Source organism: Chryseobacterium gwangjuense (assembly GCF_021311115.1).
GTDB lineage: Bacteria > Bacteroidota > Bacteroidia > Flavobacteriales > Weeksellaceae > Chryseobacterium > Chryseobacterium gwangjuense.
Genome location: NZ_JAJTNP010000005.1, coordinates 230,686 through 288,356 on the forward strand (window position 1 = coordinate 230,686; position 57,671 = coordinate 288,356).

Here is a 57,671-nt window from a genome sequence, read left to right on the forward strand (position 1 = left end):
GCTCAGGAGTTTTCGTATCTGTAATATCTGCTAACAACACACCGTCTGCATTAATATTTACCAAATCTGCATTTTTAGAAACATCAAAATTGAAGGTATTTTTTGCCTCCGCATTTACCCAAACGTTATATCTTTTCGGTTTTCCGTTTTCATAAACATCAATTGCTAAAGGAAACTGGAATGGCTGCTCCTGCGTTTGTTCGATAACAACTGCAATTTGTTTTTTAACCGGTTCGAAAGTATAAGAATATTTGATTTTAGGGTTTCCGTTTCCGAAATACCATTGATTAAAGAACCAGTTTAAGTCTTTTCCTGAAATTTTTTCAAAAGATAATCTTAATTGGTGAGCTTCTCCGTTCTGATATTCATACGTTTTCAAATAGTCATTCAATGCAGCGAAGAAAGCATCATCACCAAGATAATTTCTTAACATATGAAGAATTCCTCCTCCTTTTTGATACGTCACCAAATCGAAAACATCTTCACGGGAATCATAATTAAATCTCACTAAATTTTTCTCAAAATTTCCCGGCGTGGTAAGATACATATTGACATCCATCATCTGGTGATAATCTGCCTGATCTTTTCCGTACTTATATTCGTTCCAAAGATATTCTGAATAGTTCGCGAAAGATTCATTTACTGTTAAATTACTCCAGCTTTCTGCAGTTACTAAGTCTCCGAACCATTGGTGGAATAATTCGTGAGCAATTGTATCTTCCCAGGTATTTTCATCAATTAATTGTCCTGGTTTTTGTAAAATATCACTTCCATGAAGGGTTGCTGTCGTATTTTCCATTGCACCACTCACATAATCTCTTCCTGAAATCTGTGCATACTTTGACCAAGGATAGTCATACCCTAATTTTTTAGAGAAAAACTCGATCATTTCCGGCGTGTTTCCGTAGATCTGCTTTGCATAAGGTTCGTATTCTTTTTCGATATAATAATCCACTGCAATATTTCTCCACTTGTCTTTCACAATTGCATATTCACCTACTCCCATGAAGAAAAGATAGGTAGAATGTCTTTTATCCATTACCCAATGATCTGTTCTCAAACCATTCGCTTCTTTCTGAGAATCTTTTAAAAGTCCGTTGGAAAGCGTTACATATTTATCAGGAACGGTCATATAAATTTCCTGAGTTGTTTTCTGGTTAGATTTATCAATAGTCGGGAACCATGCAGAAGAAGATTCCGTTTCTCCCTGAGTCCAGATCTGTGTCGGCATATCCGGATCTTTTCCCTGAGCATTAATGAAGTATAATCCTTTTGCATCATTAATTGCAGCACTTCCTTCTTGTTTTACTTCATTCGGACGTGCTGTATATTTGATATAAACCGTGTAATCCTGATTTTTCTGGTAGGTTTTGTCTAAAGTGATCTTTAAAACATCATCCTTATAATCATATTTTAAAGGAGATTTTTTGCCATTGATATCCAAAGCCACTTCATGAATCAGCATTCCTTTTGCATCCAATGTTAATTCGTTAGTAGGATAGAAAAAAGGAGCGGCAGTCAGCCATTCTTCTCCGTTCATTTGTTCCTTCTGATAATCAAAATTTACTTTAAGTTTCGTATGTTTTAGTTCCGTTACTTTTGTATGAGTGGCTCTGTACACCTTTTCTCTTCCTGAAGTTTCGGTTTGTGCTGCTACATTTGTGGAAAAGAAAATTCCACCCAATAAAGCAATCGATAAAATGGCTTTTTTCATTATTATTTTGAATTATATTTTTATTAAATGTCAAAAATAGTATTGACCTCTATTTTGTAATTTCTTTTGTGAAAGTATTTTTTGTTCCTCTCTGCGTAATGATAAACTGTTTTTTGGCAGGGTAAAAGTCGATCACAATTCCTGCTGTGTCAAATTTAAAACTAGTATTTGAAGTGGCTTCCAGCGGAAATGCACCTTGTCCGGTTGCCTGTGCCATGAGTTTTTTATCCTCGATAAAGATATTGATTTTTAAAGGGAAATCCCGGCATACATAGTTTCCTACAAACTTCTGCAATTCGGTTTCCGAAATTTCCAACGTTTTAAAATTGGGCATTTCAAAGTCTTTTCCTGTTGCAGTTTCCATCATTTTGATAGAAATCTCGTTGGTATCCATATCTGCCTGGTTCGTTGTAAAACTTACCGCCGTTTTTATATCCGGAAAATAAAACAATGCCGATCTGAAATTATCAATTCCGCCAGTATGTCCGAATCCCCAATATTTACCAAACGGAACTTTTACCAGCCCATATCCGTAATTATCTACAAAGGTTTTCATCTTTTCCAGGCTTTCCTTTTTGATTAATTTTCCTTGTTCCAGACCAAGAATAAAAGTCAAAAGGTCTCTTGGTGTCGAGATAATGTTTCCAGCTCCGATCGGAATGCTCATATCGGTTTCATTGGAAATTTCATATTTTCCGTTTGTAAACTGGTAAGATTTTGCCTGATCTTTTGAAGTATCGATTTTCCCTCCAACCTCCGTCAACGTCAGTTTTAAAGGTTTTGTAATTTTAGCTTTGATTAATTCTGCATAAGTTTTTTTGTACACCTTTTCAAGAATAAAACCTAGCAGGATATAATTTGAATTGCTGTATTCGTGTTTTGAACCCGGTTCAAAATCACTTTTATATTTTTTAATGATGTTAACTAAACTGCTCTCTGTCTGAGGTTTGGTATTGTATTGCCAGTATTCGGCTTCGTTGGTTAAATTATGAATTCCGGTTCTGTGCTGCAATAAATTTTCAATCGTAATTTTGTTTGCATTGGGAACTTCTGGGTAAAATTCAGAAAGTTTTTGATCCAAAGAAATCTTCTTTTCTTCAACGGCTTTCATCACCAAAACCGCTGTGAACGTTTTACTGATTGAACCAATTCGATATTGCGTGTTCACATTTGCCTTTTGTTTTTTTTCAGCATCAGAAAATCCGATCACCTTAACGAAAGTCGGGCGGTCATTTTCCGCAAATGCAAAACTTCCCATTACTTTATGATGAACAGACAAAGAATCGAAATAATTCCCTAGTTTTTCCTTTATATTCTGTTGTGAGAAAGCGACACTTGAAACACCGATCGCTGATAGAAAAAGCAACTTTTTTAACATACTTTTGAGATTTGATCAATAGGTTGAAAAATTTCAAAAGATGTTACAAAAAAAGTGAAGTTTTACACTTCACTTTATGCTTTATATTTAATTTTTATTGAATCGAAATCTTTAAATCGCAACAGGTGCTTTAATTCCAGGATGCGGATCGTAGTTTTCTAAGGTAAAATCTTCAAAATCGAAACCGAAAATATCTTTAATTTCAGGATTTAACTTCATTGTCGGAAGTGATCTTGTTTCTCTTGAAAGCTGTTTTTTCACCTGCTCGAAATGGTTATTATAAATATGAACATCGCCAAAACTATGAACATAATCTCCGACTTCCAAATCGCAAACCTGCGCAACCATCATTAACAACAATGCATAACTCGCAATATTAAAAGGTACTCCAAGGAAAACGTCTGCACTTCTCTGATACAATTGGAGCGACAACTTTCCGTCTGCTACATAAAACTGAAATAAAGCATGACAAGGAGCCAAAGCCATATTCGGAATTTCTGCTACATTCCAGGCAGAAACAATCAGCCTTCTGGAATCAGGATTTTTTTTGATCTGATCGATCACTTCTGTAATCTGATCGACAATTTTTCCGTCTGCTCCGTTCCAAGACCTCCATTGTGCTCCGTAAACAGGACCTAAATCTCCGTTTTCATCTGCCCATTCATCCCAGATTGAAACTCCATTATCTTTTAAATATTTGATATTGGTATCACCTTTTAAGAACCAAAGCAATTCGTAAATAATAGATTTCAAATGCACTTTTTTGGTCGTTACCAAAGGAAAACCTTTCGACAGGTCATATCTCAACTGATATCCGAAAACACTTCTCGTCCCCGTTCCCGTTCTATCTGTTTTGTCTGTTCCGTTATCTAAAATATGTTGTAAAAGGTCTAAATAATTTTGCATTTCGAAAGCGATTTATAGTGTTCAAATTTAGAAAAAACTTAGTGATTTTCTATTATCATAGATCATAAATTAAACAGTTTTAATTTTGATTTTACCAGATTTCTTCAATCGTTTGCTGGACATTATTAATACTAAAATGATCTTCTTTCTTCTTACCCAACATAGCTTTTACTAATGGCGATTCTGCTGAAACAGTCATAATTTTTTGACTATCCAAAATGATTTCACCCATTGAAACTGAAACATAAAATAATCCTTTATCCGTTTTTACCAATGCTCCGTTCTGCACTTTTAAGGAAGCTTCGGAAGTTATTTTCTGAAGGATATTCTGTTGGCTTAATGTTTCATTGAGCTGCCTTTGAAGGTTATTGATCTCCTGCTGAAGCATTTCTCTTCCGGTCTCATATTTATCTCCCATCGAGCTTTTGGTATCATTATTTGAAGCTCTTGTTTCAGCGATGAGATTTTCAAAATTGTGGATTTTCTCTGCAATTTTTATTTGTAAAACACTTAATATCTGTTGTTTATTCATTCTTTCTTTTAAAAATATTATTCATTACAACTTATCAATAATGAATAATCGTAAATTTTTATAATTAGTTTTCCGGTTTTTTGGATCAGGGTCTATCAGAATAAAACTATTTCTCAAAGACCGCATAATCCGATATCTGAAAATTAAAACCTTTCTCTTGATCAAAGTCTCGATTAGAACCCTCAAAAATATTGCTGAACACTCCAGATAAATGATCATCTTCAATATTGAAATCAACCGGTTCTTTTGACATATTTAACACCACCAAAACCTCATCTTTTCCATTTTTCCTGAGGTAAGCTAAAATTTTATCATTGGCAGTCGTGTTCAGAAGATGAGTTGTAGCAGCAGGATCTCCTCCTCTTAAAGCAGGATTGGAAGATTTCAGATTCAGTAATGTTTTATAAAAACCGGCATTCTGATAACTATTCGTCCATTGAATAGGATCTTTTTCAAAAAATTCCAACCTTTTGTTATTAGGTAATTCTTGTCCTGAATATAATAAAGGAACTCCATTCCAGGTTACTGAGAAAACAGCCATTGGTTGGGTGATTGCTCCGTATTTTTCATATTCTGTACCATTCCATGAATTTTCGTCATGATTGGTCGTAAACCACGCTCTCATAGAACCGTCTCCTATTTCGGTATATCTTGCCAGTAAGTTTTTGAGATCCTGTAATGGCTGGTTTTGGTTATAATAGTCATTCGAGGCATGCATCCATTTCCAGGAATAGCTTGCATCAAATACTTTTCCATATTCAGGGTTTTCCAGCTCATCAAATTCTCCTAACCAAAAAAGAGGTTTTACCGTTTCCACTTCAGGTCTTGCCTGCTCCCAAAAACCAACTTCAACCCAAGATGCCAAATCACATCTGAAACCATCGATATGAGTTTCTTTTACCCAAAATTTCATGGCATCAATCATAGCTTTTCTCATCTCTTGATTGTTGTAATCCAGCTCAATAATATCATCCATTCCTGAGGCAATATGAAATTTACCATCCGGATCTTTTAGATAAAATTCAGGATTCGTTTTCGTCCAGACATGATCCCAACCCGTATGATTTGCTACCCAATCTATAATAACTTTTAAGCCTAATCTGTGTGCAGCATTCACCAGATGTTTAAAATCTGCCAACGTTCCGAATTCAGGATTGATAGAAACATAGTCTGAAGCGGCATAAGGACTTCCCATACTTCCTTTTTTATTTTGCTGGGCAATAGGAGTAATAGGCATAAACCAAAGTGTTTTCACACCCATCGTTTTAAGTCGGGGCATTTCTTTTTCAAACGCTCTGAAAGTTCCTTCTTCGGTATATTGTCTTACGTTTACTTCGTAGATATTAGTCGTATGCTTCCATTCTTTCGGAAAATCCATAGTGTTTTATTTATATGTTGAGCTCATGAAATCGATAAAATCCTTTTTCATGTATCTATCTTCAAAAATAATGAATTGGGTGATAATAGAAATGAATTGTATATGATAAATTTTGCTCTAAAAATGATTTCCATTTATAATTATTTCACAAAAAAACCCCGAATTTTCATTCAGGGCCTATATTTTTTAAATGCTTTTATTATCTCTCATCATCATTTTCGTCTTCATCATCGAAAGCATCGTCATTGTAATCTTCTTCTTCGTCATCAAAGTTATCATCATCTTCATCCTCAAAGTTGTTGTTTCCTCCGAAATCATCATCAAAGTTAAAATCATCATCCATTAAAGGCATTGCCGACTTTTTCTTTGATCCTGAAGCACCATTTTTGCTAGGAGCTTTTAAAGGAACGTTTCCAAATCTGTAAACCGTGATAGGATAATTAACTCCTTTAGTTTCGTCGATAATTTCTACAAGCTCACAGAAGAATTCCCAAAGGTCTAAAAGCCCATACTGAAACTGAGCTTTGTCTCCGCTATTTTCAAACGCCTCATCAATGTATACATCTGACATAATTTCGCCATCACCATCATCACTCATATCTTCTAACGGAACACTTTTTACTATTGTACCATCTTCTTCCAGCAAATTAAAAGTAGAAAGCTCCTCACCTTGCAGGCTGAATGCACTTTTAATTCCTAAATGTAAGTTCCATAGCGTCTGTTTTCCTTTAACTTCGATATCACGGAAAATATCTTCTTTCGCATCTAATATTACGCGGATTTTGTAAACCATATCAGTTTTTAAATTACTTTTTGCCTTTTTTATTATGATAAATCTCTGCTGCAAATATATAATAAATGACATGTGACAAAAAAATATTTCAGAATTTTTTAAAATATTTTTTTTTCTTACATTTTGCCGAAACTATTTACTTTTTTCGAGCATAAAACTGAATTTCGTTCCTTCAAGATACACACTTTCTACCGTAATGTTTTCGTTGTGAGCTTCAAGAATATGCTTCACAATTGCCAAGCCAAGACCGGAACCTCCTTCTCTTCTGCTTCTGCTGGTTTCTACGCGATAAAATCTTTCAAAAATCCTTGGTAAAAGTTCAGATTTTATTCCCATTCCGTTATCAATAACTTCAATAAGAACTTTATTTTTTAAGATACTTGTTTTTACGACCACTCTTGCTTCCTGCCTATTCGCATAATGAATCGCATTGGAAATCAAATTAATAAAAACCTGGGAGATTTTCTGCTTGTCGGCATCAACAAAAATCTGCGGATGTAATGTCTGAATTTGTAATGTTGTATTGCGTTTTTCTGCTTCAAGATCGAGAAGATCAAAAATCTCTTTTATAAGCAGGTTTACATCGAATCTGGAAACTGTAAGATTAATCTCTCCTGCTTCAAGTCTATTGATCATATCCAAATCCGTCACAATGGCAATCAGCCTTTCTACCGATTTATCAATTCTCTCCAGATATTTATCCCGAATCGTAAGATTATCTACGCCTCCGTCTCTTAATGTTTCTACGTATCCCTGAATGGAAAACAAGGGAGTTTTAAGTTCATGAGAAACATTTCCGATATATTCTTTACGATAGCTTTCCATTTCTTTCATCATATCAATCTCCGTTACTTTCTGTTGATTAAGATCTGAAAAACGCTCTCCTAATTCTTTTATCGTAATATTCTCATCATTGTCCTGAACAATTTCCTGAGGTAAAAGCTGAGAAAGCCCGCGAACCTGTTTCTTTCCATAATAATTAAAAAGCAGCTCCAACACGAGATAATTGATAATAAAGATAAGAATCAGACAGATAAACAGTCCTATTTTAAAGAATGCGGTCTGATAATAGAGATCCTTCAGCCAATCAAAAATGATGACTAAAAGAAACATCACCACTGTAAGCAAACCAGAGGTGGCGAGTGTAAGTCTGTAAAATTTCAATTTTACAAATATTTAATAATTAGTGTATGTCTGTAAATTTCGGATTAAACAATAAGTTTATATCCTATTCCTTTTAATGTCTGAATGGTATTAATTCCTAATTTTTCTCTGAGTCTACGAATGTGAACATCGATGGTTCTCTCTCCTACAATCACATCATTTCCCCATACTTTTTCAAGAATTTCTTCTCTTTTGAATACTTTTTCTGTGTTTGAAGCTAAAAGATACAATAGATCGAACTCTTTTTTAGGTAATAAAAACTGTTGTCCTGCTTTTGAAACTCTAAAATTGTCTTTATCGATTACCAGATCTCCAATTTCAATCAGCTTACTATTATCAGTAACCTGAGAGGTCAGTTGTAATAAAGCATTTACTTTGGAGGTAAGGATTTTCGGTTTGATCAATTTTACAATATAATCATTCGCTCCTGCTTGGAAACCTGCTAATTGTGAAAATTCTTCACTTCTCGCAGAAAGGAAAACAATTAATGTTTTTTGAAGTTCTTTTACTTTGCGAAGTTCCTGGCAAGTTTCGATACCATCTTTTTCTGGCATCATTACATCTAATAGAATAAGATCCGGGATAATTTCTTTGGCTTTTTCAATTCCTTCGTTACCATTGGTAGCGGTATAAATATCGTAGCCTTCTTTTTCTAAGTTGTAAGACAGAATCTCTAAAATATCCAGTTCATCGTCTATTAAGAGGATTTTCTTTTGGTTCATTTTTAATTTTTACGAGTCAAAGTTAATAATTTTTAAAGCACAGATTAACAAATCAGCCATCGTTCACATAAAGTTAACAATTATATCCATTTCTTAATGTTTAGTTAAGGAAAATTTAAATTTCACTAAACCATTTACCCCGTCAATCTTTTATTCCTTTGCACCGAAAGAATATAGTAAAAAAAATGAATTTTAGAAAACTGAGTATCGCAGTTTTGTTTTTAACAACATCGGGAACTGTACTTTACGCTCAAACGACCAAAAACGACACTATAAAGAAAGAAAAGAAAATCGAAGGTGTCATCATTAAAGGGTCTACCAAAAAGGGAACTGAAGCTAACCTTATCAGTGTACAAAAGAAATCTGTAGAAGTTATAGAGCGTGTAGGTTCTGTACAGCTTGCAAAACAAGGTGTAGGAGATGTTGCAACAGCTGTAACAAAAGCTACGGGAACTATTAAGCAGGAAGGAAGCGGACAAATTTTCGTAAGAGGTCTTGGTGATAGATATAACAGTACTACATTAAACGGATTACCAATTCCGTCTGATGATCCGGAGAACAGAAACATCGATCTTTCGATTTTCAAGACTTCAATGATCGAATATATTTCATTAGATAAAGTATACAACCCAAAATTATTGGGTGATTTTGGAGGAGCAAGCATCAGTATTGTTTCTAAAGAATTTTCTGGTAAGCCTTATTTTAAAATAGGTTTAGGAAGCAGCATCAATCTTCAGACTTTTGATAATAATAATTTCAAAATACAAGATGGAGCTCCAGGATTTTTCGGATTTAAGGAAACTACTTTTACTAAAGGAAATCCTTATCAAAACTATCCTTTTAAAACAAAATGGAATTTCAAAAATGCAGATAATCCGTTCAATACAGATATGAACATTGAAGGAGGGGCAACCTTCGGAAAATTCTCTGTCTTTGGTTATGCAGGATTTGAAAACGCATATGAATACAGTACAGGACAAGAAGGATTCTACTTTGCGGATAATACTCCAAACAAAAAATTTGATGTAGAACGTTCTAACTATAAAACAAATACTACAGCGTTAGTTAATTTAGGATATAAGTTCAATTCTAGCAATAAAATTAACTTCACTTCCAATTTCATTCATTCTTCTGAACAGACTGCAAAAATATTCAAAGGATATTCTTATGATGTTGACAGAAATGTAATCATTAACAGAGGTGATAATAAACTTACCAGCACTTGGGTAAATCAATTATTAGGTACACACAAGTTAGGTGATACATGGACTGCAGACTGGGCGGTTGGTTATAATATGCTAAACAGCAAAAGACCAGATCGTATGCAGAATACGATTGATGCAACAACAATGCAACTTATTTCAGGAAGTGCCATCAATAACCACAGATATTTTGATGAGTTAAAAGATAATACGGTTTTAGGTCATGCTTATCTTTCTAAAACTTTAAATAAATTCAAGATTACTGCAGGATACGACGGACAATACAAAGACAGAAAATTCAACTATACTACGATTGGTATGAACTTCGGTCTTTCTCCTCAAGTAGATCCTAATAATATTGATGCTTTTATTAATGCTACAAACAATAGCTTATTCACTTACCAGACATTCCAGCCGACAGCAAAATTATTTACGCCTTTCAATTATACGGCAAAACAGAATATTCAGTCAGGATTTGCTAATGTAGATATTACGCTTTCCGATAAATTTATCGTACAGGTAGGTGGACGTTTCGATTACATCGATATGCAGATGAAATGGATTGATCCGGTTCAGGGAGAAGGTAAAAAGAATAAGCAATACAATAAATTCTTACCAGCTTTAAATGCTAAATATAGTCTTAATGACAAGCAAAACTTAAGATTATCTTTCTCTAAAACATATACATTACCACAAGCTAAAGAACTTATTCCTTTTGCGTATTATGATGTAACTACGAATACATACGGAAATCCGGATCTTGCTCCGTCTGACAACTATAATGTTGACGTGAAATGGGAATTATTCCCTAAATCTGGCGAGTTGGTTTCAGTAGCAGCTTTCGGAAAATATATTCAAAATCCAATCGCAAGAACCACTTATGCGAGTTCTGCACCAAGTGATATGACATATTTCAATGCTGCAGATTCAGGATATATCGTAGGAGCTGAAGTAGAAGTGAGAAAAGATATCTATTCTTGGAGCAATTCAAAAATCTATACTTTCATCAACGGAACGTATATGCATTCTGAACAAGACCTTAAATCTCAAGCTGATATTGCAAAAGAAAACAAAGGAAAAACGGTTGTGTTTACCAAAGATAAAAATGCTCTTCAAGGAGCTGCTGATTTTATTGCCAACGTAAACTTAGGGTATAATTACAAATGGAACAGCAACTTAAATTCATTAGACTTTGTGGTTGTATACTCTCACGTAGGAAAAAACCTTTATGCTTTAGGAACTACTGATATCGGAGATTTTTATGAAACAGCAAGAGATCTTTTAGATCTTAACTTAAACTTCACTTTAGATAAAATAGGAATCGGAGTTTCTGCGAAAAACCTATTAAACCCTCACAATAAAATAGAACAGGAAAATAAAACAGCTACATTGATCAACAGAGACTATACAAAAGGACGTCAGGTTGGTTTAAGCTTATCATACAAATTTTAATAATATTAAATCTAATATAAGGTTATGAAAAAAACAATCTTAAAAGCTGCTCTTTTCTTTTCATTAGCTGCGGCATTTTCATCTACTGCAATCTCTTGTAGTAACTCTGATGACGATTCATCTGAAAGCATTTCTACAATTGATCCAAGTAATTTTAAAGGAAGTATTGCTGCCGGAACTACAGTAACTTTAGATCCATCAAAAGTATATACAATCACGGGTAAAGTATTGGTAGAAAGTGGTGCAAACCTTGTTATCCCTGCAGGAACTAGAATCACTGTAGCGGAAGGAGCAAACTATCTTATCGTTGACAGAGGTGGTAAACTATATATCAACGGTACAGCTACAAGCCCGGTTGTATTCGAAGGAACTTCACACAAACAAGGACACTGGGGAGGTATCGTAGTTCTAGGTAATGCACCTTCTAACAGAAGTGCGTTAGGAACTTCTACTTCTGAATTAGGAGATCTTACTTATGGAGGTACTGACAATAACGATAACTCCGGAGTTATTAAATATGTGGTAATTAAAGACAGCGGATTTAAATATAACCCTGAAAAAGAATTCAACGGACTTTCTCTTTTCGGAGTTGGTAGCGGAACTACTCTTTCTTATATCTATGTAACTGATGGTGCTGATGATGGTGTTGAATGTTTCGGAGGTAGCCCAAATCTTGATCACATCGTAGTAACAGGTGTTGGAGATGATGGTTTCGACTGGACAGAAGGATACAAAGGAACTGCAAACTTCCTTTATGTAGCAAGAAAAAAACAATATCAAACGGCTACAGAACCAGGAAACAGAGGTATTGAAGCGGATACTCAAGATACAAACCCGAACACTACTTTCGGAAACGGAGTTTCTAACCCTACGATCACTAATGCTACTTTCTTAGGTAATGCTGGTGGATCAGAATCTCAAGGGATGAAAGTAAGAGCTGGATCTAACGGTCAATTCGACAACATCGTTTTAGCAAACTATACTACAGGTTTAGATTTTGAAACTGACAGAACTTTAGCTTGGTTCCAAGGTGGATCTTATATCAAAAACTTAAGATTTGTAAACATTGCAACAAAATCTAAAGCTAAAAACACTGCAGGAACAGCTGTGGATATTTCAACTATTTATTCTGAAAATGCAAGTGCTGTAGGTGCAGGTGCAGGTACAGCTTTGCCAGATTGGGCTAAAGGTTGGACTGGTCTTACCAGCTATGATACTACTGATGCGATGAACTAATATCATAACAATTCTTCATATCAAATTGAAAAATAATCCATCTCTTACAAGGGATGGATTATTTCATTTACAAAAAACAAGGATTAAAAAAACACAAATTATATATATCTATTTTTTCTGGAAAAAATTACCTTCGTTCATCAAAGCTTCTACATTCGACATTCTGGAAACAGCTTCCGCAGAACAGCTTGTATCCACTAAAACAACATTTGCAGCATCTCCTGATTTTGGCCATTGTTGTTCTCCTTTATCATTTAACGGAAGAATATTTTGAGTAGCAAATTCTAAGGCTCTGGAAAGTTTAAATTCGGAGCCATAACCATACAATTCGGCAATTAAATTGGCTTTCTGCAACATATTCCCTGATCCAAACGTACTCCAGTAATCCTGAACATTATCATTTCCGATTAAAACGTTCACCCCATGTTTTTTCAACGCAGGAATCGGCATTAATTTCCCTCCGAAAGGCACAGAAGAAGCAATTCCCACTTTCGAAGCGGCCAATTTTTCAGCAATTTCTTCTGTCTCTTTTGCATTTAAATGGGCCAAAGCAAAAGCATGACTCACAAAAGTCTTTCCTTGAAGAGCAGGATTTTCAATGGCTTTATCAATTAAATACTGAATGGTTTTCATTCCGGACTCTCCGGTTTCATGTAAGTGAATATCAATCCCTTTATTGTTATCCAAAGCCAATTGAACCGTAAAATCCAATACTTTTTCAATATTCCCGTCAATACTCAAAGGATCCAGACCTCCTATAAAACCTACACTTTTCAGTTGTGCCGCTTCTTTTATTAGAGGAACCGAATCTGTATAATAAACACCATGTTGCGGAAAAGCAACCAACTCAGCCTTGAATGAATCCTTCTTATTGTCTAACGCTTTTTCTAAATTTTCTAATGATTTTAAGCCTGAAGTAGGATCAATATTAAAATGCGTTCTTGCAAAATTCGTCCCGTAATGTTGTAATAAATCAATTAATTGTTCAGCTCTTTCCACAGAAGTTTTCAAAAGCTTCGGGATGATTTCCTGTTCGTAGGCAATCATGTCTTTTACTGATCTTCTTTTCGGTGAAAGTGCTTGCCACGGAAGTCCGTACAACGTTTTATCCAAATGAATATGCATATCCTTAAAAGCAGGAATCATCAGTTTTCCTTTGGCATCAATCGCGTTTGAATTCGCATCATTCGGCTTTACCGATTTTATTTTTCCGTCTTCAATTTCAATACAAAACAGATCGGTTTTTGTACTGATCACTTCTTCATGATCATATTCAAAACCCGTTTCCAAACGGACATTTTTTAATGAATAATTTCCTTTTGCTATAAGTTGATAAGATGATTGCATAACTCTCATTTAGTCATACAAAATTACTCTGCTAAAATGTTAAACAAGTGTATAAATTATGTCTTATTTTGTACAGATTATTCTTTGAATTGTGACGGCGTCATACCTGTCTGTACCTTAAAGAATTTAGAAAAACTGGCATGATCATAAAAACCCAGATCGTAAACAATATCTTTCACCGACATTTCTGAAACCTTCAATAAACGTTTTGCTTCCAGTAAAATTCGGTCCTGAATTAATGAAGAAGCCGATGTGTTAAGACTTTTCTTACAAACAATATTCAAGTAATTCGCAGAGATATTTAACTTATCTGCATAAAACGAAACAGAGCGCTGCGTTTTGAAATGTTCATTAATCAGATTCAAAAATTTAGAAATAATAGGATTCGAATTATATATCTCAAAGTCTTTAAAAGCACCTTCCACCGATTTGCTGACCAATAAACCAATCAGCTCACTCCTTTTCTGAATCAGCTCCCAGAATATTTTCTCATCACTGAGCTCTTTCTTGATGGCTTGAAATTCATGTAATAACAATTCATAAATTTCTCCTGAAACCGTAAAGGCGGGATGCTGAAAATAATACGATGAGGAAAATCGTAAGGCAGGAAGAAAACTTTCGTACCATTCTCTGCTGATCATCAATTGATAGCCAACCGTTTCTTTTTCAATTGTCCATTGATGAACCTGATCCGGAAACACCAAATGAATCTGATGATTCTCTACCTTATATTCAACAAAATCAATAATATGAACTCCTTTTCCTTTTTCGAAAAGATTAATGATAAAAAAATCGTGTTTATGAGGTTCATCAATCCGTCTTTCACCACTAAGTTCATTGAACAGCAGATCGCAACCTTTTGATTGTTTCTCTGCAAATTCATGAATACCGAGAATAGGAAAATAATCTGACTGATGGCTCATTCTATAATAATTTACCCTAAAATACGTAAATTTTATCAGAATGAAATGTTCTTTTTAAAACACGACATTTCCCTGATGAATCAACGATTCTACATTAGAAATTCTTGAAACGGCTTCTGCAGAACAGCTTGCATTCAGGAAAACCAAATCTGCCTGGTCGCCCACTTTTGGCCATTGCTGAATACCTTTATCATCCAACGGTAAAATATTAGCGGTTGCCAATTTTAAACTTCTCGATAATAAAAACTCTGTAGCCTGTCCGTACAATTGAGCCATTAAATTCGCTTTTTGCAGCACGCTTCCTGTTCCAAATGTATTCCAATGATCAACAATACTGTCATTCCCGGTTAATACTTTCACATTATGCTTATACAAGGTCGGAATCGGCATAATTAAACTACCAAAAGGAATCGTGGACACAATTCCTACCTCAGCATTGCCTAATTTTTCTGCAACTTCTTCTTGTTTTGCTTTTTCCAGTTTCCCTAAAACGAAACAATGGCTCAAGTAGGTTTTTCCTTTCAAAAAAGGATTTTCATTTACTTTTTGAATTAAATATTCAACCGTTTTCAAACCGGATTCACCACTTTCATGAAGATGAATATCAATTCCTTTTTTGTTATCTAAAGCCAATTGAACCGTAAAGTCAATCGTTTTTTCTATCGCTCCGTCAATGGTAAAAGGATCCACTCCACCAATGAAATCAATATCCATTTTCGCAGCTTCCTTCAGATAAGGAACCGAATCCGTGTAAAAAACACCATGTTGTGGAAAAGCCACCAATTCTGCTCCAAACGTCTTCTTTTTATTATCTAAAGCCTTCTGTAGATTTTTTAAAGATTGTAATTTGGAAGTAGGTTCAATATTCACGTGACTTCTTGCAAAAGATGTTCCTTTCGATTGCAGCAATTCAATCATTTTTTCCGCCTTAAAAGTAGAATTTTTCAGCAGTTCGGGCATCATCTGCTGTTCCAAAGCAATCATTCCTTTCACTCCGCCGGTTCTCCTTCTTACAGCCTGCCATTTATCTCCGTAAAAAGTTTTGTCCAGATGAATGTGCATATCTTTGAACGCCGGAAGCATTAAAAATCCTTTGGCATCAATTGCTTTTGCATTCGGCTGATTCGGAGAGATCTTTGTAATTTTTCCGTTTTCGGTTTCAAGATAAAACAAATCGGTTTTTGTAGCAATCACTTCCCCATCTTCATATTCAAAACCTATTTCAAGACGAACATTCTTTAAGGCTAATTTTCCTTTTGGAGAAATCGTGGTATCATTAAAAATTGAAGTTGCTCCCATCATATTTGAAGTTAAAGCCAGTCCTGCCATCGCTAATGCTGAATTCTTAAGAAAATCTTTACGTGATATGTTGCCTGAAGTGTTCATTTCCAAATTATTTACAACAAATTTAGAAAGAATGAAAAGGAATAATGGGTACGAATTATTGTATTATCTGTATGATTTATCAAAATGAATTTTAACTGCTAGTTAAAAAAACATTAAGTTTGTTACTCTGATTGAGGTAAATAAGATCTTTATATTAAGATTTATTTTACAATCATTTTAATTTTTTTCTCAAAATCTTTTCCTGCTGAAACATGAACGTAATAAATTCCTGTATGTAATCTTCCTTGATAATTTAATCTTTGTTTTCTCTCTTTATTCAACTTTTGAGTATAGAGTAGCCTTCCCGAGAAATCATAAATCTTTAAAGAGAAATCTTTCTTCTCTAAAATATTACCTTTAATAGTAAAGATACCATTGTTTGGATTATCATAAAGAATAATATCAGAAAATAACTCTTCCGATTCTGAAACAGAAAGCTGTCCTTTTAAATTGAAACGCGCAAGAAATCCTGTATTTTCATTACCTAGATTGGGTGGCAACTGTGGCTGATAAGCATTTTCTGTGGCAATTCCGGTACCAGCTCTGGTACTACCTACAAGATAGAAAAAGTTATCATTATTTGCATATATATTTATATTTTGATTGAGACCCAGTTGATAATTAGGCCCACCATAATAGGAAGACCATTTCAAATTTCCGTTGAGATCAAAATTGGCAAAGAAGAAATTATTCGCCGGCCCTGTACCAGGTGTAGGAATTGAAGTTTGGTAAGCTCCTGGTGTAGAAATGTTGCTTCCTCCGCCTAAATTAGAACCAACGATAAATATAGATTGGTTAGTTAAAGCCATAGGATTTGTACTAATACCGATATTTTCCATACCATCACTCCCAAAATAAGTTCCCCAGATTCGATTTCCGTTGAAATCGAGCTTAGTGAGAAAGTAATCTGTAAAACCGGTAACCTGACTTTTATAAGCTCCTGGTGTAGAAAAATACGAGCTAGATAGAAAATCATTTCCAAACAAATAAATACCACTAGCATTAGCTTTACAACTCGTCACTGCTGACGAAGAGCCAGCAAGCCCCGAGCCTAAGTAAGTCCCCCAAATTCGGGCACCAGTTGTGCTATTAATAGCTGTAAGAGACTGAGAAGTCGGTATATTTTGCCACGCATTGGCTGTTGCAAGCTGATTGATAGCCGGATCAATATCTCCACCTCCCACAAAATACAATCTCTGGTTATGATACTCTAACACGTAACTAGAAGCGGTAACAGGCAAATATGTTCCCCAAATCAATTGTCCTTGTGAACCTAGTTTTACAACAAAAGCATTAGATAATATAGTTCCATTATTATAATATGTTTGATAATTTTCCATAAAGGTCCCGGAGGTACCTATACCCTGCTGTATTTTTGTTGCCCCAGTAATATAAAGATCTTTATTTTCGTCTGTAACAAAAGAATAATTCAAAAGTATATCTAGAGGAAGAAATGTTTTCCAGACAACAGTTCCTATATTGTTTTTTTTGTATAAGAGATAATGGAACTGATTGTTTCCGCTTATATTAGGGTCGTTGACAAACCAAGCATTGGGAGTTGCGACATCGGAAAGATTGTTCAACGCTAATTTTAAATAATAATAATTTCCATCTCCATCGATGTGTACTAATATTTCTCTAATATTAGTAGGAGCTGTTCCATCACAAAAACCAGCGAACAGTACATTCCCACTTTCCGTAAATTTTGCTTGCAAAAAAGCAGTAAAAAAAGACAAATTAATATTTTGTCCTCCTGTTGTTACATATTGATTATAATAAGGTGCACCAAGACTACTATCTTTAATTACTTGACCTAAAATATGAAAATTATTTTGATTGTCTAATAAAAAACCTCCTTGTGAGAAAGGTATGCTATAATCTGATCCAGTGGGGCCATAATAGGTTCCCCATACTCTTTCATAGGGAAACGTTTGCGCTTTAGAAGTAATACTTATTAATAAATAAAGAATTATTAGGTATAGCTTTCCACTATACAACTTGACTAAAATTGTATTTCTCATATGGTGATTTGGTAATGGTTATTAAAGTCTTATTTATAATAAAACTTTTTTCAAAATTATGTAAAAATCTACTTATTATCAAAAACTGTTTTAAAATTTATTTTTGTGAGGTAAAAAAGGTGTCTCAAAGGTCACTTTTTAAATAAAAAAAGGAAAGCTTTTTAGCTTTCCTACGGGTTGCAAATTTGAAACTTGCAGAATCTTTCAAGCAAATCCAAAACTCTGAATTCTAAAAAATAGGATTTTGGATTTTTTATAATAAAAGACTAACCTTCTATTAGAACCCTATATTTTAATTTGAATATTCAAATTTTCTGACTGCTTCCAACGTCATATCAATTTCTTTATCTTTTATTGCATCACTAATGAAATACGTTTCATAACCACTTGGCGGAAGATAAATTCCGTTTTGCAATAACTGATGGAAAAAATTATTGAACAATGAATGATTGGCATTCTGAGCTTCATCAAAATTAGAAACTCTGTTGATATGGAAGAATACAGACATCATAGAACCTTTTCTGTTGATTTTATGTGCAATTCCTTTTTCATTTAAAATTTTTCCGATTTCAAAATCTAAAGTTTCTGTAGTTTTTGCCAGTCTGTTGAAGAATTCAGGATCGTTTTTGATGATCTGTAAAGTTTTTAATCCGGCTCTCATTGCCAAAGGATTTCCGCTTAATGTTCCGGCCTGATAAACGCCTCCTTTTGGAGCCAGATGATCCATAATTTCATTTCTTCCTGCAAAAGCTCCCACCGGAAGCCCGCCTCCGATTACTTTACCATACGTTACCAAATCCGCTTTTACATTGAAAAGTTCCTGAGCACCACCAAAAGCCAATCTGAAACCTGTCATTACCTCATCAAAAATCAATAAAGCTCCGTTTTCATCACAGATTTTTCTTAATTTCTGAAGGAATTCATTTTCAGGAAGAACACATCCCATATTTCCGGCAACAGGCTCTATAATTACTGCTGCAATCTCACCTTGATTATGTCTGAACAAATCTTCAACCTGTTCAAAATCGTTATATCTTGCTAATAAAGTATCTTTTGCTGTTCCTGCAGTGACTCCCGGAGAATTCGGGTTTCCAAAAGTAGCTGCACCACTTCCTGCCTTAATCAAAAATGAATCTGAGTGACCGTGGTAACACCCTTCAAATTTGATGAATTTATCTCTTCCTGTAAATCCTCTTGCCAATCTGATGGCACTCATACAAGCTTCCGTTCCTGAAGAAACCATTCTGATCTGATCGATATTCGGAACATTTTCGGTGATAAATTTTGCAATCTCAGTTTCTAGTTCTGTCGGAGCCCCAAAAGAAAATCCTTTTTCAGCCTGAATTTTTAATTCTTCCAGTACTTCAGGATGGGTATGGCCTAAAATTGCGGGTCCCCAAGAATTGATGTAGTCAATATAAGTATTATCATCAGCATCGGTAAGGTAAGCTCCCTTTGCAGATTTCATAAAAACCGGCACTCCTCCCACTGATTTGAATGCACGAACCGGAGAGTTTACTCCACCCGGAATGTATTTGTACGCTTCATCAAATAAAGCTGAACTTCTTTGGTATTTCATTTTTGTTGATCGTTGATGTTTGCTTATAGATTGTTAATCAGTAAAATCAAACAATTAACTGACATCCAATCACAAGCAACTCTGTATTTAATTTCTAGGTTTTTTATCAATTAAATAAATCAATTGTCCGGCTGTAGGTTTTTGCCCTTCATCCATTCTGTTTTTTGCGTATAGTTTATTTAATTTAATTCCGAATTTTTGAGCGATATCGTGCATATCTTCCCCTGATTCTACCTTGTAAGTAGCGGTATTTCCGTCAGAATTTTTAGCTTCAAGGAAAACAATATCGTTTTTATGTAAAACATCACTTTCCAACTCATTCCATTTCAGAAGTTTGCTTTCACTTACTTTAAACTTATTGGCAATGAATTGTACATTGGTGTCTTCCGGAATGATGATATATTTTAAACCGTCATTCGGATGACTTTTAATTAAAATAGAATTAAGAATTTCAGTTTTTGTCTTAATTTTCTCTACTCTTTTCTGTTGCTGAGCATAAGAAGTCGGCTTATACGGAACTTCCAGTGTTACCGGATCTTTTGCTTTCTTTACTGCTTTCGACGGATCCAATTGCGCCATAAAAGTACGGTCATCTTTCAAATCCGGATACATTTTCAGTACAGCAAACAAAACTTCCTTGGAATTCGTATCATCAAATTCATACAGCTTGTATTTTTCGATTTTCCCGATCAGGATAGAAGCATAACGAGGATTGGTAGCGTAACCCGCTTTTTTCAAACCGGTTGCCCAAGCTTTGTAATCTTTCATATCTAAATTGAAAAGATTCGCATAGTATTTTCTCGTTGCTAAAAATATAGAGTGATCTTCGTAAGATTGCCTCGGGTCATCATATACACGGAAACACTCATTAGGAGCATCGTCGGTATGTTTCATCGTTTTTCCCGTCCAATTTTCCTTACATTTTATTCCGAAGTGATTCTTCCCTTCCTGAGCCAATCGGCTTTGTCCGCCACCCGTTTCCAAAAGTCCCTGCGCAAGAGTGATGGAAGCCGGAATCTTGTATTTTTCCATCTCTTCTACCGCATATTTTGCAAATTTCTGGATATATTGATCTTCAGTAGCCCAGTTCTGAGCTGAGAATTTTGATAAAACTAAAAGGCTAATTAGTAAGAAAAGTCTTTTCATCTTATAATTTTTATTTTTTATAAAGAAAGATGCAACACTCAAAAATGAATCATTTATTCATATTTTACCCGGAGTGTTTCATGTTTTCCAATTTTACTTTATACAATTAAATTTCTATTCTGTTTCTGTAACAACAGATTTGCTCCTTCAATTCCTTGTAATCCACCGGTATGGAAGCACAAAATCTTGCTGTTTTCAGGAAAATAGTCTTCATCAATCAGTTCGAAAACTTTCTGCATCATTTTTCCTGTATATATCGGTTCCAAAGGAATTCCGTATCTCTCCTTAAAATCATTGATAAAACGGATGTTTTCATCATTTATTTTACCATAACCTCCAAAACTTGAATCTATTAGATTAAAATTTGTTTTCAAGGTTAATTCAAATATTTTTTTCTCCAGTGAAGAATCATTGACTGCTTTAAAACCCATAACATTCTGATTATCTTCACAGAATTTTGAAATTCCGGCAATGGTTCCTCCCGTTCCCACTGCGGTGCAAAGATAATCAAAATCTTTTGTTTCGTTATTCAGCATCATTTTTACCCCGTTTACAGCCTCTTCGTTGGTTCCTCCTTCCGGAACAATTAATGCTTCGGGAAACTCTTTCTGTAAAGATTCTGTCAATTTTTCTTTATCGCGGTATTCTTCACGGGTAACAAATCTTAGATCCATCCCATTATTCTTGGCAAAGGTTAATGTCGGATTATCACCCCATTTATCTTGCAGTTCCTCTCCTCTTATAATTCCCAAAGAAGGAATATCTGCCAGTTTTCCTACCGCGGAAACCGCAGCAATATGATTGGAAAAAGCCCCGCCAAAAGTTATAATATGAGGATTTTTAAGATTTTTTTCTAAGTATTGATTGATATTAAAAAATAGTTTCCAATACTTATTTCCTGAAATTTGAGAGTCGATAAGATCTTCTCTTTTCATAAAGAGTTTCACATTTTTATTGAGAGGAATCTCAACAATGGGAATATGAATTTCAGGAAGTTTCATAAATGCAAATTTCCTGAATTTATTTTAAATGATAATTTATAAATTAGTTAAACAAAAGCTAAAAACAATTAAAATTATGAAAAAACCTGCCATAACCTTTACCTCTTCGCTCCTCATTATCATTTTTGCAGCAGGGATTTTTTATATCTTTTTTGGAGATTTATTTACCCGACCATCAAAATTTGATGTTCCTGATCAGCAAAATGATAAAATCATCAATATGTTCAACAAACAAATTGAGCAGGAAATTGAGAATCATACCCAAAGTACTATGCATCCCGGCTATATTCCCGAGGCAAGACAAAATACAATCGATTACTTAAAATCCATCCAATCTATTGAAAGCTACGCTCGTGATGGGGTAAAATCTGCCCAACCAAGAAATTATCTTGAATTAAATATCATTTTCAATGACGGAACTGTTGCCAAAAAAGTATACACAGGTTATACCTGCTCAGCTTATTTAGGTCCATGTCTTCTTATGAAAGTTGAAATGAAAGACGGAAAAGCAGTAAAAGTTTTTACCAACGGACAAGAAAAGAAAGGTTCTCCGGACTGGATTATTCCTGATTTAAATATACTTATCAATAAAGCAATTGCCTATGATATTCAAAGAAATAATGACAGTTATTTTGAACCTCGAAAAAACCAAAAAGACTTTGATAAGGAATGGGAAAATCAAAAATAAGGCAGTTTATCGGTATTTCCAGAAACCCCAGAATTTCCTTTTTTTGAGATATTCTAAATCCGATTCATGAGTGTAAGCTTCTCTTTCAAATGAGATTCTTCGGTAAGCCAAATGTTTGTTTTTCAGCTTTATTAACCAGTAATAATATTCGATAACGTAAAAAAAATAGAAGAAAATAACCAGCAGCTCCATTTGTTGTTTTAAATGGATTTTTTCATGATTGATAAGTATTTTATTTTCCCTATCTTCGGATTTCCTAATGAAAATAAAGGGAAAGAGGGTAATGCCGTTAATTTTTAATCTTTTTAAAGGCTTTTGGCATACAATTATCATAATAACAAATATAAAGTTTTTTGACTTAGAGATTTAACTTATGGCACTTTTTGACATCAAAGAAGGTGAAGATTTTTACTACAACGAGCAAGGGTACAAGGTTTTTACGGAAAAATTTCATCTGAAAAGAGGATATTGCTGTAAAAGCGGTTGTAGACATTGTCCTTACGGATACGATAAAAAGACCGATACATTCATTAAAAACGATAAAAAAAATAAATAAAATGAAAAAATATATTTTTATTTTGTTAGCCTCGGCTGCTTTGGGATTAACATCGTGTAGTCCTTTTCAAGTACGTTCTGATTATGCCGAAACTGCCAACTTCACTTCTTATAAAACCTATAAAATAAGAATTGATGATCTGAAATTGAATGATATCGATAAAGACCGTGTTTTGAATGAACTATCAAGACAACTTCAAAGTAAAGGTCTTCAATCTGGAGAAAATCCTGATTTAATCGTAAATGTAAAAGCTAATCACAAAAAGATTACTGATATCACCAACAATTCTCCTTACGGAATGTATGGTTGGGGAGGACCTTTTGGTTGGGGAGTTGGAATGAGCAGAACCTGGACCAGCAATTATAATGAAGGAGCGATTATTGTAGATCTGGTAGATTCAAAATCAAATAAATTGGTTTGGCAAGGAATCGGAAGCGGAATTTCTGTAGATTCTCCAAAAGCTAAACAAAGACAGATTCCGGAAATTATGGCGGAAATTATGAAAAATTACCCTCCACAAAAATAAAGGATAGATTAATCAAATATATATAAAAGTCAATGCAGATTTGCGTTGACTTTTTTGTTGCGATAGAAAGTTATGAATTCACATTGAAATTTAATAGTAGCTTAATTTTTTATTCATAAAATTGTATTAACCTTACAAAAAATAAATTTTATGAAAAAGATTCTTTTCTTTCTAGGCTTTGCCAGTCTGGTAAATGCTCAAGCGCCTTCCGGATATTACAATTCTGCCAATGGACTCACCGGTGCCAATCTTAAAACAGCCTTAAGTACTATTATCACAAATGGTCATCAGGACAAGGGATACAGCGGTCTTTGGACGGGTTATAAAACTACAGACATCGATAAAAATTACGAAAACGACGGTTCTATTCTAGATATTTATTCTGAAAACCCAACCGGAACAGATCCTTATAAATATACTCCCGGAACCAACCAATGCGGCACTTATTCTGTAGAAGGAAACTGCTACAATAGAGAGCATATTGTTCCTCAAAGCTTATTCAGCGAGGCCTCTCCTATGGTTTCCGATATTCATTTCATTAGAGCTACCGACGGAAAAGTAAACGGTATGAGATCCAATTATCCTTTTGGAAAAGTAGGAACCGCCACTTTTACTTCTAAAAACGGCTCAAAGCTTGGAAATTCTACTTCTTCAGGATATGCAGGAACGGTTTTTGAGCCTATTAATGAATTTAAAGGAGATGTTGCAAGAATGATTTTCTATTTTGTTACTCGCTACCAAAGTAAGCTTTCAACTTTCTCTTCAGGAAATATGTTGGGAAGCTCAGCTTATCCCGGATTACAAACTTGGGAGTTGAATGTTTTATTGGCTTGGCATAACCAAGATCCTGTTTCTCAGGCTGAAATTAACAGAAATAATGCTTCCTATACTTTCCAGGGAAACAGAAATCCTTTTATTGACAATCCCGGATATGTGGATTTAATTTGGGGATCCCAGCAATCTGCTACAGACACACAAGCTCCAACAACTGTTAACGGATTAACTGTTTCAGGAACTACTTCAAGCAGTATTTCTCTTGCGTGGAATGCTTCAACAGATAATGTAGGGGTAACTTCTTACAATGTTTATATGAACGGAAGTCTTAAAACTACGGTAAGTTCCACTTCAACAACAATATCCGGATTATCCGCTTCTACCACATACAGTTTTTATATTGTAGCCAAAGATGCAGCAGGAAATTCTTCTTCAAACAGCTCAACCGTTTCAGGAACCACAACTGGAACTGTAACTCCACCTACTAATTGTGTGAATGAAACTTTTGAAACCATTCCCACTTCAAGCACCTCATCCTATTTAACAAGAACGTGGACTAATGGCGGAATTACATGGACTGCTACTGATGCAAGAACAGACCAAACCATTTCCACTAAAGCAATTACTGTAAGAGATGGTTCTTTAACATCAAGTACATCTGCCAATGGAATCGGTTCTTTAACTGTAACGACTCAACTGAAATTTTCAGGCAGTAACGGAACTTTCAATGTTCAGGTAAACGGTGTTACTGTAGGAACTGTTCCTTATAATACAACAGCTACAACAACGACCATCAACAATATCAATACTTCCGGAAATGTGACGGTAAGTTTGGTAAATAACTCAGCCAGCGACCGAGTGGCCATTGATAATTTAAATTGGACCTGCTATGGTGGAACTTCAAGAATGGCAAATAGTACATCAACGCTATCAAAAGAAAACAATTCTTTACAGATCTCTCAGAATCCTGTTTCTAATCAGGAAATTTTTGTAACAGGTGAAACGGAAAGTATTCAAAAAGCAGAAATTTATAATCTTCAGGGTAAGTTAATGCAAACCATCAATCAGCCTTTTAAAAATAACAGAAATTCAATTAAAATTAAAAATCTCGAACAGGGAATTTATATTTTAAAACTGAATGCTACTACATTGAAGTTTATCGTGAAATAGTAATCTGGAAGCGGGATGATGGGAGCTGAAAGTTTTTAATCCTGAAACTCTTAGCTTGATTATTTCGATTTCAAAGATGATAAAAAAATCCTTCTTTCGTTTGAGAGAAGGATTTTTATTTTAAGTTTAGGGAATCAAAACGGCTCTTCTTTTTATTTTTCCTTGTCGCATTCTCTCGTACACTTCATTAGCTTCATCTAATTTATACTTTTCAATTTCTATATGAATTTTCTTTTGTCTTGCTAAGCCTACCACTTCCATCAATTCAGTTTTTGAACCCCAATAAGGATTCGTCATGCTTACCCCAAACGGAAGCCCATTCATAGTGTATTGATAATGTCCGCCTCCTAATCCGACAATCGTTAAATCACCATCAAGACTCACCACTTTAGTTCCTAATTCAATGGTAGAAGTCGCTCCTACAAAATCAAGAATTACTTTTGCTTTTTTAATTCCTGTAATTTTTTGAATTTGCTCGGCTGCATCTGCATCTTTAGAATTGATTGTATAAGCCGCTCCTAATTCTTTTGCGAAAGACAGCTTTTCTTCTGTAACATCACAGGCAATAATGGTTGCACCGCTAATTTCTCTTAAAATCTGTAAAGCAACATGACCAAGACCTCCCACTCCGATTACCACAACAAATTCATCAGCCATTAATTTATGTAAAGAACGTTTTATTGCGGAATATGGAGTTAAAGCCGCATCTGTTAACGGAGCTGCAATCACCGGATCCAAATCAAAAATAGGAACTAAAAGTCTTGATGAAGGAACCAGCATATAATCTGCCATTCCGCCATTTAATCCCAGTCCTCCTCCATAAACCATTTCAGACTGATGATCACAATAATTTTCCTTCGATTGCTGACATGGTTTACAATGTCCGCATCCCCATGGTCCGTAAACTAGCACGGCATCCCCTTTTTTATACCCTTTTACACTTTCGCCGACTTCCTCAATCCAGCCTGCATTTTCATGCCCCAGTGTAAAAACACTTCCTCCAACTGTACCTTCATCAATAATATGCAAGTCTGAATGACAAACTCCCGCTCCACCAATCTTCAACAAAACTTCCTCACCTTTCGGGGTTGGTTTTTCCATATCGTTTACCACACGGACATCTTTGTGTCCAAAAAAACGTACTGCTTTCATAAAATTATTTTTTGAAAATTACACTTCAATTTAGCCATAATCTAACTGCCGGTCGTTTTTATTTATCTTAAAGTTATCATAAAAGTATGATCGTTTTTCTGCAATAAAAAAGACCGTCTAAAAATAGACAGCCTTTCTTTATGAATAGTGATGTGGTGTGTACGTGTATAAAAATGTTTAAGCTGAAGGCCAAAGTCCTTCATAAGCAGAGTTACCATAGTTGATCTTCTCTGCACTTATCGTAAAACTAATCAGCATAGAGTTTTCATCTACAGCGTCAAAATCTACTTCATGCTGAATTACATATCCGTTTTCCCAATTTAAAGTAATCAATGTTCCTTCTTCGTGAGATTTGTTGAATGTAATTTCTCCACTGGTTGGTTTATATTTTCCGTTCAGTAAGCTTTCCAGAATATCAGATTTTTCTGTTGCTTCTACAGTAAGTTTAATGATTGCATTAGAAGGATCTGAAGCGACTCTACCTGAAACGTCTGTAGATCTGGATACACTGTAGTTCAACTTTAACAGTTTTTGACCTTCTCCTCCGTTGAATTTTAAAATCCCTCTTGAATTTGCTGCCATGATAATAAATTTTAATCGTTAATATTTCGTGATTTGGTGATTAATGTGAGACAAAGATATATTCCTCAATTTAATCTTAAAAACTTTTAAACACTAATTTCATATTTTGTAGTAGTTCTACGATTTCTTGTAGTAATTCTACGACTCTATACTTATTTCTGCTATTACGGGAATTCCCATATGACGATCTTGAAGATCAAACAAATTAGAAAACACTATTTTACAAAAGCTTTCTGAATAGTACTTTCACAAAAAAAGACCACAAATTGTGGTCTTCTATTTTCTATATATGGAATGAATTATTTCCCCATCATATCTCTCATTCTTTCCTGAATCATCTGAGGATCCGACATTCCTTCCCAACCAAACATTGCAATCATTACAACATTAGCGATTAGGTTTAACGAGCTTAGAATAAGACCTATAATACATAAGATTCTTCCTGTATTCAAATTGCTGTAGTCAGAATATAAATCCGGATTTTGCTGATATAGTGCATTATCTTTTTTGTAAAGTGACAATCCTATAATTCCTGTAATCACTCCCACGATTCCGTAGCAGCAACATCCGACAATTGATACAATTCCTAAAACAAGTACTGCCGTAGCATTGGGTAATTTTTGTTGATTCATAGTTAAAATTTTAATGTTTGTGTATTATATATAAATAAAAAAATGTTTGTAAAAATAAGCAATCACCATGATTACTGAATTAACAATCGCCAAAAAAACAATGAGGTTTCCATAATTTCTTTTCTTGTCGATAAAGTTGATTCCTACCACACCAAAAAAAAGAAGTAAGGTATATACTGCAGGAAACATATGAAAAGCCTCTGCAAATCTTCCTTCAAAAACCATTACGATTGCTCTTTGAGTTCCACAGCCAAAACACTCTATTCCTAGAAATTTTTTACTGGGACAAGGCAGCATAAAGTCTTCAATTTTCATATTCTATTTTTTGGGTGCTCTAAATTAAGAAGAAATTTTCGCCCTCAAATACTGATGCGGAAAAAAAGATTCTTCGTTCATATCAAACGATCCTTGTACCGCAATATATGGATTTCTGAGAATTTCTCTTGCCACAAATATAAGATCGGCATCTCCTTTTTGCAAAATATCTTCGGCCTGTTTTATTTTAGTAATCAAACCTACTGCTCCGGTTTTTACTTCTGCTTTATTTTTTACTTCAGACGCAAATGGCACCTGATAACCGTCAAAAACAGAAATTTTTGCTCCATGAATATTTCCTCCGCTTGAAACATCAATAAGATCTACCCTATGATTCTTTAATATTTTTGCTAATTCTACACTATGTTCAATATTCCAGCCGTTTTCAGCATATTCTGTTCCGGAGATCCTTACAAACAAACCTGTATTTTCATTCAATTCTTCATTTACAGCATCTACAATTTCCAGTAAAAACCGGATTCTGTTTTCGAAACTCCCGCCATATTCATCAGTTCTGATATTAGAAAGTGGTGATAAAAACTGATGAACCAAGTAACCATGAGCTCCATGAATCTCAATCACATCAAAACCAGCTTCGACTGCCCTTTTTGCTGCTTTTTTGAAATTCTGAACCTGTTCTTTAATTTCAGCTGCTGTTAAAACATGAGGAATCCTTTCTGTAGGATGATACGGGATAGGACTTGGAGCTACTGTTTCCCATCCTTCTTCCACAGGAATCTGAATATTATTCCATGTAGACCCTTTTCTTCCTGCGTGAGCAAGCTGAATCCCGATTTTACTTTCAGAGTGCTGATGTACAAAATCAACAATTTTCTTCAGTTTTTCTGCCTGTTCGTCATTCCAGATTCCCATGCAATGGTTGGTGATTCTTCCACGAGGTTCCACTCCTGTCGCTTCCACGATAATAAGTCCTGTTCCTCCCTGTGCACGACTTCCATAATGCACAAAGTGAAAATCATTGGCTAATCCGTTTTCGCAAGAATACATACACATTGGCGACATTACCCAACGATTTTTTAACTCTACATTTCTAAATTGTATTGGTGAATATAACATTGTCTATTTTTTACAAGTTTTAAAATTACAAATTTAGTCTTAGCAAAATATGTTGTCCACGTTACAAAAAAGGGTTAATTTTATCCCCCTTTTTTAAAAAGATATGAGAAAAGATATACATATACAATATGAACATTTCAAAAACGGCACAGAGCTGAGTGAAATAGAACAAGAGCTGTTTGAAAAAGCTAAACTGGCAAGGGAAAAAGCCTATGCTCCCTACTCTAATTTTTTTGTAGGATGTGCTATTCTTTTAGAAAATGGAAGCATCTTTTCCGGCAACAATCAGGAAAATGCAGCTTTTCCTTCCGGTCTTTGTGCAGAAAGAACGACTCTTTACTGGGTTGCTGCCAATTTTCCGAATGAAAAAATAAAAAAAATATTCATTGTAGGAGGTCCAAAAGAGTTTTCTGAAAAAAATCCGCCTATTCCGCCTTGTGGATCTTGCCGCCAAAGCATCATAGAATATGAAACAAAGCAGAATGAGAATATTGATCTTTATTTTGCAAATCTGAATGAAGAGACGATAAAAGTACATTCTATTAAAGATCTTCTACCGTTTTCTTTTGACGGAACTTTCTTATAATACAATTGTTAATAACTTATAAAAAACTATATTTGCAAAAAATTTTGGTTTCCAGCTATTGGAATTAATAGGGAATTGAGTGAAATCCTCAAACTGTCCCCGCAACTGTAAATCGCAACTATCATTTTCTATAAATAGCCACTGCAACAACGGGAAGGCATAGAAAAGCGAAAGTCAGGAGACCTGCCAAAATGATAATTAAAACATATTACTTTCGGAGGAAAAGTACAATAATATGGATATAAAAAGATCTTTAGTATTACTTTTTTCATCATACGGTTCTTTTCTTTTAGCACAAGAGAAAAGCATAGATACTGTTTACATTTTTGACAATCAAATGAATAGAGTAAAACTCTTTCATAAAGTCAATACTCTAACTCAAAAAGATGTAGAAAAAAATCCTACCAATCTTTCCGAGCTTTTACGGTTTCAGTCTCAAATTTATATTAAAGAAAATGGTCGTGGTGCCGTTTCTTCCCCTTCTTTCAGAGGAACAAGCGCGGGGCACACTGCTTTTGTATGGAACGGAATCAATATCAATTCAAATTTTTTAGGACAAGGTGATGTGAATAACATTGCTTTATTCGGATATGATCAATTAGAAATAAAAGCAGGAGGTGGAAGTGTCTTATATGGAAGTTCTGCCATTGGCGGAAGTATTCACTTAAATAATAACCTTGAGTTTAACAAAGGATTTGGCGCTTCTCTTTATTCCGAAGCAGCCTCTTTCAATACCTACAATAATTTTGTAAAAGCATCATTCAGCAATGATAAGTTCAGTTTTAAAGCTTCAGGAAATTATTCGATCAGTGAAAACGATTATGAAGTAAAGGATAAAGGAAATACTTACCTCAACAGAAACGGAAAGTACCACAATACAACCATCAATATAGGTGCTTCTTATAAAATTGCAAGCCACCAAACGATTTCGTGGCAAAATCAAATGTATGACGGTGTTCAGCATTACCCGATTTTTGTAGAAAACGGAAATAAAACAAAATACAATGCACAGACTTTAAGAAGTTTGATTGCATGGGATATTAACCAGAATAATTTCGCCAATAGTCTCAAAGCAGCTTATACCGAAGATAATTTCCAGTATTTTGGTGATATTGACAAGCCAAAATCCAGCGGAGCTGAAGGAAAAAATTATATTTTTAAAAACGATTTTAATTATTTCATCACTCCGAAAATCAATTTTAATATTATTGGAGAATTTCAGATCAATAAAGGGGAAGGTTATAGTTCCGGAATTGGAAATGTAAGCAGAAATATCGGTTCTGTTTCAGGTATTTTAAGATATTTCACTACTAAAGATCTTCGTTTTGAAGCCGGAGTAAAAAAAGACTTTGTAGAAGATATTACTTCTCCCGTTCTGTATTCTTTTTCAGGAAAATGGCATCCTTTATCATGGTATAATGTAGGATTAAATGTTTCAAAAAACTTTAAATATCCTTCATTCAACGATCTTTATTGGCAACCGGGCGGAAATCTTGGACTAAGGCCGGAAACTTCCACTAATCTGGATATGGATCACGAATTCAGTGCCGGAAATTTTAAAGTTGTTCTAAGTCCGTATTATATGGATATTACGGATTATATAAGCTGGCTTCCTACCGTTTATGGCTATTGGTCAGCTTTCAATACTTACAAAGTAAAATTGTATGGGTTAGAATCTCATCTTACTTTTGCTAAAAACTTTGGGAAACACCATTTTACATTAAATGCAGGTTATACCTATTCAAAATCAATTAATCAGGAAACGAAAAAGCAACTGATGTATGTTCCTCTGCATAAAGCGGTTGGAAATCTTGATTATGAATATGATTTCATAAAATTTTTTGCACAAGGAATGTTTAACGGACTCACTTATACCACAACTGATGAAAAAAGGAGCGATGCATTAGATCCTTATTTTGTTTTAAATGCAGGAGTCGCAGGTACAATCGCAAAAAAATACACCTTAGGATTTAAGGTCAATAATATTTTAAACACAGTTTATAAAACAGTAGCATATTATCCTTTACCACAAAGGAATTACAGCATCTATGCAAGTATAAATTTTTAAATTAAATAAATTCAGAAAATGAAAATAACTAAACTTTTGCAAATTTTGTTTGCGTTTGCACTCCTTTTCAATATCTCATGTAGCTCAGACAGCAGTGAGACTGCTCAGGAAATGTTCTACGGAAATGGTGTATTGATTGCAAACGAAGGAAACTTCGGAACTCCGAATGCAGATGTAACTTATGTAACATCAAACTTCAGTGCCAAACAAGATAAAATCTACTCTGCTAACAATAACGGAGAGAACCTTGGAGATGTATTACAAACGATTGGTTTCAACGGTAACGGCGCTTACCTACTTTTGAACAACTCTAATAAAATCCAGGTTGTAAACCGATATACTTTCAAAAAAGCAGCTGAAATTACTGAGCAGATTAAAAGCCCTCGTTATATGGCTTTTGCAAAAAACTATATCTATGTAACGAATGATACTTACAATGGAGACAAATATGTAAGTGTATACAATGCGAATACCCTGTCTTTTGTAAAGAAAATTATGTTTACAACTACTGTTGAAAGAATTGTAGAAGCAGGCGGAAATATCTTTGTACAAAATGCAAGCTATGGTTTTGGAAATACAATTACTAAAATCAATACTACAACCAACGAAATAGACGGGCAACCGATTGCATTAACAAGTGGAAATATCAACAAAACAATTTCTAACGGCACTAATGTATATGTAATTACTTCAGGAACTACAGATTCATATATTTATCAGATTTCAAGCACTGGAAACATTGTAAAAACAACCACTTTAACAGGAATTGCCAATGCTACTAACCTTGAAGTAGATGGTGGTAAGTTTTATTTCTCTTCAGCAAATAAGATTTACGCTATGGATATGACTGCAACAACTACTCCTACAGCTCCAATTATAACTGCTGTAGACGGAGGTCAATATTATACATTGTATGGATTCAGTGTTTTAAATGGCAGAATCTTTACCTCTGATGTGAAAAGCTTCACGCAAGACAGTGAAATTACAGTATATACAACGTCAGGAAGTAAAATTGGAAGCTTTACTGCAGGAAAAGGAGCTAACGGATTTTATCTAAACTAAAAACTTATTTCCCCCAATAATAAAAAGGAAAAAGATAAAATACTTTTTATTTTTTTACATTATGTTGTCCGGTCGGTTTCTTCGAAACCGACCGGATTTTTTTTATATCAAAAAAAGCAACAGATTAAAAAATCCATTGCTTTATAATTTATTCTAAATGCTTTTTTTAAGCTAAAGTTAATCCCAGTTTCTCAGCTTCTGCAATCACAAAACTTCTTGCTTCTTCACTATCATTTCCAATTTCGCCTTCCAGGATCGCTTCTTTCACTTTTTCTTTTAAAATTCCTATTTCCCTACCAGGTTTTAGATTAAACATCGCCATAATCTCTTCTCCTGAAATAGGTGGCTGAAAGTTCCTTACCTGATCTTTTTCCTCTACTTCTTTAATTTTAACCGCAACATATTCGAAATTCCTCTTGAATTTCTCTTGTTTTTTAGAGTTTTTTGTAGTGATATCAGCTTTACAAAGTGTAAACAAGTCTTCCATATTTTCTCCTGCATCAAACAATAATCTTCTCAATGCAGAATCCGAAGCATCGTCTGTTATTAAAGCGATAGGGCGAGATGATAGCTTCACCATCTTCTGAACATATTTCATATCAGCTCCTAATGGCAACTTCAGTCTCTGGAACAAAATTTTTACCATTTTCGAACCCAAAAACTCATGTCCATGGAAAGTCCAACCTGTTCCTTCAACGAATTTTTTTGTCGGTGCTTTTCCGATATCATGTAGCAATGCTGACCAACGAAGCCATAAATTGTCCGTATTTTCAGAGATATTGTCAACAACTTCTAAAGTGTGATAAAAGTTGTCTTTATGAGTCTGCCCTTCCACTTCCTCTACTCCTTTCAAATCGATTAATTCAGGAATAATCAGCTTCATTAAACCTGTTTGTTCCATGAGCTTCAACCCTATTGACGGTTTTTGAGAAAGCATAATTTTATTAAATTCAACCATGATTCTTTCCATAGAAACAATCTTGATTCTTTCTGCTTCCTGCTTTATGGCTTCCAAAGATTTTTCTTCAATCTGAAATTGTAATGTTGATGCAAAACGAATTGCTCTCATCATTCTTAACGGATCATCGGAATACGTTTGAGCGGGTTCCAAAGGGGTTCTTAAAATCCCTTTTTCAAGGTCACCAATTCCGTTAAAAGGATCAATTAATTCTCCGAAATTATCTTTATTGAGAGAAATTGCCATTGCATTTACTGTAAAATCTCTTCTCTTTTGATCATCTTCAATGGTTCCGCCTTCCACATCAGGTTTACGGCTGTCTTCGGAATAACTTTCTTTTCTTGCTCCTACAAACTCCAATTCAAGATCCTTATATTTAATCATTGCTGTTCCGTAAGTTTTAAAAACGGAAACCTTCGTCTTGGGATCGATTTCTTTTCCTACTTTTTGGGCCAGCTCAATTCCACTTTGTTCGGTCACAAAATCAATATCCGTAGAAGCTTTTCTTTTCATCAACAAATCCCGAACATAGCCGCCAACAATATATACAGACTGGTTATTGTTGTGAGCAACTTCAGAAATGAGTTTAAAAAGCTTTAAATTTTTATTTTGATTGAGATTGATTGTCATTATTAATCGGGATATAGGATTTCAGATGGTAAAATGAAATTTTTTGCAAAGATAGTAATTAGATTAATTTTTTAGCAATTACAAAAATATCTATAAAATTTGCTTAACTTTATGAGATAACTAAGACCTAAGACCATGAAAAAACTATTCTTCCTTATTTTCCTGTATTCTTTTTCGATTCTTTTTTCTCAAGCCAAAAATGTTCAGTATACAGATTTTGTAGATTTTACTGATACTTCCGGCGTGAAATACAATGTAATGATGGTGACTGATAAACATGGAGAAGACGGACGTGCAGATTCTACGATAAGAATTCTTTATACAACAGATGGAAATGAACATCTGGTCGAATTTTATGCAGATTGTTATTACGAAAAATTGAAAAACGGAAATACAAGAATTTCGTTTTTCCCTGTAGAAAACGGGAGTGTTCAGATTATAAAAGGCAAGGATGTAAGCTATAATCCTGATACATTTATTTATGAAATTGACTCCAAAACAAGCAAAATAACGGGAACTCAATCTGATAAAAACAGTACAACCCCCAATCCAATTGTTTACAAAAACTCAACAATGTCGACCCAGGATAGACAAAATCAAGCCGACAAATTCTATTTCAGAACTGAAAAAATGTATAGTCTTCTTAAAAACTTTTATGACAAAAAAAGTGAAGATACCAACAAACCGTATTTTGATGCTGTAGGTTGGTTTGGAAGCGATGGTATCGCTTATCAGGCTTTCATTATATCCGTGTTTAAAGGAGAGGGCAATTTAAATTCTATCGTAAGAATACGCTATGAAACAAATGGTGAAATTCATATCGTACAATATGATGCCCAATCTAAAATTGTTTTACAGGATGATGATACCATCAATATCAGTATTACTCCCACAAATACTCCTGTAAAAATCATTAAAGGAAGCTCCAGTTATAATGCAGACAGCTTTTCGCTTATTTTAGATGCTAATGATGAATTCTTACGAGGAAAACAATCTGATGCAAATTCCTCTGCAGATTTATCTTACATAAAAATCATTGATAATCAAGAATTTGCATTAAAGTTTTATACAGAAAAGGATGAAATTTATCAAAAATACCTGAAATAAACTTATAAAGAAACGCTATTGAATTCAATAGCGTTTTTTATTAATATCTTACTCGCGAAGAACTTTTATTCTGTTATCGCTCCAGATTTTTATTACAGAAGAACCCGAATATTTTGAAACTTTTTCTCTGTCTTCTTCTACTGCATAATCTACCAGATCAATAATTTCAGCAGAAATATCCGAGAATTTTAACGGACTCTTATCTCCACTAAAATTGGCCGAAGTTGAAACCAATGGTTTATTTAACTTTGTAATTAATTTTTTACAAAAATCATTTTTCACCAGACGAATTCCAATACTTCCGTCTTCTGCCAATAGTTCTTTTGGCAAACCTCGTGGATTTTCGTAAACGATGGTAACTGGTTTTTCACTTAAATCAATGATTTCCCACGCCATTTCAGGAACATCGACCAAATCCTGCAGTCTTTTTTCAGACTCCACTAAAATGATCATGGATTTATTTTTCTCACGTTTTTTGATGTCAAAAATTTTGTTGACTGCATCTATATTGGTTGCGTCGCAGCCTATTCCCCAAATTGTATCTGTTGGATAAAGGATGGTTCCGCCAGATTTTAGTATATCTATGATTTTTTCCATTGTTTTTTGTCTTTGCGAGGAACAAAGTGACGAAGCAATCTCAAAAAGGATTCATGATATTATGTATATCCTCTGCTAAATCTCTCCATTCCGGATTAAATAAGTTTATTAAATTTATTTTTTTCTGTCGGGAACCAGCTTTAATCTGTTTTTCTCTAAAAATTGCATCGCCAATTTCCTGAAAAGCTTCCCAATAAACTAGTTTATTAAGATTATATTTTGAAGTAAAACTTAATTCATAAACTTTTTGCTTATGTTGTTGAACTCTTTTAGGTAAATTTGATGTAACACCAGTATACAGAACACTATTGTTTTTATTGGTCATAATGTATACAAAACCGGGTTTCATTTGTGATAAGTTTTAAATATAGATAATATTAAAGATTGCTTCGTCGCTTTCGCTCCTCGCAATAACAATAAAATTACTAAACTTTACAAATTCGGCAAATATCTTTCCTCAATAATGTTCAAATGATGCTCATTGTGACCGATAATCAGTTTACCGATGGTTTCTACAGAAATCTGGTTTCCGTTGGCTGTTCCGATGTTATTTAAAACCGACGGATCTAATGTCTCCAATAAGATTTGTGAAGATTGTCTTACAGATTGATATTCTTCTAATAAAGAATCTAAACTTCTTGCATGAGCAAAAGATTGTTTGGCATACAATTCTTCATCAAAGCCCGGTAATTCATTTTTATCGCCTCTTGCAAAAGCTAAAATTCTGTATTGGAAAACTCTTTCTGTATCCGACAGATGCAAAAGCAGCTCTTTCAACGTCCATTTTCCTTCTGCGTAAGCAAAAAGTGATTGCTCTTCTGTAAGATTTGAATAAATTTCAACGGTTTTTTCTCCCGATTTTTTTAATTCTCCCAGCCAATCTTCGGATGGAATTTGATCTAAATATCTCTGAACGTATTTTTGAAAATCTGTCATATCAATATGAGTAATAAGTAATTGGTAATGAGTAATATTTTAAAATTGCCACTGAAGATTCATTATGAATTATTGGTCCATTCATAAAAATTCACTTCATCGTAAATTTCGAAACCGCAAGATGGGTATAATTTGTTTCCGATATCATTTGATTTTCCTGTTTCAAGGAGAATTCCACAAGCATCGGTAGATTTTGCCATTTCTTTAGCTTTGTCAATTAATTCTTTTGAAAAGCCTTTTCCACGATGGTTTTCATTGACGTACAAATCATTCAACAGCCAATAGCGCTTCATTCTTGTTGAAGAAAACAATGGATATAATTGAACAAAACCAACCAATTCCCCCTCACTTTCAGCTACAAAAATTTCGGAATCTTTGCTTTCAATTCTCTCTTTCAAAAAATTTTCTGCGGCAGGAATATCAGAATCTTTATGGTAAAAAATCCTATACTGATCGAATAATTCAGACAATTGCTTTAGATCCTGAATTGTTGCTTTTCGTGTATTTTTCATAGTTCATTATAAGTGATGGTCGTAGCTCAGTACACGTTTCATTTTCCAGTCTTTACCATCTAAAATCCAAAGAATAGTAAATTTAGCGCGGCTTCCTTTGTTCCATTTTCCTTTATAAAATTCTGCAAAATCATGTTCACCTTCTTCAATAAAAGCATACAAATTAGTATTGTTGTACAAAGGGTATATTTTCATACTGTTGGGAACCAGTTCTCGTTTTACCTTATTGGGTCCCCCACAAATATTTTTTTTAATCGAAGCGATGAAAGCTGCTTTTCCGGAAGTAATTCCACCTTTGTCGTGGTAAAATTCAAGATCATCACTCACGATGGAATCATAATGAGAAAGATCACATGTATTAAATCCGATATCGAATATGAGACTGTCTAATTTTTTTGCCGTTTTATACAATTCGTCGGTATTTTTTACCTGAGAATATACAATCTGACTTAAAATTAATAGCAATACAATATGAATCTTTCTCATGATGTTTTTTATTTTTAATTACCACAAAATTTACAAAAGATTTAATTAATTCCTTTTGTAACTCTTGTGGTAAAATCTATTAAGAAAAAGCTCTTTCCAAATCTGCGATTAGATCTTCCGCATCTTCAATTCCAACGCTCAAACGAACCAGATCATCAGTAATTCCTAATTCTGCACGTTTTTCAGCAGGGATAGAAGCATGAGTCATCAAAGCTGGGTGATTTGCCAAAGATTCTACTCCACCTAAAGATTCTGCCAAAGTGAAAACTTTTACTTTTTCTAAAAACTTAATAGCATCTTCTTTTTGCCCGGATTTGAAAGTGAAAGAAACCATTCCTCCGAAATCTTTCATCTGAGATTTTGCCAATTCATATTGTGGGTGAGATTCCAATCCCGGATAAATTACTTGAGCAACGGCAGGATGAGATTCAAGATATTTCGCTACAGCCATTCCGTTTTCTGAATGTCTCTGAACTCTTAAAGCCAACGTTTTAATTCCTCTCAATACCAGATAAGAATCGTGAGGTCCTAAAATTCCACCGCTTGCAAACTGAATAAAATGAAGTTTTTCTCCCAATTCAGCATCTTTTGCGATCAAAGCTCCCGCAATTACATCAGAGTGACCTCCTAAATATTTAGTAGCAGAATGCATCACAATATCAGCTCCCAAATCAATTGGTCTTTGAAGATATGGCGTCGCAAAAGTATTATCAACTGCAACAAGGATATCTTTTCCTTTTGCAATTTCCACAACTGCCTTAATATCAACCAATTTCATCAATGGATTTGTTGGTGTTTCAACCCAGATTAATTTAGTTTTATCGGTAATAACGTCAGCAATTTTAGAAACATCATCAAAATTCACGAACGTAAATTTCAACTGATATTTTTCAAAAAGTCTGGTGAACATTCTGTAGGTTCCTCCATATAAATCATCAACTGCAATTACCTCATCACCAGGATTTAATAATTTTAAAACACAGTCGATTGCAGCAAGACCAGAACCGAAAGCTAATCCTCTCGCTCCGTTTTCAATGCTTGCCAAAGAGTCTTCCAAAGCCTGTCTTGTAGGGTTTGCCGCTCTTGAATATTCGTAACCGGAATGTACTCCCGGACTTTTTTGTGCGAATGTAGACGTTAAAAATACAGGAACATTCACAGAACCTGTTGCAGATTCGTGGTGTTGTCCTCCGTGTATAACTTTTGTATTAAAATTCATTGCTTTATATTTTTGGTTGAAGCTGGATGATGGAAGCTGGATGTCTTGATAAACTTCTAACATCTGACTTCCATCTTCCTGCATTTTTTACATTTTTATTGCAGACTTAATCGCAAACTCCTCTGCCATTTGCTCTATCCATTGTGCTACATCTTCTTCTCCTGTTGCTCTTTGATAGGTATTTCCCAGAGAAACTAAAATCTGGTGCATGAACATTTTCATTTGGTCAACCGGCATTTCTTTTGTCCAAAGATCGATTCTTAAAGCTTCCATTGCTTTTTCGTCCCAAACCGAAATCATCACTGCTTTTGTTTCTTCCTTATCAACTCCTCCATCCTGTGCATTCCAAGTCATTGTTTCCGGGATGTGGTTTTCATCCAATTCTACATCTATCGTAATCTGAGTCTTTCTCATTCTTTCTATTTTTTCTAATTCTTTTTTTAATTAATTTTTAGGCTTATAACCTGATTTATTGAAGATTGTTTGCGCATCCAGTTTTAAGAAATCCAATAATTTTGTTTCCGGATTTTGCTTTACATACGATTTACAAATCTGCCATCCTGTAAAGATCCCGATCTGAGGAGAAGATTCATTATCGATTTCGGTATAAAACTTAGAGAAAGGTCCCGGAGAAATAAAACGTTCCACCAATCTGGGATCATCACCGAATATCAAATTATTCTCTACAAAATAGTTCCAGATGTTGGCTTCATTAGAAACCGCCCAATCATATTGTTTGGCTGTATAATTCATTTTCAGATAGTCCGGAAAATTGGGTAAAAAAGCATCCTGAAGCGTCATGATCTTTCCATTAAGGATCAACTGATCTACAAACTTTTGTTCAGTGGAACCTGTTACAATATTCTCAGCAAAAATCAGTGAAACTTTCGGAACAATATTAGCCGGGTTCATAGATTTCTGGAAGTACATTTCCAATCCTTTATAGTTCGCATTTCCATCCCCCATAAATCCGGTGATATCTATAAATAAAAATCCGGTTTTCTCATCATAAATGATAGGATCCTGAGCCATTTGTAGTGCAGATGAAAACAAATACACTTTCGGACTCTTAAATTTTGGATAATAGTATTTTATATGTGAAAATAATTCCTGAAGCTCAGTCTGTAGCTTTTGTACATCTATCTTATGTATCGCTTCATTATAAATTTTAATTTCGTTGGCATCAGTTCTTCTTTTTGAAAAGTCTTCATCAGGCACAGTTCCCTGAAACCATGGAAAACTGGTTTTAAACTGATCCAACGGAACATTTTTATCATAAAACATTTTAGAAATATCTACGACCTGTACTTTTTCTGCAGGTTTCTCAATTTCTACCTTCCATTGTGATTCCTGTTCTTTTTTACATGAATGTAAGCTCAAAACTAAAATGGAAGAAAGTATAGCAATTCGGAAAATCTTCATTATTTTTACATGAATTTAAGTTTACAAAAATAAGGATTTAAACATAATTCTATATTTAAATTATTCGGTTTTATTATCCTAAAAAATGTATTCTTGATTGAAAAATTCAAAACACAAAAAATGGTACTGGAAACCCAACGTCTTTTAATGAGAAAATTTGAAGAAACAGATTTTGAACGTCTGTTTCTTCTGGACTCCAACCCTGAAGTGATGAAATATATTGGAGTCGCTCCTCTTTCTGAACCTCATGAGTCTAAAAAAGTGATTAAAATGATTCAGCAGCAATATGTTGACAATGGTATCGGAAGATTGGCTGTGATTGAAAAAGAAACGGGATTATTGATTGGCTGGAGCGGTCTGAAACTACTGACAGAAGAAATCAATGGATATAAAGGTGTATATGACTTAGGTTACCGTTTTTTACCTGAGAAATGGGGAAAAGGATATGCGTATGAAGCTGCAAAAGCTTCTTTGGATTATGGTTTTCATACCTTGAAAACCGATACTATTTATGCTCATGCTCATTCTGAAAATACAGGTTCAAATCATATTTTGAAAAAACTGGGGTTTGAAAATACAAGTGAATTCACAGAACCTGACGGAGTTTGTCTCTGGTACGAAATAAAAAGTGAAAACTATTCTCTATGATTACGATAAGACAAGAAGAAGAAAAAGATCATCAAAGTGTTTTTCAATTGATCGAAGAAGCTTTCAAAAATATAGAATATAGTGATCATCAGGAACAGTTTTTAGTTGAAAGATTAAGAAAATCTGAGGCTTTTATTCCGGAATTATCTCTCGTTGCAGAAAATGAGAACGGAGAAATTGTAGGTCACATTTTATTTACAAAACTTAAAATTATTAATGATTCTGAAACGTTTGAATCGTTAGCCTTAGCTCCTGTTTCCGTAAAACCTGAGTTTCAAAATCAAGGAATCGGAGGTCAATTAATTACATTCGGTCATTTTATTGCTAAAGAGCTCGGATATGAATCGGTCATCTTAATTGGACACGAAAAATATTATCCTATGTTTGGATATCAAAAAACCACTAATTTTGGGATTTCTTTTCCGTTTGAAATTCCTGAAGAAAATGGGATGGCCATAGAACTAATAGAAAATTCATTAAAAAATAAAAAAGGAACTGTAAAATACCCTAAAGAGTTCGGAATAAACTAAAAATATACACAATGCAGACACAAAAAGTAATACATCATCTTGTCAACTGGTTGAAAGATTATGCAACGAAAGCTAATGTAAAAGGATATGTAATCGGAGTTTCTGGAGGAGTAGATTCCGGTGTGGTTTCTACCTTATGTGCCATGACAGGACTTGAAGTTTTGCTTTTAGAAATGCCTATCCGACAAAAAGAAGACCAGGTAAACCGAGCGCAGGATCATATTGCAGATCTAAAGAAAAGATTCCCAAATGTTCAAGGAAAAAGAATTGATCTGACTCCTGTTTTTGAAACATTTGAAGACAGCGTAGAAAATCATGTGGAAGGAAGATGGAGCAACAACCTGTCTTTGGCCAATACAAGATCCCGTTTCAGAATGGTGACTTTATATTATTTCGGACAGCTTCACGGACTTTTGGTTTGTGGAACAGGAAATAAGGTAGAGGATTTCGGAATTGGTTTTTATACAAAATACGGTGACGGCGGTGTAGATGTTTCTCCTATTGCTGATCTTTATAAAACTGAAGTATACGCATTAGCGAAAGATTTAAACCTCATCGAAAGTATTCAAAATGCAATTCCTACAGACGGACTTTGGGATGCAGAAAGAACCGACGAAGACCAAATCGGAGCCACTTATCCTGAATTGGAAAAAATTCAGAAAGAATACGGAACTAAAACCGTTGAAGATTATGAAGGGCGCGACAAGGAAGTGTTTATGATTTTCGACAGAATGCATAAAGCTGCGAAACATAAAATGGTTCCTATTCCTATCTGTGATATTCCTGAAGAATGGAGAGAAGACTAAAGTTAATGTAACAACGTATCAATTTAACAGTGTAACAATAACAGTGGTAAATTGATAATTACTGTATTTTTAAATCTTTAAATTATGAATGGTAAAATAAGATCTCTTTTTTTCATCTGTCTCGGCCTCCTTTTCGGGATGTCTGTAATGTATGTTTACAATAATTTTATTGCGGATAAAAATCCAACTCAGCAAGAGGAAGCGAAAAACCAAAGCAACTTTCAGGCAAAACAGGGAAATACGTCTCAAAACAGCAGTGAAATTTATTCTATTACTGAAGAAACTAAGGTCATTTCTTATGTAAAACAAAATCATGAGCTTCCAGAGTATTATATTACAAAAAACGAAGCCAAAAAATTAGGATGGGATCCTTCAAAAGGAAACCTTTGTGATGTTTTGCCCGGAAAAGCCATTGGTGGCGATCACTTTGGAAACAGAGAAGGAAAATTACCTAAAGGACAAAAATATTTTGAAGCCGATGTAAACTATAACTGCGGAAACAGAAATTCAGACCGTATTATTTTTACTAAAAACGGAGATGTTTATTTGACGAAAAACCATTATAAAAGCTTTGAAAAACAGTAATAAAAATTAAAAGAAATATGAAAACAATATATATAGATTTTACAGATATAGGAGATTATGAAGACTTCTACGCTCAATTAAAAGAAAAAATCACACTTCCAGAACATTTTGGGGAAAATCTTGATGCTCTTGCTGACGTTATTTCAGGAGAACTGGAAATGCCTCTTCATCTGGAATTTGTGAATATGAGCATAGATCAGTTAGAACTTTTTGAAGATATGCTGACAACTTTAGAAGATGCAGAAGATGAAACGGAAGGATTCTCTTTCACCTATTATTTGGAACAATATGAGGATGATGAAGATGAAGTCGAAACCAACGAAGAGTAATTGCCAACCTCCTACAATAACAAAACTCACAGATTGCTCTGTGAGTTTTTTGGTCTAAGACATCAAGTGAATCTGTCTAATTTTTTATTACTGCTTTATGAATTTATAATTCTGTTGTTTTCCCCCCTTAACAGAATATTGCAGTATATAATTTCCACTTAATAAAGACGATACGTCGATCTCACGATCTACCGAGTTGAATGATTTCACTTTCTGCCCGACCATATTATAAATTTCAGCCTTATCAATTTTTTCAGTTCCTTTAAAGTAAAGGATATTCATTACCGGATTCGGATAAATTTCTATATCACTATTATCTTTTGTAGTATCTCTCACCGATAAATATTGGGTAAGATCTAAATAAAATCCTACTATTTGTCCGGTTGCATTTGTCCCCACTCCTGCAATTTTTTTCCCATCCTGAGAAATTGCTAAAGGCAACGCCATTGTTACTCCATTTGTTGCAATCCCTAATGCTACTGCGTAATCATTCAAATTAACACGTCCACTTGCAGCAGTCCAAATAAAGCCTTCTCCAGACATTGGAGGTGCTGAAAATGCCCTGAAATACCCTACTACAGTTGTTCCATTGGCAGATATTCCTGTTGCACCACCCCTGAAGAAGACCGAGGAATTTGGATGTGTTATATAAGTAACTCCAGCTGTTGTATTCCAAACATAAGGATTGGGCATTGCTGCCCCTATTACTGTATTTCCATCAGCAGAAACAGCTCCGGCTTCACCCAGATTATTTCCGCTACTATCTGTAATAAAATTTTCTACTCCGTTTACCCATCTTGCACCACTTCTTGTTCCTGTTGGTTCATCTTGCCATCCTACGATCACGGTTCCATCTGCATTCACAGCATTCGCTCTTGAACTTCGCCCTGAAACTATACTTCCCAAATCTACTACTCCATTCACGGCATCCCATTTCACAGCGTGTGCATTCGCCGCAGTAAGCCAGCCTAACCCAACAATGACATTTCCGTTGGATGACATTCCCCAAGCAGAACTTACACTACCATCCCAACCTGTAGGAACAAGCCCTCCTTTAGTTGCCCATGTAGACGCACCTGCATCATAGGTTGAGATCTCATTAAAACCTGTTGCAGCATTCGTTGTTGAAGATGCAATCTTGGTTCCGTCATTAGAAACCAACGTTCTTCCTGCAGCAGGATATCCGTTTGTAAGTGCTCCTATCTGTACAAGTCCAGTAGCCGCACTCCATTTATAAATTCCACCTGCACTTGTATGCATACTTACGACTCCGTTATCTGAAACGGCTCCTACCGTATAATTTCCAACTCCCATCACTGTAAGCTGTGCCTTTGTAATTCCAACATTCAGTATGCAGTAACCCGCCAATACTTTAATTGAAAGATTGTAAATTTTTTTCATACGCTGATGTATTTAATATTTTAAACTTGGTGGAAGCAATATTAATATTATATTTACCCAATTAAAAGAATTTGTCTTTTACAATTCGTGAAATTCAAAAGAATTAAAATTTTAAAAACTTAATATTCAAATACATAAACAAAACTCGAATTGAAAGTAATTTTCAGACAGATTATTCATAAAAACATAAAAACAGGTAACCGCTTCGAAAAAATGCTGAGAAATAATAAGAATATTCTACTGCTAATTTTCATTTTTTATTCCATTTTTACAAACGGACAGTCTGGTCCTGACTTTAGTATTTTAGCAGATAAAGCATTTCAAAAACTGTATCAAAATCCGGACGACTGCATCAGTTATTCTCAAAGTCTTCTTCTAAGTGATCAAAATATAGAGCATAAGCTCGTGTTACAAAACATCATTTCACAAGCTTATGCTATGAAGGGTGATTATGTACAATCTGTAAGTATTTCTACCCAGCAGGAAGATTTTCAACAGAACAATCTTTCCTATTTTATGCAGGCTTTTGGAAACTATAATCTTGCTGAACAATATCAAAATCTGGATTTATACGATCAGTCAAAAAAAATTATTGCTCATCTTCTGTCAGATCAAAACTTCCTAAAAAGTAATGATCCCAAACTGAGAATAACAGTGGCTAAAGTGTATCAGCTTCAAGCTCTAAACTTTGGAATCAACAGAGACTATCCATCAGCTTTACAATATCTCACGAAAAGCGACCAGTATACAAATAGTAGTAATGAAGAAAATATTATCACAGGAATTGAGAATAAGATTTTTCGATCGTCTTATTTACTGAGACAAAATAAATTAAATGAGTCTAAAAAACTTACTGACAGTATCATTAATCATCTTGAAAAACATAAAGACCATCCTTTTTTATTGAGCCTTGCCTATGAAACCTTGTCCAGATATTATTTTCTTAAACAAGATTACAAAACATCGGTTTCCCAATCGGAAATGGCACTTTTACAGATTGAGAATATTCCATTCAGCAGTTTAAAAATTAAAATTTACGAATCGCTATCACGAAACTATTTTGCACTTCATGATGATGCTAAATACCACCAATACAATAAACTTTACAACGAATTAAAAACAAAAGAAGATTCTAACACCAAAGAAGGGATACGATATATTGTCAAGCTTGCAGAAACCAACCAAAATAAAAGCATTGAGTTTCAAAAGCAGAGTTATACACAATCTTTAGGAATTTTAATATTAATCCTGACTTTCATAGTCCTTGCCTTACTCATTTATTTTTTAATTATCAAAACCAAGAACAAAGACTTAAAAAAGCAATTTGATTTCTTCGAAAAACAGAGTAAACGTGAACAGAAAATAATATCTTCCTTACCTATCATAAAAGAAACACCTGCTATCGAAAAGAATTCTGAAAAAGATGCTAGCAAAATATCAAAGGAAAAAGAAGAGGAAATCCTCCAAAAACTCGAAGAATTTGAAGAATCAGACCGGTTTTTGAATAAAAGCATGTCTCTCTCCCTGCTTTCTTCCCAAATGGAAGTGAATACCAAATACCTCTCTGAAGTCATTAATACTCATAAAGAAAAGAATTTCAACGGCTACATCAATGAATTAAGAATTAACCACATTGCTCATTTATTGAGAACAGATCCTGTATTTCTTAATTATAAAGTAAGTTATCTTGCAGAACATTCAGGGTTTTCATCCCACAGTACATTTACAACCGTGTTCAAGTCTGTTACGGGAATGTCTCCGAATACGTATATCCAGGAAATCAGTAAAAGTAAAACTTTATGAAATTTATTTTAAAAACACTTTCATTCTTACTTTTAAGCTTTTATGTTTCTATAAATGCTCAGAGAATACCGGATGATTCTCTGATGAAAAAAGCCCATGCTGAAATCTATGACAATCCTGACAATGCCATCCAGATTGGAAAAAATTTGTTAAAAAAAGACAACAACATCGATACGTCTATCAAAATTTATATGTTGCTTTCTACAGCAAATATTGCCAAAAGAAACTTTGATGAGTCTTTGAAATATATTTTAAAAGCTAAAGAACTTTCACAAAAAACAAGCGACCCAAAAAATCAGCTTAGTGTATTAATATCTGTTGCCATACAGTATCAACAAATGGAACTTTTTAGCAAAAGCTTGGAAACGCTTAACGAAGCTGATCTATATTTGGCGAAAATTCCCGAAAATTCACCTGAGAAATACATAGAAACTGCCAGAAGTTATGCTATACGAGGGATGATTTATAAGAGCCAATCGAATTCAGAAATTGCTCTTGAAAAATTTCTTACTTCTCTGCAAAATTTTGAAAAAGTCCCTTTGCAAAAAACGACCTACTCAAATGTGAGTGTAGTGTATTATAACATTGGTTATTGCTATCTGAACCTGAACCAAATAGATAAAGCACAACAGGCCTTTTTACAATCGATAAACTATGCACAGAAAAATCATGCGAAAAGCCTTGAAGCCTTTGCTTTAAAGGGAATGGCAGAAATGTACAAACAAAAACGGGAACATCAGACCGCCATCAATCTTTTACAAAAAGCCGAAAACCTTAGTAAAAACACCGGTGATATTGTTCTTAATGAAGGCATCTATAAAGAAATGGCAGACAATTACCTGGCTTTGAGGAGGCAAGATCTCTATCAGCTCTATAATAAAAAATATTTTGAAATGCGCTTCAAAAGAAAGGAAAACGAACTAATTTCCATTAATCAGGTCATTGATAATCATAACAAAGAGACCTCTGTCAAAAGTAAAGAGATTAAATCTTATTATAGTAATCTAATGATCATTGCGACTATTGTAGGAGGAATGATGATTACCCTTCTTTTGTACTTGATTTTAAAGATGAAAAAACTAAATGATAGGCATCAAAAAAATATACAGCATATTATACGAGCTTCATAGTCTATAAATAAAAAAACATTCCGATCGGAATGTTTTTTTATTATTTCTTTATCATCAGATTATTTGCCAATAGCTTCGGTAATCGGATTTCCTACATTTCCGCTAGGAAACTGGATTTTCAATAAAGAAGAAACTGTAGGCGCAATATCCGTCATAAAATAAGGCTTATTGCTTTCTCCATGCTGAATTCCCCAACCCATAAAGATTAACGGAATATGTGAATCATAAGAGTTCCAGACACTGTGTGTAGTTCCTGTTTTTGAATAAGGAGGCAACATAGAATCATGAGAAATCAACTGAATATCACCGCTTCTTTGTCTGTTAATCCCATTAATAATTCTTTGCTTTATAGGTTCAGGGATAGTTGCTTCCTGAACTTCTGTTACAGAAACCGCATACAAAACGGTAGGATCTTTTTCTAATTCCTTGATTGCAAAGTCTCTTACATCATCCAGTTCAAGTTTATTATCTTTCATGAGTTTTCTATCAAAATAAATTTGATAATTATCAACAGCATTAATCAGTTTATCAACTCCGAATTTCTCTTTTAATTTCTCATTGATATTCTTTTCCATTCCTTCACCGAAGAAACCTGTTGTAATTTTATGCTCCTGCAAAAATCCTACAGAATGTGCTCCTCCATGATCTGCAGAAAGGAAAACCGTATATTGTCCTTTTCCTACTTTTGAATCTAAATAATTAAAAAACTGAGCCAAATCCTGATCCAATCTTAAATAAACATCTTCTACCTCAATAGAATTCGGACCAAATTTATGACCAGCATAATCTGTTGACGCTAAATTGATCGCCAAAAAGTCGGTAATATTATCACCTCCTAATTTTTCTCCCTCTACAGAAGCTTCCGCCAACTTCAAAGTCAATGTATTTCCGAAAGGTGTATAACGGATATTATCTTTCTTAGTTTTATAATCAGCCGCTAAATTACTGTAAGGAAAAGTAGGCGTTTTTGCACTTCCCAACAATCCTTCCCAAGAAGAATTATCCGGTGAACTTTCTGTATATTGATTGATTGGAAGTAATGTATTCCAACCGTTTGCTACCAATTGATCCGGTAAATTCTGAGAATTGAAAGATTTCACCCATTGTGGCAAATCATTCATATACCAAGAACTTGTAATGAAATTTCCTGAAGAATCATCAAACCAAAAAGCCCCGTTTGGATTGTGACCAGCCGGTAAGATCGAAGCTCTGTCTTTCAATGAAACCCCGATTACTTTTCCCTGAAAATTAGTTGCCAATCTCAATTCGTCCGTAACTGTTGTAGACCAAAGGTTTTTCGGAGAGTGACTACCAATTTTTGCATTGGTTGTTCCTACCGGTGTTACACTCTCGTCAGTTGTACAATATACATTTTGACCTGTTTCCTTATCAGTCCAGTCATTCCCTGCAATCCCGTGAATAGCCGGAACCGATCCCGTATAAATACAAGTATGACCTAACGCGGTAACGGTAGGAACATAAGGAATATGAACATTATTTAAAGAATATCCCGTTCCTAACAACCTTTTGAAACCTTCGTTACCATATTTATTGTAAAAACGATACAGGTAATCCCACCTCATCTGATCTACTACCAAACCGACTACCAATTTCGGTCTTTCTAATTGTGAATTTTTGTTCTTCTGCGCATTGATTGTAAAAACGGATAACAAAGTAACCGCCGCAATCGAAATTTTCCTAAGCATTCAGTAAAATTTTATTGAGAACAAATTTACGGGTTTTAAAAATTTTGGTGTGTGAAATTTTGATTAAATTTGAAGACATTCCAAATTCAAATTTTCCAATCAAAATAAACTTCAGTAATGAAAATTATTAGACCTTTTCTTCTTTTTGTTTCTATAATTTTGTTTGGATGGCTGTTTTTCAGTAATGCGGATCTTATTAATATCATGGCTACTCTTAATCATGCAGAAAGTAATTCTGAAATTTCTAAAATAAACAGCTTTACAGATATTAATGAATTAAAACAATTTGCAGTAAGTAAAATAAATCAGATAAACGCCAACATGGATCGACGTTCTGAAAGCGCTGTTACCAGATCAATTATCATTTTAATTTTGATATTTATACAGATTGTTCTTTATGCCACTAAAGGAAATATTTTCGGATCGAAAACTTCAAATTTTCAATGGAAATAGAAATCAAAAAACTAGAAAAGCTCACTTCCAATCCTACTCTAAACTGGGGATTGAATGGTTATGAAACCGATAAGGTTTTTAGTGTTTCCACTATTAAAATGGGAAGTTCTTTTGAATTCAGTTTAAGAGAGAAAACTCAATATTATAAAAAAGTATGGGAAACCAATGATGAAGATATTGATCATCTTAATGAAATTATTAATCAGGAGAATTCCTTCGGAGCTTTTGAAAATGATGAATTAATCGGTTGGATGATCTGTGATTTCAGAACATGGAATAATAGTCTTTTTATTGAAAACATATTGATCTGTGAGAAATTCCGCAGGCAAAACATCGGAAAGTTATTCATTAAAAATGTCAACCGAAAAGCAAGAGAACTGCAATGCAGACTCGTTGAGCTTGAAACACAAAATACTAATTATCCAGCAATACAGTTCTATCAAAATGCAGGGTTCTCCATCACCGGAATTAATACAAAATTGTATAATGATTCCACAGAAACGGCTTTATTTATGAGTTTTGATGTGTTGGTTTAAAAACATCATCTTTTCATAAAAACAAAGACATTTTTGAAAACTGGAATTTGAACGAATTTTAAAAACGTTAAAAAATTAAATCGAAAACGGAAAGACACAACTTACAAGACTTCTGAATTCTGTAGGTTTTTTTCCTGTATGTTTTTTGATAAAATTGGTAAAGTTGGCCTCATCCGAAAATCCTAACTGATAGGAAATTTCAGAGATCGTAAGCGTTGTATATTTTACAGATTTTTCAAACTCATTCACCAACTTATCAATAATGATTTCCTTTGCCGATTTTCCGGCAATAAATTCGGTCATGCTCGTAAGCTTTCTTGTAGAAATGTGAAGAGCACTTGCATAATAAGAAACTTTTTTCTCCGTTTTGAAATCCCTTTGAAGCATTACCCTAAACCTGTTAACATAAGATACGTATTCAAGTTTTTCATCCTTTTCAATCTCTTCATTATTGATTGCCAATAATGCATCAAGTATTATTGTTTCAAGAGTATTATGAGCAGCGGAAACGAAAAGTCTTTCATCTTTTTTCTGAAAATCCAACAATCGGTTTACCAGAAAATACCTCATAATCTCTTTAGGAACGTCACCAGTATATGGAGAAATAAAAATTTCGCTCCCATAATGAAAAAACAGAGCAGAATTTAGGAACACAGAATCTGTGGAAGATTGTTCATAAAAGATCGACGAAAAGGAAAATACATACGCTTCTTTTCCTTCACAATCCTTAAAACTTATACTTTTATGTGGACCGATAAAAACAGTACTGATTCCTTTTACATCATAGCTGTGACCTTCTACGATCATTTCCAAATCATCAAACACAAACCAAACATTAAAATACTCTAAGGTATTAAAGTCTTTTTTGCCCTGATTTCTTTCAATAACATAGCTTAGCGGATTCATACTGAATCCTGTTTTTTTCAATCTATCTGTAATTGTATACGTCATTTTCCCTCTAAAACTAATCGGCGATTAAATTAGTAAAAAATACCTAAATCTCAACTTTTTTCTTTCCTACCCCTATTTTTTAAAATTAATCTAAAGATTCTTTAAATTTCCGCTAATAGATAACGTTATTCATTATAAACGTTATTTAAAATCTGTTTCATAAAAAACCGCGCCCTTCGGGCGCGGTTTTTATTTATATAGTGTTGTAAATTAAAACTTTAAATCACCATTTACTTCTCTTACAGCCTGAGCCGCTTCAGCAAACTTCAATTGCTCTTCTGCAGTAAGGGTAATGTTTACAATTTTTTCCACACCATTTGCTCCAATAATTGCAGGAACACCTAAGCAGATATCATTTTGTCCGTATTCTCCTTCAAGCATTAGAGAACAAGGAATCATTTTCTTTTGATCACATGCAATTGCCTGAACCATTACAGAAACTGCCGCACCTGGAGCATACCAAGCAGAAGTTCCTAATAATTTTGTAAGAGTTGCTCCTCCTACTTTAGTTTCTTCGATTACATATTTTTGTTGTTCTTCATCTAAAAATTCTGTTACAGGAACACCATTTCTAGTTGCTTTGCTCAATAGAGGAAGCATACCTGTATCACTGTGAGCTGCAATTACCATTCCGTCTACATCAGAAATTGGACTTTCTAATGCTTCAGCCAATCTGTACTTAAATCTTGCAGAATCTAAAGCACCTCCCATTCCGATAATTCTGTTTTTAGGAAGACCAGAAGTTTTGTGTACCAGATAAGCCATTGTATCCATTGGGTTAGAAACCACAATAATAATTACGTTTGGAGAATGTTTTACCAAGTTTTCAGTAACTTCTTTTACAATTCCTGCGTTGATTCCGATCAATTCTTCTCTCGTCATTCCAGGTTTTCTTGGAATCCCTGAAGTGATAACAGCTACATGAGAACCTGCAGTTTTACTGTAATCTCCTGTTGTTCCGGTAATTTTTGTATCAAATCCGTTCAACGATGCTGTTTGCATCAAATCCATTGCTTTACCTTCAGCAAATCCTTCTTTAATGTCTACTAAAACTACCTCTGAACAGAAGTTTTTCATAGCGATGTATTCTGCACAGCTTGCCCCTACAGCGCCTGCTCCTACTACAGTTACTTTCATAATGTATACTTTTTTTAAAATTTATTGTATAAAGTTTTGTCAAAAATTTTAACTCCCAAATTTAATAATTCCTGAAAAATTGAGCAATTTTTCAGGAACTATAATTGAATTTTTAACAATTAATTGATTATCAATAAAAAACTCTGCTTATTTCCGCTGTAATCCTCTACTAATTCGTATAGTTTTTTTTCATCTTGGTAAAAATTAACAACAGTTTATCCCAACAACAGGATTATGATTTTTAACATGTATTTCATATTAAATTTTAGAAAAAAAATGTTAATTCAATAAAATTTCATTAAATTTATATCACCAAATATTGAAATCAATTAAAATTTCATTGAATATTTCTTTTAGAAACTCAACATAATTCTGCTGACTAAAAATTTATCAATATGAAAAAATTTCCCTTACTTTTCTTTTCTTTCATTCTTTCTATAGGATTATGGAATCCTTCCGAAGCCTGTACAAGAGTGGTTTACAAAGGTCCTGAAAACACCATCATTACTGCCCGATCTATGGATTGGCGTGATGAGATTCCTGCCAATTTATGGATTCTCCCTAAAGGAATCGACAGAACAGGAGAAGTCGGATCTCTTTCTGAAAAATGGACCTCAAAATATGGAAGTGTAGTCAGTACTTCATGGGATATTGCCTCTTCCGATGGTATGAACGAAAAAGGTCTGGTTGCCAATCTTCTCTGGCTCGGAGAATCACAATATCCGAAATTCGATCCTAAAGGCAGAAAAAAAGGAATTGCCATTTCATTATGGGCACAATACTTCTTAGATAATTTCGCCACAGTGAAAGAAGCAGTAGAACAGGCAAAAAAAGAAAAATTCGTTATCGTAAGCGATTATATTCCGGGAACTGAAAGATTTACAACAGTTCATCTTTCCCTTTCCGATGCTTCCGGAGATAATGCTGTTTTTGAATACATCAATGGAAAACTCATTATTCACCACTCTCCTGAGTATAACGTAATGACCAATTCTCCGGTTTTTGACGAACAACTCGCTTTAAACAACTACTGGAAAGGAATTCCGGGAACGGTAATGCTTCCGGGAACCAACCGCGCTGCAGATCGTTTTGTGAGAGCATCATATTATATCAATGCCATTCCTAAAACTTCGGATCCGAGAACGGCTGTTGCAAGTGTTTTCAGTGTCATCAGAAACTGTTCGGTACCTTATGGAATCTCTTCAGAAACAGAACCTAATATTTCTTCCACAAGATGGCGCTCCGTTTCCGACCAGAAAAATCTGGTGTATTATTTCGAAACTGTTTTTACACCCAATACATTTTGGGTAGACCTTAAAGAATTTGATTTAAGTGCAAAAGGAAAAATAATGAAACTTGATTTAAGTAATTTTCAAACCTACAACGGAAAAGCAAATTCAAATTTTAAAGAATCTACTCCCTTCAAATTTTTAGGATTAAACTAATAACAATATTTCTATCAAACACAAACAATATGGCTTTTTTCTCAATTAAAAAGAGTCTGTTGCTTTGCTTTATGCTAGTTTGTTCTACAGCAATCGCACAGATCCCGGATTCCATACAAACCGAATCAAAGGAAGACAATGTAAAATATCCCGTTCTGCAGATCAAAGGTCTTTTTCAGGCCCGCTATCTTGTCGGAATGTCGAAAGATGTTGATGTAAATGGACTTCATCACACCGATGAAACCGGAGTCAGCAATAATTTCATGGTAAAATACATGAGGGTTCAGGTTCGTGCACAGATAAGCAAACGTACTGAAGTGGTTGCACTGGCTAATTTGGCAGATTTTAAAAATGATCCGAAAGGCAGAGTTCTTGAAAATGCTTATTTAAAATATACTTTCAATCCGAAATTAGCCCTTACTGTGGGGCAATTCAGACCTTGGTTCGGGATTGAAGAAACCTACCCTATTGATATTATTAAATCGTTGGACTGGTCAAACCAATATACAGAATTCGGAAAATTAGGCTGGACAAGTTTCCAGATCGGACTTTCTGCAACAGGACAATTAAAGTTGGGTGAAATTCCCTTTCAATATGCTTTTTCTCTTGTAAACGGGAATGGTAAAAATCAGGTGAACGATAATGACGACGGGAAACAGTATTCAACCAGACTGGTGTTTGGTCTGGATAAAAAACACAATTTAAATCTGGGCTTAAATGGCGGTGTCGGAGAAGTTTTCAGCAAAAAAATATATGCGGTCGGTATAGATCTAAGCTCACTTATTCAATTTGATCCGAAATGGAGTCTGGATATGCAACTCGAAGCAAAACAAGCAACCAACCATCCGCTGTATTTTGCCGTTGCTCCGGAACTCAGACCTGAAAATCCTGATCAATACTTAATTCGTGGTGCCTATTTCCTCCCAAATGTAAGATATGAAATCAATCACAGAAATCTGAGCGCTTTCGAATTATCTTGCCGTTACGAATACCTGGATACTAATTTCAGATTAAATTCAAATCCCAGACAAACCATTACGCCAATGTTCGGTTTAGAGTTTTTGAAAAATTATGGTGCAAGAATCCAACTCGGAATGCAGTTCGACCGTTACAAATATCAGAGAGAGAATACCACACAATACAACAATAATCTATTCATTGTTCAGGTACAAAGTAGATTTTAATCTTTAAAAACTAACTATTATGAAAGAAATTAATATCAAAGCTGTCGCAATCACATTTGCCATTGCTCTTATCATATGGTTTATTCCGGCTCCGAAAGGCGTTACAGAAAACGCTTGGCATTTATTTGCCATTTTTGCAGCCACTATTTTAGGAATTATTTTAAAGGCTGCTCCAATGGGAACCATGTGTATGATGGCCATCGGTTTTACAGCACTTACACAAGTTGTCGCTCCTGGAGATGCCGGAAAATCTATTACAAAAGCACTTTCAGGATTTGGAGATAAGGTTATCTGGTTGATTGGTATTTCGTTTTTTATTGCTCGTGGATTTATTAAAACTGGATTAGGAAATCGTATTGCATTTTTATTTATCCGGGTTTTTGGAAAAAGCTCTTTAGGATTGGCTTACGGATTAGGATTGGCAGATATGTGCTTAGCTCCTGCTATTCCGAGCAACACAGCAAGAGGAGGTGGAATTATTTATCCCATTATGAAATCAATGGCAATAAGCTTTGATTCTGTTCCTGAAAAACCTGAAACCCATAGAAAATTAGGTTCATTTTTAACATTAAACAGTTATTATATGAACCTCATCGCATCTTCCATGTTTTTAACAGGGACTGCGAGTAACCCGATGTGTCAGAAATTTGCAGCCAATTTAGGAATTAATATTACCTGGATGTCTTGGGCAGCCGCAGGTTTTGTTCCGGGCTTAGTAGCTTTCTTCGTAGTACCTTTAGTTTTGTATAAATTATATCCGCCTGAATTAAAGAAAACCGGCGATGCTCCTAAAATGGCAGCTCAAAAGTTGAAAGAAATGGGTCCTATTTCTAAAAACGAATGGTTAATGTTATTGGCATTCTTCATTTTACTGGCACTTTGGATTTTCGGTGGTGCTTTATCCATTGATGCGACTACAACAGCTTTCATTGGTTTAACATTACTTCTTTTAACTTCAGTCTTAACTTGGGAAGATGTAAAATCCGAAAAAGGAGCTTGGGACACCATTGTCTGGTTTGCCGTTCTGGTGATGATGGCAAGTTCATTGAATGAACTGGGATTCATTGGCTGGTTCAGTGATCTGATTAAACAAAAAATCGGTGGTATGACCTGGACGGTTGCCTTCCCTGTAATTGTTCTGGTGTATTTCTTCAGTCATTATATTTTTGCAAGTGCAACAGCTCATGTTGCAGCCATGTACGCCGCTTTATTAGGAGTTGGTGTTGCCGTAGGAATTCCTCCGATGTTATTAGCGATGATGCTTGGATTCATGGGTTCAATTTACGGTGTTTTGACCCATTACGGCCACGGTCCGGCTCCGGTTTTCTTTGGAAGCGGATATGTTGACCTGAAAGCATGGTGGCTTCGAGGTCTTGAAATAGGAATTGTACTGTTGATTATCTACATGGGAGTCGGTGGACTTTGGATGAAAATTTTAGGATATTATTAAAAGTGGGAAGATGGAAGCTCAAAGCTGGAAGTTTTTAATATTACGTCTCAGAAACTTCCAACATCCATCTTCCATCTTCAAACTATTAATCAAAAATAAAAAAATATGCTGTCTACATTATCAAGAAAAATGCTGATGTGTCTTACAGGACTTTTCCTGAGCTTCTTTCTGTTGATTCATTTCTTGGGAAATCTTCAGCTTTTTTTACCTCAGGAACAGGCACATCTTCAATTTAACGCCTATTCTCATTTTCTGTCAGGAAATATTGTCATTAAAATTGTTTCCTATGTTTTGTATGCAAGTATTATCCTTCATGCATTGAATGGATTAATCATTACAATAAACAATAAAAAATCAGGCGGAAATTATCAATCAGACCAACGTGGAAGTGCCAGCAAATGGTACTCCAGAAATATGGGAATTTTAGGAACACTGATTTTAATTTTTCTTGTCATTCACTTTCAGAATTTCTGGTATATCTACAAATTCGGGAATCCTCCATTGGATGAAAATGGAAATAAAGACTTGTACATTTTGGTCGTAACCGTCTTTAAAGAATGGTGGTATGTCTTAATTTACGTCATCTCCATGATTGCTTTGTGCTACCATTTAATTCACGGAATTCACAGTGCCGTCAGAACT

Annotated in this window: 57 protein-coding genes and 1 riboswitch (2 of these 58 only partly in view); of the genes, 23 read left to right on the top strand and 34 right to left on the bottom strand. The window is 34.5% G+C overall.

What is annotated here, in order from left to right; genetic code table 11:
• From LV842_RS11660 to LV842_RS11695, 8 genes are all read right to left on the bottom strand, one after another.
• On the bottom strand, positions 1-1,714 hold the 5' portion of the coding sequence (locus LV842_RS11660) for a M1 family metallopeptidase (protein WP_233111633.1). The gene continues 800 nt to the left of window position 1, outside the view; only the first 1,714 of its 2,514 coding nucleotides appear in the window; its start codon is at positions 1,712-1,714; the stop codon falls past the left edge of the window.
• Between the two features lie 49 nt (positions 1,715-1,763).
• Positions 1,764-3,092 (bottom strand): serine hydrolase domain-containing protein, encoded by a 1,329-nt coding sequence (locus tag LV842_RS11665; protein WP_233111634.1) that lies wholly within the window; start codon positions 3,090-3,092, stop codon positions 1,764-1,766.
• Between the two features lie 111 nt (positions 3,093-3,203).
• A complete protein-coding gene (locus LV842_RS11670; RefSeq protein WP_233111635.1) occupies positions 3,204-3,998 on the bottom strand; it encodes a thymidylate synthase in 795 nt (264 codons plus the stop codon).
• Positions 3,999-4,089: 91 nt separating this feature from the next.
• Positions 4,090-4,530 (bottom strand): hypothetical protein, encoded by a 441-nt coding sequence (locus tag LV842_RS11675; protein WP_233111636.1) that lies wholly within the window; start codon positions 4,528-4,530, stop codon positions 4,090-4,092.
• Between the two features lie 106 nt (positions 4,531-4,636).
• Positions 4,637-5,908: an alpha-amylase family glycosyl hydrolase gene (locus LV842_RS11680; RefSeq protein ID WP_233111637.1), complete on the bottom strand. Its 1,272-nt coding sequence runs from the start codon at positions 5,906-5,908 to the stop codon at positions 4,637-4,639.
• A gap of 199 nt (positions 5,909-6,107) precedes the next feature.
• The gene (locus LV842_RS11685) at positions 6,108-6,701 is read right to left on the bottom strand and encodes a plasmid pRiA4b ORF-3 family protein (RefSeq protein ID WP_233111765.1); all 594 of its coding nucleotides are present in this window, start codon (positions 6,699-6,701) and stop codon (positions 6,108-6,110) included.
• Between the two features lie 132 nt (positions 6,702-6,833).
• Positions 6,834-7,865, bottom strand: a complete 1,032-nt coding sequence (locus LV842_RS11690) for a sensor histidine kinase (RefSeq protein ID WP_233111638.1) — start codon at positions 7,863-7,865, stop codon at positions 6,834-6,836.
• 44 nt (positions 7,866-7,909) lie between these two features.
• A complete protein-coding gene (locus LV842_RS11695; RefSeq protein ID WP_233111639.1) occupies positions 7,910-8,587 on the bottom strand; it encodes a response regulator transcription factor in 678 nt (225 codons plus the stop codon).
• Positions 8,588-8,772: 185 nt separating this feature from the next.
• Here LV842_RS11695 and LV842_RS11700 point away from each other — a divergent pair, with 185 nt between their 5' ends.
• Both LV842_RS11700 and LV842_RS11705 read left to right on the top strand, forming a co-directional pair.
• Positions 8,773-11,241: a TonB-dependent receptor domain-containing protein gene (locus tag LV842_RS11700; RefSeq protein WP_233111640.1), complete on the top strand. Its 2,469-nt coding sequence runs from the start codon at positions 8,773-8,775 to the stop codon at positions 11,239-11,241.
• A gap of 24 nt (positions 11,242-11,265) precedes the next feature.
• Complete coding sequence (locus LV842_RS11705; RefSeq protein ID WP_233111641.1) at positions 11,266-12,477, top strand: hypothetical protein; 1,212 nt, start codon at positions 11,266-11,268, stop codon at positions 12,475-12,477.
• 108 nt (positions 12,478-12,585) lie between these two features.
• Here the strand turns inward: LV842_RS11705 and LV842_RS11710 are convergent, their stop codons facing one another.
• From LV842_RS11710 to LV842_RS11740, 7 genes are all read right to left on the bottom strand, one after another.
• Positions 12,586-13,824: an amidohydrolase gene (locus tag LV842_RS11710; RefSeq protein WP_233111642.1), complete on the bottom strand. Its 1,239-nt coding sequence runs from the start codon at positions 13,822-13,824 to the stop codon at positions 12,586-12,588.
• A gap of 77 nt (positions 13,825-13,901) precedes the next feature.
• Positions 13,902-14,747, bottom strand: a complete 846-nt coding sequence (locus tag LV842_RS11715) for a helix-turn-helix domain-containing protein (RefSeq protein WP_233111643.1) — start codon at positions 14,745-14,747, stop codon at positions 13,902-13,904.
• Positions 14,748-14,801: 54 nt separating this feature from the next.
• Positions 14,802-16,133, bottom strand: coding sequence for an amidohydrolase (locus LV842_RS11720; protein WP_233111644.1), 1,332 nt, complete (start codon positions 16,131-16,133; stop codon positions 14,802-14,804).
• A 161-nt stretch (positions 16,134-16,294) separates the two neighbouring features.
• A complete protein-coding gene (locus LV842_RS11725; protein WP_233111645.1) occupies positions 16,295-18,130 on the bottom strand; it encodes a T9SS type A sorting domain-containing protein in 1,836 nt (611 codons plus the stop codon).
• A gap of 316 nt (positions 18,131-18,446) precedes the next feature.
• On the bottom strand, positions 18,447-19,733 hold the full coding sequence (hemL, locus tag LV842_RS11730; protein ID WP_233111646.1) for a glutamate-1-semialdehyde 2,1-aminomutase: 1,287 nt from the start codon (positions 19,731-19,733) through the stop codon (positions 18,447-18,449).
• A gap of 87 nt (positions 19,734-19,820) precedes the next feature.
• Complete coding sequence (locus LV842_RS11735; protein ID WP_233111647.1) at positions 19,821-20,879, bottom strand: glucosaminidase domain-containing protein; 1,059 nt, start codon at positions 20,877-20,879, stop codon at positions 19,821-19,823.
• A gap of 98 nt (positions 20,880-20,977) precedes the next feature.
• Positions 20,978-21,880: a 1-aminocyclopropane-1-carboxylate deaminase/D-cysteine desulfhydrase gene (locus LV842_RS11740; RefSeq protein ID WP_233111648.1), complete on the bottom strand. Its 903-nt coding sequence runs from the start codon at positions 21,878-21,880 to the stop codon at positions 20,978-20,980.
• Between the two features lie 76 nt (positions 21,881-21,956).
• On the opposite strand from LV842_RS11740, the gene LV842_RS11745 reads away from it, so the two are divergent.
• The gene (locus tag LV842_RS11745; protein WP_233111649.1) at positions 21,957-22,568 is read left to right on the top strand and encodes a hypothetical protein; all 612 of its coding nucleotides are present in this window, start codon (positions 21,957-21,959) and stop codon (positions 22,566-22,568) included.
• A gap of 6 nt (positions 22,569-22,574) precedes the next feature.
• Here the strand turns inward: LV842_RS11745 and LV842_RS11750 are convergent, their stop codons facing one another.
• On the bottom strand, positions 22,575-22,901 hold the full coding sequence (locus LV842_RS11750) for a hypothetical protein (RefSeq protein ID WP_233111650.1): 327 nt from the start codon (positions 22,899-22,901) through the stop codon (positions 22,575-22,577).
• A gap of 40 nt (positions 22,902-22,941) precedes the next feature.
• Here LV842_RS11750 and LV842_RS11755 point away from each other — a divergent pair, with 40 nt between their 5' ends.
• The 3 genes from LV842_RS11755 to LV842_RS11765 all read left to right on the top strand — a co-directional run bounded on the left by LV842_RS11755 (position 22,942) and on the right by LV842_RS11765 (position 25,594).
• Positions 22,942-23,124, top strand: a complete 183-nt coding sequence (locus LV842_RS11755; protein WP_066441318.1) for a DUF5522 domain-containing protein — start codon at positions 22,942-22,944, stop codon at positions 23,122-23,124.
• Position 23,125: 1 nt separating this feature from the next.
• A complete protein-coding gene (locus tag LV842_RS11760; protein ID WP_233111651.1) occupies positions 23,126-23,650 on the top strand; it encodes a DUF4136 domain-containing protein in 525 nt (174 codons plus the stop codon).
• 150 nt (positions 23,651-23,800) lie between these two features.
• Complete coding sequence (locus tag LV842_RS11765; protein WP_233111652.1) at positions 23,801-25,594, top strand: endonuclease; 1,794 nt, start codon at positions 23,801-23,803, stop codon at positions 25,592-25,594.
• Between the two features lie 126 nt (positions 25,595-25,720).
• Here LV842_RS11765 and LV842_RS11770 read toward each other — a convergent pair whose 3' ends face one another.
• The 5 genes from LV842_RS11770 to namA form a co-directional block, all read right to left on the bottom strand.
• Positions 25,721-26,746 carry an NAD(P)-dependent alcohol dehydrogenase gene (locus tag LV842_RS11770; protein WP_233111653.1) on the bottom strand — a complete coding sequence of 342 codons (1,026 nt, stop codon included), beginning with the start codon at positions 26,744-26,746 and terminating at the stop codon, positions 25,721-25,723.
• 177 nt (positions 26,747-26,923) lie between these two features.
• Positions 26,924-27,328: a type VI secretion system tube protein TssD gene (gene tssD / locus LV842_RS11775; protein WP_233111654.1), complete on the bottom strand. Its 405-nt coding sequence runs from the start codon at positions 27,326-27,328 to the stop codon at positions 26,924-26,926.
• Between the two features lie 299 nt (positions 27,329-27,627).
• Positions 27,628-27,960, bottom strand: a complete 333-nt coding sequence (locus LV842_RS11780) for a CCC motif membrane protein (RefSeq protein ID WP_233111655.1) — start codon at positions 27,958-27,960, stop codon at positions 27,628-27,630.
• A 24-nt stretch (positions 27,961-27,984) separates the two neighbouring features.
• On the bottom strand, positions 27,985-28,275 hold the full coding sequence (locus LV842_RS11785) for a DUF2752 domain-containing protein (protein ID WP_233111656.1): 291 nt from the start codon (positions 28,273-28,275) through the stop codon (positions 27,985-27,987).
• Between the two features lie 24 nt (positions 28,276-28,299).
• Complete coding sequence (gene namA, locus LV842_RS11790; RefSeq protein WP_233111657.1) at positions 28,300-29,352, bottom strand: NADPH dehydrogenase NamA; 1,053 nt, start codon at positions 29,350-29,352, stop codon at positions 28,300-28,302.
• A 103-nt stretch (positions 29,353-29,455) separates the two neighbouring features.
• Here namA and LV842_RS11795 point away from each other — a divergent pair, with 103 nt between their 5' ends.
• The 3 genes from LV842_RS11795 to LV842_RS11805 all read left to right on the top strand — a co-directional run bounded on the left by LV842_RS11795 (position 29,456) and on the right by LV842_RS11805 (position 33,068).
• A complete protein-coding gene (locus tag LV842_RS11795) occupies positions 29,456-29,938 on the top strand; it encodes a cytidine deaminase (protein ID WP_233111658.1) in 483 nt (160 codons plus the stop codon).
• A gap of 28 nt (positions 29,939-29,966) precedes the next feature.
• Positions 29,967-30,143: riboswitch (cobalamin riboswitch) on the top strand.
• A gap of 30 nt (positions 30,144-30,173) precedes the next feature.
• Positions 30,174-32,006, top strand: a complete 1,833-nt coding sequence (locus LV842_RS11800) for a TonB-dependent receptor plug domain-containing protein (protein WP_233111659.1) — start codon at positions 30,174-30,176, stop codon at positions 32,004-32,006.
• 18 nt (positions 32,007-32,024) lie between these two features.
• Positions 32,025-33,068: a hypothetical protein gene (locus LV842_RS11805; RefSeq protein ID WP_233111660.1), complete on the top strand. Its 1,044-nt coding sequence runs from the start codon at positions 32,025-32,027 to the stop codon at positions 33,066-33,068.
• Positions 33,069-33,234: 166 nt separating this feature from the next.
• Here the strand turns inward: LV842_RS11805 and LV842_RS11810 are convergent, their stop codons facing one another.
• Positions 33,235-34,656, bottom strand: a complete 1,422-nt coding sequence (locus LV842_RS11810) for a CCA tRNA nucleotidyltransferase (protein ID WP_233111661.1) — start codon at positions 34,654-34,656, stop codon at positions 33,235-33,237.
• Between the two features lie 135 nt (positions 34,657-34,791).
• Between LV842_RS11810 and LV842_RS11815 the strand changes: the two genes are divergently transcribed.
• The gene (locus tag LV842_RS11815; protein ID WP_233111662.1) at positions 34,792-35,763 is read left to right on the top strand and encodes a hypothetical protein; all 972 of its coding nucleotides are present in this window, start codon (positions 34,792-34,794) and stop codon (positions 35,761-35,763) included.
• A 48-nt stretch (positions 35,764-35,811) separates the two neighbouring features.
• Here LV842_RS11815 and LV842_RS11820 read toward each other — a convergent pair whose 3' ends face one another.
• From LV842_RS11820 to gldB, 8 genes are all read right to left on the bottom strand, one after another.
• Positions 35,812-36,399 (bottom strand): L-threonylcarbamoyladenylate synthase, encoded by a 588-nt coding sequence (locus LV842_RS11820; protein WP_317207299.1) that lies wholly within the window; start codon positions 36,397-36,399, stop codon positions 35,812-35,814.
• A 1-nt stretch (position 36,400) separates the two neighbouring features.
• Positions 36,401-36,709, bottom strand: coding sequence for a GIY-YIG nuclease family protein (locus LV842_RS11825; protein ID WP_233111664.1), 309 nt, complete (start codon positions 36,707-36,709; stop codon positions 36,401-36,403).
• 83 nt (positions 36,710-36,792) lie between these two features.
• Positions 36,793-37,296 carry a DinB family protein gene (locus LV842_RS11830; protein ID WP_233111665.1) on the bottom strand — a complete coding sequence of 168 codons (504 nt, stop codon included), beginning with the start codon at positions 37,294-37,296 and terminating at the stop codon, positions 36,793-36,795.
• 62 nt (positions 37,297-37,358) lie between these two features.
• Positions 37,359-37,808 (bottom strand): GNAT family N-acetyltransferase, encoded by a 450-nt coding sequence (locus LV842_RS11835; RefSeq protein ID WP_233111666.1) that lies wholly within the window; start codon positions 37,806-37,808, stop codon positions 37,359-37,361.
• Positions 37,809-37,814: 6 nt separating this feature from the next.
• Positions 37,815-38,294 carry a nuclear transport factor 2 family protein gene (locus LV842_RS11840; protein WP_233111667.1) on the bottom strand — a complete coding sequence of 160 codons (480 nt, stop codon included), beginning with the start codon at positions 38,292-38,294 and terminating at the stop codon, positions 37,815-37,817.
• A gap of 79 nt (positions 38,295-38,373) precedes the next feature.
• The gene (locus LV842_RS11845) at positions 38,374-39,597 is read right to left on the bottom strand and encodes a cystathionine gamma-synthase (RefSeq protein ID WP_262909418.1); all 1,224 of its coding nucleotides are present in this window, start codon (positions 39,595-39,597) and stop codon (positions 38,374-38,376) included.
• Positions 39,598-39,600: 3 nt separating this feature from the next.
• Entirely contained in the window at positions 39,601-39,927 is a 327-nt protein-coding gene (gene gldC / locus LV842_RS11850) for a gliding motility protein GldC (RefSeq protein ID WP_233111668.1), read from the bottom strand.
• Between the two features lie 30 nt (positions 39,928-39,957).
• Positions 39,958-40,935: a gliding motility lipoprotein GldB gene (gene gldB / locus LV842_RS11855; RefSeq protein ID WP_233111669.1), complete on the bottom strand. Its 978-nt coding sequence runs from the start codon at positions 40,933-40,935 to the stop codon at positions 39,958-39,960.
• 120 nt (positions 40,936-41,055) lie between these two features.
• Between gldB and LV842_RS11860 the strand changes: the two genes are divergently transcribed.
• From LV842_RS11860 to LV842_RS11880, 5 genes are all read left to right on the top strand, one after another.
• Positions 41,056-41,583: a GNAT family N-acetyltransferase gene (locus tag LV842_RS11860; RefSeq protein WP_233111670.1), complete on the top strand. Its 528-nt coding sequence runs from the start codon at positions 41,056-41,058 to the stop codon at positions 41,581-41,583.
• Complete coding sequence (locus tag LV842_RS11865) at positions 41,580-42,113, top strand: GNAT family N-acetyltransferase (RefSeq protein ID WP_233111671.1); 534 nt, start codon at positions 41,580-41,582, stop codon at positions 42,111-42,113. Before LV842_RS11860 ends, LV842_RS11865 begins: the two co-directional genes overlap by 4 nt.
• An 11-nt stretch (positions 42,114-42,124) precedes the next feature.
• Positions 42,125-42,919: an NAD(+) synthase gene (gene nadE / locus LV842_RS11870; protein WP_233111672.1), complete on the top strand. Its 795-nt coding sequence runs from the start codon at positions 42,125-42,127 to the stop codon at positions 42,917-42,919.
• An 84-nt stretch (positions 42,920-43,003) separates the two neighbouring features.
• Positions 43,004-43,504, top strand: coding sequence for a ribonuclease domain-containing protein (locus LV842_RS11875; RefSeq protein WP_233111673.1), 501 nt, complete (start codon positions 43,004-43,006; stop codon positions 43,502-43,504).
• Positions 43,505-43,521: 17 nt separating this feature from the next.
• Positions 43,522-43,833 (top strand): barstar family protein, encoded by a 312-nt coding sequence (locus LV842_RS11880; protein ID WP_233111674.1) that lies wholly within the window; start codon positions 43,522-43,524, stop codon positions 43,831-43,833.
• Between the two features lie 87 nt (positions 43,834-43,920).
• Here LV842_RS11880 and LV842_RS11885 read toward each other — a convergent pair whose 3' ends face one another.
• A complete protein-coding gene (locus LV842_RS11885; protein ID WP_233111675.1) occupies positions 43,921-45,234 on the bottom strand; it encodes a T9SS type A sorting domain-containing protein in 1,314 nt (437 codons plus the stop codon).
• Between the two features lie 150 nt (positions 45,235-45,384).
• Between LV842_RS11885 and LV842_RS11890 the strand changes: the two genes are divergently transcribed.
• Both LV842_RS11890 and LV842_RS11895 read left to right on the top strand, forming a co-directional pair.
• On the top strand, positions 45,385-47,037 hold the full coding sequence (locus tag LV842_RS11890; RefSeq protein ID WP_233111676.1) for a helix-turn-helix domain-containing protein: 1,653 nt from the start codon (positions 45,385-45,387) through the stop codon (positions 47,035-47,037).
• Positions 47,034-48,167, top strand: coding sequence for a tetratricopeptide repeat protein (locus LV842_RS11895; protein ID WP_233111677.1), 1,134 nt, complete (start codon positions 47,034-47,036; stop codon positions 48,165-48,167). Before LV842_RS11890 ends, LV842_RS11895 begins: the two co-directional genes overlap by 4 nt.
• A gap of 59 nt (positions 48,168-48,226) precedes the next feature.
• Here LV842_RS11895 and pafA read toward each other — a convergent pair whose 3' ends face one another.
• Positions 48,227-49,873: an alkaline phosphatase PafA gene (pafA, locus tag LV842_RS11900; RefSeq protein ID WP_233111678.1), complete on the bottom strand. Its 1,647-nt coding sequence runs from the start codon at positions 49,871-49,873 to the stop codon at positions 48,227-48,229.
• A gap of 117 nt (positions 49,874-49,990) precedes the next feature.
• Between pafA and LV842_RS11905 the strand changes: the two genes are divergently transcribed.
• The gene (locus LV842_RS11905; protein WP_233111679.1) at positions 49,991-50,326 is read left to right on the top strand and encodes a hypothetical protein; all 336 of its coding nucleotides are present in this window, start codon (positions 49,991-49,993) and stop codon (positions 50,324-50,326) included.
• Positions 50,317-50,862, top strand: a complete 546-nt coding sequence (locus LV842_RS11910) for a GNAT family N-acetyltransferase (protein WP_233111680.1) — start codon at positions 50,317-50,319, stop codon at positions 50,860-50,862. Before LV842_RS11905 ends, LV842_RS11910 begins: the two co-directional genes overlap by 10 nt.
• Before the next feature lie 75 nt (positions 50,863-50,937).
• Here the strand turns inward: LV842_RS11910 and LV842_RS11915 are convergent, their stop codons facing one another.
• A complete protein-coding gene (locus LV842_RS11915) occupies positions 50,938-51,813 on the bottom strand; it encodes a helix-turn-helix domain-containing protein (protein WP_233111681.1) in 876 nt (291 codons plus the stop codon).
• Between the two features lie 210 nt (positions 51,814-52,023).
• Positions 52,024-52,950: a malate dehydrogenase gene (locus tag LV842_RS11920; RefSeq protein ID WP_233111682.1), complete on the bottom strand. Its 927-nt coding sequence runs from the start codon at positions 52,948-52,950 to the stop codon at positions 52,024-52,026.
• A 395-nt stretch (positions 52,951-53,345) separates the two neighbouring features.
• Here LV842_RS11920 and LV842_RS11925 point away from each other — a divergent pair, with 395 nt between their 5' ends.
• From LV842_RS11925 to LV842_RS11940, 4 genes are all read left to right on the top strand, one after another.
• Positions 53,346-54,395 (top strand): linear amide C-N hydrolase, encoded by a 1,050-nt coding sequence (locus LV842_RS11925; RefSeq protein ID WP_233111683.1) that lies wholly within the window; start codon positions 53,346-53,348, stop codon positions 54,393-54,395.
• A gap of 29 nt (positions 54,396-54,424) precedes the next feature.
• Complete coding sequence (locus LV842_RS11930; RefSeq protein ID WP_233111684.1) at positions 54,425-55,579, top strand: porin; 1,155 nt, start codon at positions 54,425-54,427, stop codon at positions 55,577-55,579.
• A gap of 19 nt (positions 55,580-55,598) precedes the next feature.
• Positions 55,599-57,029 (top strand): anion permease, encoded by a 1,431-nt coding sequence (locus tag LV842_RS11935; protein WP_233111685.1) that lies wholly within the window; start codon positions 55,599-55,601, stop codon positions 57,027-57,029.
• 105 nt (positions 57,030-57,134) lie between these two features.
• Positions 57,135-57,671, top strand: partial view of a succinate dehydrogenase cytochrome b subunit gene (locus LV842_RS11940; RefSeq protein WP_233111686.1) — the 5' portion only. The gene runs 120 nt beyond the window's last position; only the first 537 of its 657 coding nucleotides appear in the window; it begins with the start codon at positions 57,135-57,137; its stop codon lies off the right edge, out of view.

Excerpts from the sequence above, each read along its gene's own strand:
- LV842_RS11665 (WP_233111634.1), bottom strand. The coding sequence starts at position 3,092 with ATGTTAAAAAAGTTGCTTTTTCTATCAGCGATCGGTGTTTCAAGTGTC.
- LV842_RS11670 (WP_233111635.1), bottom strand. The coding sequence starts at position 3,998 with ATGCAAAATTATTTAGACCTTTTACAACATATTTTAGATAACGGAACA.
- LV842_RS11675 (WP_233111636.1), bottom strand. The coding sequence starts at position 4,530 with ATGAATAAACAACAGATATTAAGTGTTTTACAAATAAAAATTGCAGAG.
- LV842_RS11680 (WP_233111637.1), bottom strand. The coding sequence starts at position 5,908 with ATGGATTTTCCGAAAGAATGGAAGCATACGACTAATATCTACGAAGTA.
- LV842_RS11685 (WP_233111765.1), bottom strand. The coding sequence starts at position 6,701 with ATGGTTTACAAAATCCGCGTAATATTAGATGCGAAAGAAGATATTTTC.
- LV842_RS11695 (WP_233111639.1), bottom strand. The coding sequence starts at position 8,587 with ATGAACCAAAAGAAAATCCTCTTAATAGACGATGAACTGGATATTTTA.
- LV842_RS11700 (WP_233111640.1), top strand. The coding sequence starts at position 8,773 with ATGAATTTTAGAAAACTGAGTATCGCAGTTTTGTTTTTAACAACATCG.
- LV842_RS11705 (WP_233111641.1), top strand. The coding sequence starts at position 11,266 with ATGAAAAAAACAATCTTAAAAGCTGCTCTTTTCTTTTCATTAGCTGCG.
- LV842_RS11710 (WP_233111642.1), bottom strand. The coding sequence starts at position 13,824 with ATGCAATCATCTTATCAACTTATAGCAAAAGGAAATTATTCATTAAAA.
- LV842_RS11715 (WP_233111643.1), bottom strand. The coding sequence starts at position 14,747 with ATGAGCCATCAGTCAGATTATTTTCCTATTCTCGGTATTCATGAATTT.
- LV842_RS11720 (WP_233111644.1), bottom strand. The coding sequence starts at position 16,133 with ATGAACACTTCAGGCAACATATCACGTAAAGATTTTCTTAAGAATTCA.
- hemL (WP_233111646.1), bottom strand. The coding sequence starts at position 19,733 with ATGAAATACCAAAGAAGTTCAGCTTTATTTGATGAAGCGTACAAATAC.
- LV842_RS11735 (WP_233111647.1), bottom strand. The coding sequence starts at position 20,879 with ATGAAAAGACTTTTCTTACTAATTAGCCTTTTAGTTTTATCAAAATTC.
- LV842_RS11740 (WP_233111648.1), bottom strand. The coding sequence starts at position 21,880 with ATGAAACTTCCTGAAATTCATATTCCCATTGTTGAGATTCCTCTCAAT.
- LV842_RS11745 (WP_233111649.1), top strand. The coding sequence starts at position 21,957 with ATGAAAAAACCTGCCATAACCTTTACCTCTTCGCTCCTCATTATCATT.
- LV842_RS11750 (WP_233111650.1), bottom strand. The coding sequence starts at position 22,901 with ATGATAATTGTATGCCAAAAGCCTTTAAAAAGATTAAAAATTAACGGC.
- LV842_RS11755 (WP_066441318.1), top strand. The coding sequence starts at position 22,942 with ATGGCACTTTTTGACATCAAAGAAGGTGAAGATTTTTACTACAACGAG.
- LV842_RS11760 (WP_233111651.1), top strand. The coding sequence starts at position 23,126 with ATGAAAAAATATATTTTTATTTTGTTAGCCTCGGCTGCTTTGGGATTA.
- LV842_RS11765 (WP_233111652.1), top strand. The coding sequence starts at position 23,801 with ATGAAAAAGATTCTTTTCTTTCTAGGCTTTGCCAGTCTGGTAAATGCT.
- LV842_RS11770 (WP_233111653.1), bottom strand. The coding sequence starts at position 26,746 with ATGAAAGCAGTACGTTTTTTTGGACACAAAGATGTCCGTGTGGTAAAC.
- tssD (WP_233111654.1), bottom strand. The coding sequence starts at position 27,328 with ATGGCAGCAAATTCAAGAGGGATTTTAAAATTCAACGGAGGAGAAGGT.
- LV842_RS11780 (WP_233111655.1), bottom strand. The coding sequence starts at position 27,960 with ATGAATCAACAAAAATTACCCAATGCTACGGCAGTACTTGTTTTAGGA.
- LV842_RS11785 (WP_233111656.1), bottom strand. The coding sequence starts at position 28,275 with ATGAAAATTGAAGACTTTATGCTGCCTTGTCCCAGTAAAAAATTTCTA.
- namA (WP_233111657.1), bottom strand. The coding sequence starts at position 29,352 with ATGTTATATTCACCAATACAATTTAGAAATGTAGAGTTAAAAAATCGT.
- LV842_RS11795 (WP_233111658.1), top strand. The coding sequence starts at position 29,456 with ATGAGAAAAGATATACATATACAATATGAACATTTCAAAAACGGCACA.
- LV842_RS11800 (WP_233111659.1), top strand. The coding sequence starts at position 30,174 with ATGGATATAAAAAGATCTTTAGTATTACTTTTTTCATCATACGGTTCT.
- LV842_RS11805 (WP_233111660.1), top strand. The coding sequence starts at position 32,025 with ATGAAAATAACTAAACTTTTGCAAATTTTGTTTGCGTTTGCACTCCTT.
- LV842_RS11810 (WP_233111661.1), bottom strand. The coding sequence starts at position 34,656 with ATGACAATCAATCTCAATCAAAATAAAAATTTAAAGCTTTTTAAACTC.
- LV842_RS11815 (WP_233111662.1), top strand. The coding sequence starts at position 34,792 with ATGAAAAAACTATTCTTCCTTATTTTCCTGTATTCTTTTTCGATTCTT.
- LV842_RS11825 (WP_233111664.1), bottom strand. The coding sequence starts at position 36,709 with ATGAAACCCGGTTTTGTATACATTATGACCAATAAAAACAATAGTGTT.
- LV842_RS11830 (WP_233111665.1), bottom strand. The coding sequence starts at position 37,296 with ATGACAGATTTTCAAAAATACGTTCAGAGATATTTAGATCAAATTCCA.
- LV842_RS11835 (WP_233111666.1), bottom strand. The coding sequence starts at position 37,808 with ATGAAAAATACACGAAAAGCAACAATTCAGGATCTAAAGCAATTGTCT.
- LV842_RS11840 (WP_233111667.1), bottom strand. The coding sequence starts at position 38,294 with ATGAGAAAGATTCATATTGTATTGCTATTAATTTTAAGTCAGATTGTA.
- LV842_RS11845 (WP_262909418.1), bottom strand. The coding sequence starts at position 39,597 with ATGCAGGAAGATGGAAGTCAGATGTTAGAAGTTTATCAAGACATCCAG.
- gldC (WP_233111668.1), bottom strand. The coding sequence starts at position 39,927 with ATGAGAAAGACTCAGATTACGATAGATGTAGAATTGGATGAAAACCAC.
- gldB (WP_233111669.1), bottom strand. The coding sequence starts at position 40,935 with ATGAAGATTTTCCGAATTGCTATACTTTCTTCCATTTTAGTTTTGAGC.
- LV842_RS11860 (WP_233111670.1), top strand. The coding sequence starts at position 41,056 with ATGGTACTGGAAACCCAACGTCTTTTAATGAGAAAATTTGAAGAAACA.
- LV842_RS11865 (WP_233111671.1), top strand. The coding sequence starts at position 41,580 with ATGATTACGATAAGACAAGAAGAAGAAAAAGATCATCAAAGTGTTTTT.
- nadE (WP_233111672.1), top strand. The coding sequence starts at position 42,125 with ATGCAGACACAAAAAGTAATACATCATCTTGTCAACTGGTTGAAAGAT.
- LV842_RS11875 (WP_233111673.1), top strand. The coding sequence starts at position 43,004 with ATGAATGGTAAAATAAGATCTCTTTTTTTCATCTGTCTCGGCCTCCTT.
- LV842_RS11880 (WP_233111674.1), top strand. The coding sequence starts at position 43,522 with ATGAAAACAATATATATAGATTTTACAGATATAGGAGATTATGAAGAC.
- LV842_RS11885 (WP_233111675.1), bottom strand. The coding sequence starts at position 45,234 with ATGAAAAAAATTTACAATCTTTCAATTAAAGTATTGGCGGGTTACTGC.
- LV842_RS11895 (WP_233111677.1), top strand. The coding sequence starts at position 47,034 with ATGAAATTTATTTTAAAAACACTTTCATTCTTACTTTTAAGCTTTTAT.
- pafA (WP_233111678.1), bottom strand. The coding sequence starts at position 49,873 with ATGCTTAGGAAAATTTCGATTGCGGCGGTTACTTTGTTATCCGTTTTT.
- LV842_RS11905 (WP_233111679.1), top strand. The coding sequence starts at position 49,991 with ATGAAAATTATTAGACCTTTTCTTCTTTTTGTTTCTATAATTTTGTTT.
- LV842_RS11910 (WP_233111680.1), top strand. The coding sequence starts at position 50,317 with ATGGAAATAGAAATCAAAAAACTAGAAAAGCTCACTTCCAATCCTACT.
- LV842_RS11915 (WP_233111681.1), bottom strand. The coding sequence starts at position 51,813 with ATGACGTATACAATTACAGATAGATTGAAAAAAACAGGATTCAGTATG.
- LV842_RS11920 (WP_233111682.1), bottom strand. The coding sequence starts at position 52,950 with ATGAAAGTAACTGTAGTAGGAGCAGGCGCTGTAGGGGCAAGCTGTGCA.
- LV842_RS11925 (WP_233111683.1), top strand. The coding sequence starts at position 53,346 with ATGAAAAAATTTCCCTTACTTTTCTTTTCTTTCATTCTTTCTATAGGA.
- LV842_RS11930 (WP_233111684.1), top strand. The coding sequence starts at position 54,425 with ATGGCTTTTTTCTCAATTAAAAAGAGTCTGTTGCTTTGCTTTATGCTA.
- LV842_RS11935 (WP_233111685.1), top strand. The coding sequence starts at position 55,599 with ATGAAAGAAATTAATATCAAAGCTGTCGCAATCACATTTGCCATTGCT.